The following is a 57,671-nucleotide window of genomic DNA, read 5'->3' as shown; positions in this document are numbered from 1 at the left end:
GGCATGAGGCTGGATGGGCGTGTGACCTTCGATCTGCTCGCGCTGGCTCCCTACAGTGACCTGCTCTTCGACAGCAGCATGGGAGGACAGGACCTGCATATTGCGGCCGTCGGTACGGTCGATCTGGGGCAAGGCGAAACCCTGGTGCGTTTCTATCTGGAGAACGATACCTGGGTACAGGCGTCTGTCGCGTCGGGGCAGGTGATCGAGTACAAGCTGTTCGACTTCTTCCAGGTCCAGCATCTGGCCAATACCGAGTTCGACCGTCTCATCAACGAACACGGCGTTTCGAATGCCGGGGTATCGCTGGGGAAAGACGTTCTGCCGCTTGAAAGTGAGAGTGGACAGGCGGCAAGCTATGCCCGCGTTTGGGGGCAGCAAGGCGTACCCTGGTCGCCTCCGGTGCTGCTGGAAGAGGAAGTCACCACGCTGGAGAGCGTCATCAATCGTCGAGTCATCCATCACTGCATGCTCTATGAGCGTCAGCTCGAAGGTGAGGGGCGCTACGAATATGTGCTGCTGAGCGGTGAGGTCGATGAGGAGGATCGTAGCTACCAGCTGGTGACCAACCTCGGCATCGACCTGAACCCGAACAATATCCGGGCGGTGTAACGCCTCAGGAGTCGTACCCGCTCTCTGCAATGGATTGGGGCCGGCGCATGTCGAGCCCATTTATGCTATCTCGTACAAGGAGTCGTATATGAACTATCTCGCCGGGCTGCCCGCCTTTCTTTGCTACCTCATCACTGGCGTCGTGATGCTGGTGCTGTTCATGTTCTGCTATAGCAAGGCCACCCCGCACAAGGAATGGAAGCTGATCCAGGCGGGCAATACCGCGGCTTCGACGGCGTATGGCGGCGCCATTCTCGGTTTCACGATACCGCTCTACAGCGCCATGTCCCACTCCGTCAGCCTGGTCGACTTCATCCTGTGGGGTATCGTGGCCTTCGTCGTCCAGATCGCGACCTTCTTCGCCACCAAGGCCGTGCTGAAGATCCAGGGTGAGAGCCTGTCCACCCACATCAGCGAGGCGCATGTTGCCTACGGCGTGCTCAGCGGAAGCATCGCCGTCGCGGTCGGCTTGCTCAACGCAGCCGCCATGACCTGGTAAGCGACCGTGAAAACAGGAGCGAAAGGAAACGTTATGGACAACGCGAACAAGCACCTTCCGCGGCGCAAGCGCAGCGTACGGTTAACGTTGGCGCTGATGGGCGCTGGAGCGGCTTCGACCCTGGCTGGGTGCGGTGATAGCTCACCCGAGACGCTGAGCAACGTGCAGTTCGACGACACCGAGAGCTATCGCAGCGTCGAAGACTGCGTGGCAGGTGGCATCTACACCCGCAAGGCCTGTGAAGCGGCTTACGACCAGGCTCTTGAAGACGTGCCGCACTATCGCACGCAGTCGCAATGCGAAGAGGAGCATGGGGAGGATGCCTGCCAGACCGCACCGCATACCAATAGCGGTAGCGGCAGCTGGTTCATGCCGGCCATGATGGGGTACATGGTCGGCAACATGACCGCCTCTTCCAGCCGCGGCCACATGGTCAACCGCGTTTATCAGGAACCGGTCTACCGCACTCGTGACAATCAGGGTGACTGGTCGGCGGCGACATCGTCGGCCTCCAGCCGCATGAAAGGCGTCGAGTCCTCGATGCGTACGACGATCCGCACGCACAATCGAGCCGTTCGAAACTCTTCGTATTCGACGTCTCGCAGTGGCTTCGGCTCTCGCTCGTCGGCGCGGGGTGGCTTCGGCTCCTGAGGCGACACTCATCGCGCCGCGCCTGACAAGCCCCGCGGATTGCCGGGGCTTGTTCGTCGAGGCGTCCCACGCATAGGTCTTCGTCATCTCTCCGCAAAGGCAAGCCCATGTTGAAGATTCCCGTTCGAGAGCGCAAAGCCTGGAAAGAGTTGGCCAAGGATCTGGGGTTTCATTTCCACACCATCGATGGTGAGGCCTACTGGAAAGAAGAGGCCTATTACCAGTTCACCCTGCGGCAGGTCGAGGAAGACATCGAAGCCCCTACCGAAGAGCTGCACGAGATGTGCATGGAAGCGGTAGAGCGCGTTTGCCGCTCCGATGCGCTACTCGACAAGCTGTGCGTTCCCGAATTCATGTGGGAAAGCGTGCGGTCGTCGTGGTGGAGCGGTCAGCCCCAGCTGTATGGGCGCATGGATCTGGCCTACGACGGCAAGGGCAAGGCCAAGCTGCTGGAGCTCAACTACGATACGCCGACCTCGATCTATGAGGCGGGTTTCTTCCAGTGGGTATGGCTCGAACAGGCGATGGAGCAGGGACTGATCCCCTGGCAGGCCGACCAGTTCAATTCGATCCAGGAGAAGCTGATCGGCGCCTTTGCCCATATCGGCCAGCGCCTGGCGACGCCCGAGATGCATTTCTCCAGTATCAAGGATCACGTGGAAGACCGTGCGACCGTCGAATATTTGCAGGACTGCGCAATCCAGGCCGGCGTGGATGCCCCCTTCGTCTACATCGAGGATATCGGCCTGCGCGAAGGTGAGCGACATTTCCTCGACCACGAGGACAAGCCGATACAGGCCATCTTCAAGCTCTATCCCTGGGAAGAAATGGCCGACGACGAGTTCGGCAGCCAAGTGCCGAAGAGGGACACCCACTGGTTCGAGCCGCCGTGGAAGACCATCCTGAGCAACAAGGGCATCCTGCCGCTGCTGTGGGAATGGAACGAGGGGCATCCCAATCTGTTACCCGCCTATTTCGACGATGATCCCCGCCAGTCGCTGAAAAGCGGCTGGGTGAGAAAGCCGTTCTTCTCACGTGAGGGCAGCAACATCGAGCTGGTGACGCCCGGCGGTGAGCGGGAGTCGGTCGCCGGCCCCTACACCGATAGCCCGCACATTCTCCAGGCCTACCATCCCATGCCAAGGTTCGGCGAGGAGCATGCCCTGATCGGAAGTTGGGTCGTGGGAGATCGCGCCTGCGGTATCGGCATTCGCGAGGACAAGGGACGCATCACCAAGGACACCAGCTGCTTCGTGCCGCACATCATCCTGTGATCGGTGAAGGTGATGATCGGTGAAGGTGAAGAGGCCGATACGCAAGCCGGTCATCATGGATAGCCCCGACCAGCAAGCGTTCGATTGGCCGGGACACCTGTTGCATCGGGAACGTCAGGTTCCCGCTCGGCGAGTTACTTGAAGCGCGAGCGCGCCTTCTCGATGGACTCGCTCAGCGAGCTCCAGGCGCTTTCGGCGCCGGCCTTGATGTCGTCCCAGGCGTCGTCGCTGGCGTCGCGCAGTGCGTCGAGCTTCTGGCGCATCTCGTCACGCTTGGCCTCGAGCTCGTCGACTTCCTTCTCGTGTTCGATGCGCTTGTCGGCCTCGGCGCCCTTGGCACGGGCCTTCAGCTTGTCCACCTCGGCCTGCATCTCGTCCAGCTTGGCGCGTAGCTTCTGTTCGTAGGCATTCCGGTCGCTCATGGGAAGACTCCTTTCCTTCGGCGAGTGAATAACACCTTGGTCGTGCCCGTCGTGGGGCAACACGGTGTGGTCGTTATAGGGTGGCATATTGCCCCGGGTAGCTGGCAAGGTCGCGCATATCGGCATATGTCATGTCGGTGCCATGCGGCGCCGACGATCATCCACTGTTCATCAGCCCGGCGAGCCTGGCGGAGGTGCCATGAAGTCTCTTTCGAGTACGGGATTCGCGATTCTCGGGGCGGCGCTGGTCGCGATCAGCTACGGGCTGGCGCGCTTCGCCTTCGGCCTGTTCGTGCCGCAGATCCGCGATGCGCTGGAACTCACGCCCTACGCGATCGGCATCATCGGCGCGCTGCCGCTGACCAGCTTCCTGCTTTCCACGGTGGTCGCGCCTTTCGTCACCGACCATCTCGGCGCCCGCAACACGGCGGTGCTGTCAGGCCTGTTCGGCGTCGGCGGTCTGGGGCTGATCAGCCAGGCCTCCGACGCGCTGATGCTGGGCTCCGGCGTGTTCGCCTGCGGCATCTGCACCGGCCTGATGATGCCGGCCCTCACGGCCGCCATGCAGGCGATGGTGAGGCGCTCGCTGCACGGACGCGTCAGCTCGGTGATGAACGCCGGCACCAGCATCGGCGTGATCGTCGCCGTGCCCACGGTGCTGTTCATGGTCGGCGCCTGGCGGCTGGCCTATCTCTCGTTCGCGATCTGCACCGCCATCGGTGTCATCGCCGCCTGGTGGTTCCTGCCCTCGGTGTCGCGGATCGTGCCCTCCAACGCGGCGCCGCCGCCGCCGTTGCCCGAACTGCCCTGGTCGCGCCTGGTGAGGCTCTCGCTGTTCGCCTTCGTGATGGGCTTCGTCTCGTCCGCCTACTGGATCTTCGCGCCCGACCTGGTGGTGACCCTCGGCGGCCTGTCGCCGGCCTCCACCGGCTGGCTGTGGCTGGCGGTGGGCATCGCCGGCCTCGGCGGCGCCGTGGTGGCCGACCTGGCGGATCGCAACAACCCTCCCATTACCCATGCGCTGATGCTGATGATGCTGGCCGCGAGCCTGGCGCTGCTCGCCGCCAGCCCCGCCCAGACGCTGCTGGCGGCGTTTTCCGCGCTGGTCTTCGGGCTGGCCTACATGAGCCTGACGGGGCTCTATCTGATGACGGGGATCCGCCTGTTGCCGGGCCGGCTGTCGGTGGGGCCGGTGCTGCCCTTCATGGCGGTCTCGCTCGGGCAGGCCACCGGCTCGCCGCTCGTCGGCAAGCTGGTCGATGCCTTCGGCTACGCGACGGCGTTCTCCATGTTCGCCGCGCTGGGCATTCTGGTGGCGATCCTCTCGCCGTTCTATCCCGGCCATATCGAGCACGGCGACGACGAGGAAGAACAGGCTGCCGAGGAAGACACCGGCCTGCAGGCGGCCTACGACCACCAGCTCCAGAATGAAGAGGGCGAGCCGCTGGCGGACCCCGAGGAAGACGAGACGCAGAAGCCGGCGGTCGGCGCCTGAGGCTTCAGGCGTCGCCTCGTTCGGCGCGCTTGTTCGGCTCCGGGGGCGTGGGGACCCCGATGGTGCGCGTCAGCCGGCCGAGCCGCGGGCCGCCGAGGCGCAGTGTCACCTCGCCTTCGCCCTGAAGGATCCAGCGGGCCGTTGCCTGGTGGGCGTTGCCGCCCGAGCGCTGGAACCAGGGCATCTGCGAGGCCTCGCCGAGTCCTCGCCCCCAGCCGGCGAGGTGGCCCAGCGTCTGGCGGGCCTGCTCGGGCTGCCTTAGCCGGCAGCCGACGACGCTGAGGCTTGCCTCGACGCCGGTATTCCAGGGCCGCTCCCGGGCGGCATTGGCCCCGTGGGTCGGCAGGTAGCCGCGATTCTCCACCGTGACCCGCAGCTCCCAGTGCCCCGCCCCCAGCGGCGTGCAGCGCGTATCGGCGATGGCCAGCCGCGGCAGCATCGCCGCTACCCGCAGCCAGTAGCCGGCGACGCTTTGGCAGATCGCGGGCAGTTCCTCGGGGGGCGGGTTCCAGAGGCCGTTCACCGGGTCCAGGCCGCCGACCTCTACCTCGCCGAGTTGGGGATGGCGCACTGCCTGCCACGGCCGGAACAGCCGCCCGCGGTTGTGCTCGCGGTCCCACCGGGCCAGCCATTCCATGTCCTCGCGGTCGAGTGCCGAATAGTGCTCCACGAAGCGCTTGGGCCGCGGCCGACTCATGCGCTGGAACAGATCCCATAGCTCGCAGACCTGCGCCAGGCAGCCGCGCTGGTGGTAGGCGAACTCGGTGAGGTCGCCGTGCAGCGGGGTGTCCGGCTGGTAGGTGAATTCCTCGAAGCCGCTGACGGAGGGGTAGCCGACCTGGACGCGTCCCCAGGCCTCGAGCTGCCGGTAGAGAGCCAGGTCCCGCTGGTCCATGCGGCTGTCCGGAGCATCGATCAGCGGGCGGATGAACACGCCGCCGAAGGTGTGCAGGTTCAGCCAGGCATAGAGGTTCGGGTGGGTCACGGCGAAGTCGATCACCGCCCGGGCCTCGGGCTCGGAGCCGGGGTACGGGCCGGCGCCGACCTGTTCGGGCTCCGGCCGCCAGCTCCACGGGAAATTGCGGTTGAAGTCCGGCACGCCCGCCAGCCATTCGGGCTCGGGGATCGTCTCGCCGTCCCAGTGCTCGATGAGCCCCTCGGGGTAGAGTCGCCAGTAGGGCGGTGGGTCGTCCAGCCGGCGCGGCAGCATCAGGCCGGGCGCCTCGGGCGAGGCGACGAAGTCGCCGGCTTCGTCCTTTACGCGCAGGTAGCGGCAGCGCCCGTCGCCGTCGAGGTCGTGGGCGCGCCAGTAGGGCGCGGTGGTGCCCTCCGGCGAGCGGCGTGGGGCGGAGCGCACGAAGCCGCCCTGGCGGAGTACCTGCTCGGCGCCATCCGGCGAGATGCGCGGGCAGACGTAGAACAGCACGTCCTGCAGGAAGCGGTGAAGATGCTCGGGCAGCTCCTCGGGTAGCGGCAGCGCATCGGTGTGCAGCGCCAGGGCCGCCTCGGCCACCGCCAGCGCCACGCTGGAGCCGGCAAGCTCGGTGCCGTGCATGTTGCCGTCCACCCAGACGGCGGGGCGCTTGCGCGCCGGCTCGCGGCCGACGGTGAGCACCCAGATCTCCCGTCCCTCCGGGCTCACGCCGATGCTCTGCAGGTGGGCCAGCGCCGGATAGGCCTGCACCCACGCCTTGAGCTGGTGCGTCAGGGCGTCGTGGCTCAGGTAGCGATGTCGGAAGCGACTGTCGTGAACATCCCGTTCCATGTGCCTGCCTCGCTCGGCCATGCATGGTGACAGTATGGCCCAGCGGCGCGAGGCGCCGGAGAATGAGAAGAATGGCTGTCCGGATTAATGGGGCGAAAGGGCTTTCAAGTCCATTCTGGCGCTAAGTCCTGGCAGAAAGTTGATAGATTGATGCCGCATGGAGCAGGTGCACCTGCATGCCCCACCTACCAAGTCGCCCGCCGAGGTTGTGCCACGCTCATGGTGTCCGGCAGACAATCGATTTCATTCAGCGATCGGATGCTGTGCCATCCTGTTGCCGTGCATAGACCACCAGCCGCAGGTGCCGGTCTTCGTCGACAGTCAGCGAAGTGTGCTCGAACGGCTCGGCTTTGCCGTTGAGGATTAGCTTGCGCACACCATTGCAGGGGGCGTGAACGTCGTGCTTGCGCCACCAAGCCTTGAACTCTGGCGATACTCTTTCCAGTTCATCCACCAGCTCGTGAATGTCGGCTTCATGTGTGGCGCGGGCGAAGTCACGGCGGAAACTCGACAGCATCAGTGGCGCCTGTTCTTCCCAAGAATCCAAACGTTCGCGCAGTGCGGGATCGGTGAACAGTAGCCAGAGCAGATTCCGTCGTTCTGGTAAGTGCGCGTCGAAGCCGAAAAGCTGGTCGGCGGGTGCATTGAATCCCAATACGTCCCAACGCAAGTTGAGCACAAAGGCGGGATGCGGCAGGTCGTGCATCAGGCGCCGCACTAGCGGCGGCAGCACGCACCAGGTTTTTCCCGGTTCGGCGGGCGGACGCTCATGGGCCAAGAGGAACAAGTGGCGCCGCTCGGCGGCATCCAGTTTCAGCACCCTGGCCAAGCTGTCCAGAAACGCGGCCGACACGCCAATGTCGCGCCCCTGTTCGAGCCAGGTGTACCAGGTCAGGCCGACACCGGAGAGTGCGGCGACTTCTTCCCGGCGCAATCCCGGGGTGCGACGGCGCCCGCCGCTGGGCAGGCCCACGTCGGCGGGCGATAACCGCTCGCGGTGTGCCCGTAGAAAGGCGGACAGGTCGTGGCGGGTTCTTTTGAGAGATCGCATCGTTATCGCGTTGGTTTAAGTAATAGCATAATTGGTTAAATTGTAATGGTTTAATAGGGGTTTGAGAATAAGCGCGTCGAACACCTAGAAAATCCTGGAGACGCGAGATGACCTCAAGTTCCTGTCCTTCTGCTGTGCCGGTGACCGCCGTCAGTGGCCCGCCGTGGCTTGGCCTGTCCGTGCTATTGCTGGCGGGCTTTGTCACGATCTTCGACCTGTTCGTGGTCAATGTGGCCATTCCCAGTATGCAGGCGGGGCTGGGGGCGAGCTTTGCGCAGATTGGCTTCATCGTGGCCAGCTATGAGCTGGCGTTCGGAGTGCTGCTGATTACCGGTGGGCGGTTGGGGGACCTGTTCGGACGCCGCCGTCTGTTCATTCTCGGCATGGCAGGTTTTACGGTGGCATCGGCGTTATGCGGACTGGCTCCCAGCGCTAACTTCCTGGTTGGCGCGCGGGTGCTGCAGGGGCTCGCGGCTGCCTTGCTGTTCCCGCAGGTCTATGCCTCCATCCGTGTCAATTTCGATGGTAACGACAGCGCCCGCGCCTTCGGTCTGCTGGGGATGACGCTGGGCCTGGCTGCCATCGCCGGCCAGGTACTGGGCGGCTGGTTGGTGCATGTCGACCTGTTCGGATTGGGTTGGCGTAGCATTTTTCTCATCAACGTGCCCATCGGCCTGTTTGCCATTGTGGCGGCACGTTTCATCCCCGAATCCCGCGCACCGCAGCGCCCGACCCTGGACTGGACGGGTGTGACGCTGGTCAGCGCTGGACTAACGTTGTTACTGGTACCGCTAATCGAGGGGCCGGGGCAAGGTTGGCCGGCCTGGAGCCTTTGGGCGCTGGGTGCAGGGATGGGGATGCTGGTACTGTTTTCTCGGCAACAGGAGCGGCGGCGGATGGCGGAAGAATTGCCGCTGGTGGATATGCGATTGATGGCGCAGCGCCGCTTCGCGCTGGGAGCTGTACTGGTGCTACTTGTCTATTCCACATCCACTTCCTTTTTCCTGTGTTTTGCCTTGTTGGTTCAGAGCGGACTAGGACTTGATCCTTTCGTGGCGGGCAGCATCTTCGCGCCTTGTAGCGTGGGCTTTGTCTTGGCATCACTGGCGGCACCACGGTTGGTGGCGCGTTGGGGCTCTCGTGCCATCGTCGCCGGTGCGCTGGTCTATGCGCTGTCCATTGGGCTGCTGATTGCGCAGGTGCACATGGCGAGGGCGGCGCTGGAGCCGACCAGGTTGATTCCCGTGTTGATTGTGGTTGGTGCCGGTCAGGGCTTCGTCATGACGCCGCTATTGAATCTGGTGCTCGGCTTCGTCAAGGAGGCTCAGGCCGGTATGGCATCTGGCGTGATCTCGACAGTCCAGCAAGTTGGCGCAGCGCTGGGTGTGGCGGTGGTGGGCATCCTGTTTGGCGCGGTGCTTGCGGCAGACGATGGCATTGTCGCGCAAGCAGATAATTACGCATCGGCCTTTGTTGCGGGGATGACCTACAACCTGGGCGCGGCTATGTTGGTGTGCGTGCTGTTATTGATACTGAGCCGAGCCCAACACGCAGCTTCGAGATGAAGCGGTAGGGAGGCAAGGCCTGGCTGGGGATTGCTTCTACCCCATGCTAGGCTGAGCGATACAAAGCCAAGGGAATCATTACTCTGGAGGCTTGATGCTGGTGAGAGGTGGCGGAAGGTGAATAGAAACAGTGTCCTGCAACTGCTTCGAGAGCACATGTCGGCCTTGGCCAGCGAATATGGGGTCAGATCATTGGCGCTCTTCGGCTCCATGTCCCGCGACGAGGCTCGAGACGACAGTGATATTGATATCCTGGTGAGCTTCGATGGCCCGGCGACCTCGGCCCGTTATTTCGGTGTACAGTTTTACCTCGAGGATCTGCTGGGTCACCCCGTGGATCTGGTGACCGACAAGGCGCTTCGCCCCGAGCTAAGGCCCTATATCGAGCGTGAGGCGCTGCGTGTCTGAGTCTCGCCCCCAGCGCGAATGGCGCTTCTATATCGATGACATGATCGGCTTTGCCGAGAAGGTTCTCTCCTACACGGAAGGCCTCGATCAGGATAGCTTCCTTGCCCATGATCTCACCTACGATGCCACGCTGCGTAACCTCGAGCTGATCGGCGAAGCGGCGACCCGCATTCCAGATGCTGTCCGTCACCAGTATTCGCAAATTCCCTGGCGGATGATCATTGCGACTCGGAATCGCCTGATCCATGCCTATTTGGGGATCGACGACGATACAGTGTGGAGCATCATCCAAGACAACATCCCCCAACTGCTTGAGCAGTTGAATGGTATCAAGATCCAGCATGACTCATCGGGGGCAGACCTCGGTTCTCCATAGAGCCGCCGGCCGCCTCAGTCGTACTGGTGCTGCCAGCCCTTCACCGCGATCTGATCCTTGGGCAGCTGCAGGTGGGCCAGCGCCAGATAGGCCTGCACCCACTCCTTGAGCTGGTGCGTCAGCGCATCGTGGCTCAGGTAGCGATGTCGGAAGTGGCTGTCGTGAACATTCCGTCCCATGTGCCTGCCTCGCTCGGCCATGCCTGCTGACAGTATGGCCCAGCGGCGCGAGGCGCCGGAGAATGAGAAAACCCAGTCGTTGGTGCTAGGCTGAGGCTCTGACAACGATAATCACAACGACGCCGCCAGCTCCTGGGACGCCACCGAGGCCACCGGTTCCCTGCCACTCATGGTGATCGTCACGCGGACGATCGTCGGGCGGGGAGCCCTCTGCCGCGTGGCGCTTTTCATCATCAAGGAATACGTGAGGATCACGATGAGCGAGACGTCCATGATGGATATCAGGCTGGCGGAAGCGCAGGACCTGCCGAGGATCGTCGAGATCTACAATGCCGCGGTGCCGAGCCGCCGCTCGACGGCGGATACCGAGACGGTGACCCCGGAATCCCGCAGCGAGTGGTTCCACCGGCACGAGCCGGAACGTCGCCCGCTGCTGGTCGGCGAGGACCAGGGCGACATCGTCGCCTGGATGAGCTTCGAGGACTTCTACGGCCGGCCGGCGTACGCCCATACGGCCGAGCTGAGCATCTACATCGCGCCGGACTACCAGGGCAGGCTGCTCGGGAAGCGGCTGCTGCGGCGAGCGGAAGCGCTGGCCCCCAGCCTGGGCATACATACCCTCGTCGGCTATGTGTTCGCCCATAATGCGCCGAGCCTGCGCCTGCTGCGTGCCAGTGGCTACCAGGAGTGGGGGCGGCTGCCGGACGTCGCCCGCATGGATGGCAGCGATTTCAGCCTGTGCATCATGGGCAAGCGCCTCGAGAGTGCGCCGGCCCCGTTGGGGCAGCCGGCTGGCGCAGGTTAGCCGCGGCGCCTGAGTCAGCCCGGCGATTTGCTCAGTCGTACTTGTGCTGCCAGCCTTTCACCGCGATCTGCTCCTTGAGCAGCTCCAGCATGTCCACCAGCACCTGTTCGGTGATCTGCTCGGTATGCGGGTCGGTGCGCAGCCAGGCATCGAAGCCGCTCTCGGCCAGGTGCTCCACCAGGGAAGAGAACTCCGACGACTGCAGGCCCGCCAGCGCCTCGTCGACCAGGCGGCAGGCCAGGTCGGAGAACGAGGCCTCGAGCCCCCGGGCCACCTGGCTGCCCAGCGGCAGGCGCCCGAGGCGGCGAATCTCCGGGCTCTCCGACAGGGTGCGGCCGACCAGCCCGCGCACGTAGCGCAGGGTGTCGTCGCGGTGGTGGGCATAGGCGTCGCCGGCCATGGCCTCCAGCCGTTGGCTGATCTCGCGGATCAGCGCTTGTTTGCGTGGCTGCACGATCCGTTCGATCACCGGGGCGGAGAGCCCGTCGCCGGCACGGATCTCCTGCTGCACGTTGTCGAGCATGCGGATGGCGATGCGGTCGGTGAGCTCCTCCAGCAGGATGTCGTAGTACTTGGCGACCACGCTGCAGAGATACCAGCGGCGCACGTCGATCAGGCCCATGCGCTGCAAGCGGTGCAGCAGCGAGATCACGCGCAGGATACGCAGCAGCCGGAAGCCACCCAGCGGGATGCAGCCGAGCACGTCGTACCAGTGCACGAAGGGATAGAAGAACCAGCGGTGGTAGTGGCGTTCGGCGATGGCCACCGCCCAGCCCAGCAGCACGTCGAGCAGAAAGACGGCCACGAATGCCAGGTCGATAGTGAGGAAGTTGGAGTGGATGTTCCGCTCGTAGGCGCCGTACAGCCCGGGCGCCACGGCTTCGAAGGCGGCATTCAGCGGCGGCAGCAGGAACAGGCTGTCGAACAGCAGCAGCGCCAGGTTGGCGATCACCAGCACGATGATCAGCAGGTCCCACACCAGATGGGCCCGTTCCAGGGCGGGTGAGGTCGTGCGAGTGGCGGGCATGATCTCTCCTCAATCGGTTCCGGGAAGTCCTTTCCCATCCAGCCTAGAGCGTCCAGGCGTTGGTGGCATGCCCCTCGCGCGGGTAGGACTGTTCAACTCCTCGTCCTTGGCGGAGATGGTCCCGTCGGCCGTTCCGGTAGAGCGCGTCGCTTCGTGAATGCGGGGCGGCTGTGGGCCGGTTGGAGCTTCTGGTGTCTTCCACCGTGATATTCTCATGGCCGAATACCCACGATGTGGCCAGGGCGCGAGAAGAGCGTCGAGGAAGTGTAGGCAGTTTCTTGTTGACGATATATGGGGAAACACCATGAGGCTGCGTCTGTTCTTGTCGCTCTTGGCCATCGTCGTGCCGGCCTTTGCGGATTCATCGGTAGGCGTCTCGTCTCAGGTCGATGCCTCCGATGAAAAACGCCCGATCGAACTATCCATCTGGTACCCATCCGAAGGCGGTTCACCTGCCATGGTTGGCGGAAATGCCGTTTTCAAGGGCGTTTACGGCTCGCATCATGCCTCGGTGCTGAAAGGAGAATTTTCTCTCGTCGTGGTGTCGCACGGCGGTTTGCGGTCCTCGAAAAATTCGGGGGCATGGCTTGGTGCCGGCTTGGCAAAGGCAGGCTTTATCGCCGTGGAGGTCAATGCGCCACGCCCCGAAAGTGCGGCAATGGCGGTAAACGAGATTTGGCAACGCCCTCGAGACATAAGCCGCAGCCTTGACCTGATGCTGGGCGACCAGCGCTGGGCGGAGCACGTTGATCATGGCAGGGTTTTCGTGGTGGGCTTTGCCTTGGGTGGAACGGCCGCTCTTGCCGTGTCCGGGGCCGAGCTTGGCGCCGAGCGCTACCTTCAAACATGCAACGATGATGGCGAAGCAGGGCCGGACTGTGAGTGGTACAGGGCGCAGGGCGTCACCCTGGATCAGGTTGATTCCGGGGAACTCGGGCAAGCCAGGCACGATCGCCGCGTCAAGGCTGCGGTCGCCATCGATCCCGAGTACCTGACGGCCTTTTCGGATGACGGTATGGCATCAGCCGCCCCGGCTTTGTTGATCTCGCTCGGTGACCAGGAACGCAAGACAGCGCAGCTGCCTCGGGCCGAGACCGTCGCGATCCAAGAGGCCGATCGCTTCGATGCCTTCGCCGTCTGCACTGAGAGAGGGCCGCAGATCCTGCGGGAAGAGAGAGGCGATGTGGCATTGTGTCCTGCCTCTCAGGAAGCGAGAGAGCGCCATCATGCCAGGATGGTCAGTGCCATCTTGTCGTTTCTGGCGAATGAACCATAAACGCCGAAAATCAGGTTTTTGGCCCGCTTCAGGCTGTCCGTTACCACCCTGGGTGACGGCTCGATCCAGACGACTCTGAACATGTGGCTTCTCGACCAGGCATCGATTTTTACATCGCACACATGATCGCTACGCGATGACGTGGAGGATTACGCGTCATCCCCTCGGACAGCGTGCCGCAACGCGTTCCTGGCCGCCTCTGTGGGACAAGCTGCGCGCAGCATCATCTGAAACCTTGAGCACTCCAGACGGGACGGCGCGGGGCATCCTGCAACGTGCCGAAGCATGTTGCTCAAGGTCTTCAGCCATCGAGCCTGGCGATCGAGCTCATCGGCGCGCTCGCTCGACGCAGGTCGAGGCAGACTTGGCCTTCGAGAGTACGCCGATATCGATGAGGCGCGTGCTTGACTTAAAGTCGACTTGAAGTTGCATAGTGGTTTGCAACCAAGCCTCGATCAAGGGTCAAGCACATGAAAGAACCTGCTCTTCCACCCGGCAACAAGCTCGCTTTGTCTGCACTGGCGGGCTCCATTCTGCTGGCCTCACTCGGCATCAGCGTCACGACGGTGGCGCTTCCAACGCTGGCTTCCGCTTTCTCGGCATCGGTACAGCAGGTGCAATGGGTCGTGCTCGCCTATCTGGTGTCGCTGACGGTGGCCATCGTGTCCGCCGGACGCATGGGCGATCTGTACGGAAGTCGCCGTGTGCTGCTTTCCGGCCTGGTGCTCTTCACCTTGGCCTCGATCGCCTGTGCCGTCGCACCGAGCCTGGGCTGGCTGGTCGCGGGCCGGGTGGGACAAGGCCTGGCTGCCGCGGTCCTGATGGCATTGCCGATGTCGCTCGCCAAGGGTTTGATCGCCAAGGAGCGCATGGGTGTAGTGATGGGGTTGCTGGGCACCATGTCGGCAATCGGTACTGCGCTGGGTCCTTCTCTTGGTGGGGCCTTGATCGACCTTCTGGGTTGGCGCTCGATCTTTGTCCTGTTGCTCCTGTGCGCGCTTGGCATGATGGCCATTGCGGCGATGGGCATCCCCAAGGAGAAAGGACCGGCCACCACGACGGCTCGCATGGATTGGGCGGGTAGCCTCTGGCTGTGTCTGGCGCTGCTGTTCTTCGCGATGTCCGCCACGGGTGGCAAGGTCGGAATGGCCATTCCTGTCTGGACGCTACTTGCCTCGACCGCCATTGCGCTGGCGGTGTTTGTCGTCTTCGAGATGCGAGCCTCCCATCCGCTGGTGCCCTTGGCCCTGCTGGGCAGTCGAGTCCTTGCCTCATCTCTGACCATGAATCTCATTGTCAGCGCCATCATGATGTCGACGCTGGTGGTTGGGCCTTTTTACCTGGCGTTTGGCCTGGGCCTGAGCGAACTGATGACGGGCATTGTGATGGCTGTCGGCCCTGCTGCTTCCGCGCTGTCCGGTATACCCGCAGGCCAACTCACGGACCGGTTCGGCACCGACCGAATGCTGCTTGCTGGTCTGGTACTTGCGACGGGCGGATTGATCTGCTTCGCACTGTTGCCTGTTCGAGTCGGGATTCCCGGCTACGTGATGGCGCTGGTACTGACAACGCCGGGCTTCCAACTATTCTTGGCCGCCAACAACACCGCCACGATGGCACAAGCTCCAGACGCGCAACGGGGCATGGTCTCCGGGCTGATTGGTCTGTCGCGCAACCTGGGGTTCATGACCGGCGCATCGCTGATGCCGCTGCTGTTTGCCTCGCTACTGGGCGATCAGGAGGTGGCCTCGAGTTCCACGTTCGCCATCGGCGAAGCCTTCTCCCACACGTTTCTCCTGGCAGCGGCGTCGTTCGGACTTGCCATGGTGGTCTTCTTCGTGGGGAGGAAACGCCCGACACCCATTTCGATGTCATCAACTCAGCAGGGAATGAATCATGACTGATGCAAACTCACATCCTCGTGCTGCTCAAGCCGTCGGCGAATCTCTGCCGGCCTACCTCAGTGGTCGATTTCACTTGGTCAGCACGGGCATCGGCGATGCGGGAAACATTACCGTGAACGCTCAGGAGGTTCTGCGACGCGCCGACGTCGTGTTCGGGACTTCTCGTTTGCTGGTGACCTTTGCGGATCTTCTCGGGGGTAAGGAGCTCCATGATGCCGGACATGGCCTGTTCATGGACCTGATCCGCAAGGACACTCCGGCCGAGAAAGCCGACGCGATGGAGGCCGACGTCAGACAAATCGTCCGGCGCGCAGCGGATCAAGGCAAGCGAATCGCTGTCATCGACTATGGTGACTCCATGATCTTCGGGCCGCAGGCGGGCTTCATCCAGGAGTTCAGCGACCTCGACCCGGTAATCATTCCTGGGGTGTCGAGCTTCAATGCTGCAAACGCGGCTTTGGCTCGCGACGTCATGACCGGCAGCATGAGCCGGTCGGTCATTCTCGCAGCCGCTTATGATACCCGCGACGACTATGCCGGCACCGATACCCTGCAGCGCCTAGCGCAGACCGGCTCCACGCTGGTCTTTTTTGCGATGCGATCACGGTTCCAGCAACTGACCGAGCGCTTGAAGCGAGTTCTGCCTGGCTCCACACCCCTCGCGGTCGTCTGCCACGCCGGTCGAAGCGAGCAGCATACCGTCGTACGAGCGACGCTCGACACCGCCGTCGCGGCGCTACAAGGGCGTGACGTGCCATTCGAACACCTCGTTTATGTGGGGGATTTCCTTGCTGATTGAGGGCTTTCGGGCAAGAGAAGAACTTCTGCGTCGATCCAGCGCCCTTCGGGGAGTATTGGATGTGTCTGAAACGTCGGCGTCGATGGCCTCAAAAGCCGCGCCCAAAGCGATGTTGGCGCCGGTCGAGAGCGACGCTTCAGGAATCCCGGGAATGCGCAGCGGCAGGGGCTGGGTCGCCGGCAGATCGAGAAAGGGTGTGATGCCCCTCTCGAAGCCCAGCGGCACCACCAGGTTCGGCAGGCGCTCCTGCTGGGCCAGGGTGGCCATCGCAGCGGTGAGCTCCATCGCCGCCTCCACCGGTCCCACGCCGGTCATGAAGCGTGTGAACCGCGCCTTCAGATGCGGGCCATACTCGGCCTCGGCCGCCATCACGATAATCACGTGGCGGTTGCCGAGTGGCGGCAGTTGGGGCACCTCGGTTGCAGTTGCTTGAGAGTCACGGGTGCGGGAGTTCTACATCGACGCGGATCGCCTTGTCAGGTCGCTCTTGGGCTCAGTTCACTGGCGGGGATACTGATGTGCGATGGCGAGCCGTCGCCGGCGCCTTGACCGAGCCGCCTATGGTCCAAGTCATTCTTTGGTGCTGGTTTTGGGAGAGGGCCGCCGGGACGCAACGTTGGCGTCTTGGCGCAGGACAAGGCCGCCTGCTCCTCAGGCGGCCAGGCGCAAGGCGAAGGCGATCATTAGCGAGCCGAAGGTCCAACGCTGCAGCCGCGTCCGCAGGGGGCTGCCGGCGAACCAGCGCTGCAGCGCGGCCCCCAGGGTGGCGTAGCCGGCATCGAACAACAGGCCTATGCCCACCAGCAGACCGCCCAGCAGGGTGAACTGCAGCAGCACGGGCCCCTCACCAGGAGACACGAACTGGGGCAGCAGCACCGAGCAGAACAGCAGCGACTTGGGATTGAGCAGGTTCGTCAGCAGGCCACGGCGCCAGGCGCGGCGGTGACCGTCGTCGAACATCCCCACGTTGGCCGCGTCGATGTTCGCCTTGGCGTCGGGCGAACGGAGCAGTTGCAGGCCGATCCAGGCCAGGTAGGCGCCACCCGCATAGCGCACCACATCGAAGGTCCAGGGCGCGGTGGCGAAGAGCGTAGCCAGCCCCAAGGCCGCCAGGGCCACGTGCAGGCCGCGCGCCACGGCAAGGCCGGCCGCGGTGGCCAGCGCCCGGGTGTGACCTTGCTGGCTGCCGGTTTGCAGCACCAAGAGCATGTCGGGCCCGGGCAGCAGGTAGACCGCCGCTAGGCCCCCGATGAACATCCACAGCTCCATAGCCTCGCCTCCCACCGTAGTGACACTTCTGCCTGGAACGCTGCCAGTCTAGCCTCGGAGGCGCCGGCAGGTCCTTGCGAAGTTGGTCCGGGAAATGGATAAAATTGGCATAAGATGCCAATGAATAAGATAGGATTGAAAATTAATGCCAATGTATCGGCTGGATACAATCGACCGGCGCATCCTGGCGGCGTTGCAGCGCGACGCTCGGTTGAGCAACGTGCAGCTGGCCGAGGAGGTGAACCTTTCGCCCTCTCCTTGCCTGCGACGGGTACGCCAGCTGGAGGCGGCGGGGCTGATCCGCGGCTATCACGCCGAGCTGGACCGTGGCGGGGCGGGCCTCGGCCTCACCGTCTTCGTCGGCATCAAGGTGGAGCGCCACCACGAGGCCGAGGCCAACGCCTTCCGCGAGGCGGTCGTGGCGCTGCCGGAGGTGGTCTCCGCCCACCTGGTGTCGGGGGAGTCGGACTTCCTGCTGCAGGTGGTGGTGGCGGACCTGGCGGACTACGAGCGTTTCCTGACCGGGACCCTGCTGCGCCTGCCGGGTGTCAGCGACATCCGCAGCAACTTCGCCATCCAGACCGTCAAGGAGTATGGCCCACTGCCGCTCACACGGCCCGAGGGCGAGGGTCGGTAGCCGCTGCCCGTCGGTCGACGTTCCTGAGCTCCGCCTTGCCGTCCGAGATTCCGCGCAGCACGACGAGTGGTAGGTCAGCGTGCAGGCGCGCGGGCAGGCGTAGCTCTCCATGTCCACCATGTCGGCGGCGAGGGCTACATGCCCTCGGAAGAATGCGATTCGCTACGCGATAGACTGTGTTCGGAGAAGAAAAAGGGGCTTGTGAAGTCGGCGGCACTGGCCAGCCGAAGGGCGAGCTCCTCGAACAGCGAGATGCGAACTCCCCCGTGGTATAGCGCGTAATAGCCGATCGTGGGTAAAGGGGGAGAGGTCTCGAGGATCTCCAGTCCTTGCTCGCGGGCGAAGCGTTGTACGCAAAGCTTGGGGAAAACGCTGATGCCACGCCCCGCTGCCACCAGGCCAACGAGTGCCAGCAGGTTATCGGCCGTGAGGTTGGAGGCGGTCATTCCCTGATGCGATAGCCAGCGATTGATGTCGTGCGCGAATCCGGAGCGCTTGCCTTGACTGATCAAGGGGTATCGTTCGAGTGCCCTGAACGAAACGGGGCTTGGATCTCCCACCAGGCCTTCTCTGGCCATGAAAGCCATCTCCACTTCTTCCAGCAGCTGGGCTTCTACTCCCGGCTGAGCGAAGGCCTCGGGAACCTGCGGTATGACCACCAAATCCAGCTCACCGTCCTGGAACTGCTGATACAGCGTACGGCTCATGTCGATGGTGATGTCTAAACGAATGTCGGGCCGCTCAGTGGTGTAATCACGAAGAAAGCCTGGAAGCCAGGTGAGGGCGGCCAGTTCGGTGAAGCCGATCCGCACGCGATGCAGCGTGCGATCGGGTTTCTCATTGAGCTCCAGAATCTGTTTCGCCCCCTCGAGCGTTGCATAGGCAAGTTCCAGCAGCCGTTCACCCTCCTCGGTGAGTCGTGCACTGCGGCGTGAGCGGTCGAACAGCGGCAGTCCGGTGGCCTGCTCCAGTTCGGAGATGCGCTTGGAGACGGTGGACTGCGTTGCGTTGAGGCGCTGGGAGGCACGCTCGAACGTGCCGAGTTCGACCACCTGGACGAACGTCTCGAGTTGCTTGAGTGTCAGCATCGCACGGCCAAAAGATGAATTTATAGAATGTTATCATATGAAATATATTCGCTTTTTTGAAAGAGTGAAATAGGGTTATCTAATCGACGAGTGCTTGCAGCGCCAGGCGAGAGGATTCCTCCAAGCGGCCTGCCTTGGTGACTCAATACAACAGCAACAAGGAGTAAGGTCATGAAGGCCCAACCCATTTCTATGCGCAAGATGATGCTAGGTGCGATGGCTACGCTGCTGACGAGTGGCCTGAGCACGGCAACGCTGGCGGCTGATTACCCCACCAAGCCGATTCAGATGATCGTCTCCTTTGGTGCCGGGGGCAGCACCGACACCATGGCGAGGATTTTCGCCAAGTATGCGGAAGAAGAACTCGGGCAGCGGGTGGTCGTGGTCAACAGGCCGGGTGCCGGCGGTGAGCTGGGCTGGGTACATCTTGCCAACGCCGAGCCGGACGGATACACCATCGGGCTGATCAACTCACCGGTGGTAGAGGTATACCCCTTCACCCGCGAGGAGACCGTCGGCTACTCCCTGGACGAGATTCGGCCGCTGGCCAATGTGGTGACCGACCCGGGGGTGCTGGCGGTCGCTGCCGACAGCCCCTATCAATCGTTGGACGACCTCGTCACCGCGGTGCAGGAAGATCCTGAATCAGTGGTGATTTCCCACGAAGGTGTCGGCGGGGATGACCATCTCGCGGCACTCAACTTTGCCGAAGAGGCCGGCATCGACCTCAGCTTCGTCTCCTATAACGGCAACGCCGAGGCGACCGCTTCGCTGTTGGGCGGCCACATCACCGCCTTCGAGGGCAACATGTCGGAAGCGGCGGCCCAGATCCAGGAAGGAAAGGTGCGTGGCCTGGCGGTATGGTCCGATGAGAGGGTCGAGGCCATTTCCGACGTTCCCACCGGGCAGGAGCAGGGCTACGACGTCCAGGCCGCCGCGTCGCGAGGCTTTGCCGTTCCGGCAGACGTCCCTCAACAGGTGTATGACACTCTCCTGGACGTGACTCGCGAGGTCGTCGAGAACCCAGCGTTTCGTGCCGAAATGGCCAAGCTCAACATGCCGGTCAATCCCATCTATGGCCAGCAATACGTCGACTTCATCCACGACAGTCATGATCGGCTGAAGGCGCTCTGGGAGAAGGATCCCTGGATCGAACAGTGATCGGGCAATCGGAGAGCGTATCCCATGAGTATCGATGCCATCGACCGTTGCGTCGCCGTTCTGGTAGGCGGGTTCTGTGCGGCTGCGATAGTCACCGGTTTGGGCATGCGTGGCGACGCGGGGATCTTCCCCGTGATCGCCGGCACGCTGGGGTTGCTGTCCTGCGCAGGGATCGCGCTCGGTAGCCTGCGCGGTCGTGCCCCTGATGAGCCGCCTGCGGCGTTACCTTGGCGGCGATTCCTCTGCTGGTGCCTGTGTGTGCTGGGGTTGCTGGGGCTGATGGTTACCGTCGGTACCTTCGTGGCATTGCCACTGTTCCTGCTGGCCAGTCTGCGCTGGCTGGGGCGCTTGCGATGGCCGGCGGCCCTGGTCATTGCCGTGGCGTTCTCGGCCCTGATCTACGTGGTCTTCGTGTATCTGTTGTCCGTGCCTCTGCCCACGAACCGGCTGATGGGCTAGCAACAGCCTGCGATCTCACTCGAGAGATTCCCCGATGGATGTATTACTGACTGCCTTCGGCAACGTGCTGACGCCGATGGCCTTGCTGACGCTGTTCCTCGGCACCCTGGCCGGCATGACGATCGGCTCGTTGCCGGGGCTCTCTTCGACGATGGGGGTCGCACTGTGCATCCCCATCACCTTCAACATGCCGCCGGATCTCGCCCTGATCCTGCTCGGCGCCGTTTACGTCAGCTCAGTCTATGGCGGCTCGGTAACGGCGATTCTGTTGCGCACGCCGGGCACGGACGCTTCCATTGCCACCGCGCTCGACGGCTATCCGTTGGCCAAGGCCGGGCGAGGCGGCGAGGCACTGGGCATGGCGACCCTGGCATCGCTGTTCGGGGGGCTGTTCAGCGTCGTCGTGCTGATGGCCATCGCACCGCCCTTGTCGACGGTGGCGTTGGCCTTCGGTCCCCAGGAATATACCGTGCTGGCGATCTTCGGGCTGGTCACCATCGTGGGCGTGGCATCGGATCGCCCGCTCAAGGGTGTGCTGTCGGCCGGAGTAGGGTTGGTGATGGCCTGCGTGGGCCTGGATGCGTTTACCGGTGTACAACGCTTCACCTTTGGCCAGGGTGAACTGTTCGAGGGCGTGCCGTTGCTGCCGGTACTGATAGGGCTGTTCTCGGTCTCCCAGGCCTTCAATCTTTGCGTGCCTGAGGGTGGCGGTGTGCTGGCCGAGAAGGGGCAGCCGCTCAAGGGGCGCGGCCTGCCTCTCTGGCGGGATATACGGCGCTGCTCGAGAACCCTGCTGCGCTCTTCCGTCATCGGTTCGGTGGTGGGGATTCTCCCCGGGGCCGGCACCAGCATCGCCTCCTTCATCTCCTACAACGAGGCGCGTCGACACTCCCCGGCACCCGACGGCTTCGGCAAGGGCGAGCTGGAAGGCGTCGCGGCATCGGAGTCGGCCAACAATGCCGTCACCGGGGGCACGCTGATTCCCACCCTGACGTTGGGCATACCCGGCAATGCGGTCACGGCGGTATTCGTCGGCGGCTTGACCATCCACGGCATGATTCCTGGCCCGAGCCTGTTCACCGATCACGCCGAAACGACCTACACCCTGATTCTTTCGCTGTTACTGGCCAATGTGCTTTTTGCCGCGCTTGGCCTGTGGCTGTGCCGATACCTGGTGGTGGTGACCAGGGTTCCAGGCGCGGTGCTGGGGCCGATGATTCTGGTCTTCAGCATGATCGGCACCTACGCGCTGCGTAATGAGATGTTCGACGTCTGGCTAGCCGTTGCCTTCGGCGTGGTGGGATTTTTCATGGAGCGCTGGCGTTATCCTGCCGCGCCCTTGGTGATTGCCTTGATCCTGGGCCCCATCCTCGAGGTCAACTTCCGTCGCTCGATGCAGATCTCCCACTGGGACCTGAGCACGTTCTTCACTCGCCCCCTGTCGATGACGCTTTGCTTGCTGGTGGTACTGGCACTGGCGTATCCGCTCTGGAACCAGTGGCGCCGCCGGCGCAGCGCCGCTCACTGACCGTTTTCCCCATCGTGCTTGCAATACGACCCGGGCATTCGTCTGCCCGGGCGACGGAGATATCACCCATGACAACGACTTCGGCCCCCATCATGTCCATTCCAAAGAACATCCCTGCGGAAGGGGTTCTTCTCCCTGACGCGCTGCTGAATCAGGTGCGAAATGCCTTCATGCACGTCGAAGCCTGCCCCTTTACGGGCAAGCGGGTTTTCTTCGAGAACGCCGGCGGGTCGTTGACGCTCAAGTCGGTCGTCGAGCGCAGCGCCGAGGTGGCTGGCATCCCCGATAATGAACATCGCGACAATCTCGCCTCCCAGGCGGTGTCGAAGATCGTGGCGGACGGGCGCAGCGACCTGGCCAGCTTCATGGGCGCCAGCAGCGGTGTCATTCTGGGCGGTGAAACGGGCACCGAATGCCTGTTCCGCGTCATCCGTGCGGCGGCACTTGCCGTCGAGACGGGTGGCAGCATCGTGGCCAGCTCGTTGGAGCATCCCGCCACCTATGATGCGACGGCCCACTGGGCGCGCCGTACCGGCCGCGACTGGATCGAGGTTCCCTTCGACCCGGAGACCGGGCGGGTGACAGCATCGCACTATGCGGACTGCGTGCGTCCGGATACCCGCATCGCGACCATACTGCATACCAGCCCGGTCACGGGCATGAGCATGGACGTTGCCGACATCGCGCGGACCATCCGTGCCGTCGCGCCCGAGTGCATGATCGTTGTCGACGGCATCCAGCATGCGCCGCATGGCTTCCTGAACGTCGATGACTATGATGTCGATGCCTACGTCATCTCGCCCTACAAGGCGTATTGCCGTTTCAACAACGGCTATGCCTGGCTGTCCGATCGCCTGAGCGTGATCGATCACGAGCGGTTATCCGGCAAGCCCGCGGATGCCTGGGAGTTGGGCAGCCGTGACCCCTCGGCCTTGGCTGGCGTCAGCGAGATGGTCGACTACCTCGTCTGGCTTGGCAGCAGCTTCACCGAGGCGCCTACGCGCAGAGACCGCCTGGTTGCCGCTGGTCAGGCGATGCGCGCTCACGAACGCGCCCTGGTGCATCGATTGCTGGAAGGCGGAGCCGGCCTGCCGGGACTGGGCGACTATCCTGGCGTGCATCTCATCGGTCCGGGTGACTCTCCCTACCGCGAAGGGGTGGTATCGTTTGCCGTCGACGACCTCGATGCCAAGCATGTCGTCGCCGAGCTCGGGGCGCGCGGCATACGCGTCCACGCGCGAAGTGACGACGTCTTCTCGGGCAACATTCTGCGCCCTTTGGGGCTCAAGGCGGTCACCCGCATCTCCCTGGCACACTACAACAGCGTGGAGGAAGTCGACGCTTGCCTGGCCGCCTTGGCTCAGGTGTTGCCGCGGGGCTGAGGCATCGAGATGCCGCGACCCGCGCGTGGAAAGGTGGCGCCTCAGCGCGGCAACAAGCTTTCGCCGATGGCCTCGCCCAGCCTATCCACCGCGGCGGCCAGCTTCTCGTCGATGACGTGGAGATACTCCGTCCAGTCGTCGACGTGGTTGAGCTCCGCCTTGCCGTCCGAGATCCCGCGCAGCACGACGAGCGGTATGTCGAAGCGCGTGCAGGCGCGCAGGCAGGCGTAGCTCTCCATGTCCACCATGTCGGCGGCGATGGCGGCATAGGCCGCGCCCGAGACGATGTTGGCGCCGGTCGAGAGCGTTGCCTCGGCAATCCCGGGAATGCGCAGTGGCAGGGGCAGGATGGCCGGCAGGTCGAGGAAGGGCGTGACGCCTTTCTCGAAGCCGAGCGGCGAGGCGTCCATGTCGCGGTAGGCGACAGACGTCGCCTGATAGACCTCGGTCTGCTCCAGCGTCCGGCTGCCCGCCGAGCCCAGCGACACCACCAGGTCCGGTCGCCGCCCGCACGCCTCCAGTTCGGCCAGCGCCGCGGTGAGCTCCACCGCCGCCTCCACCGGCCCCACGCCGGTCATGAAGGGCGTGAAACGCGCCTTCAGATGCGGGCCGTATTCGGCGTCCGCCGCCATCACGAAGAGCACGGAGCGGCCGCCGAGTTCCGTCAGCGGCGCCAGTGAGCGTGGTGTCTGGTTCATTCCGAGCGTCTCCCTTGGCCCATGATGTCCACCATCATGGCGGGTGGGGGCGTTGGCGCCAAGGTTTCAAGGATGTGCAGGTAACGCCTCGAGGGCTCGTCTAATGGCTCATATCGCCGCCGCCATGGTGGACCCGCTCGCCTATGTGCTGACGGCTTGCCCCCAAGCCATTACTGCAGTATCTCGATGCGACGCAGCTGCGGCGCGGCGAAATCGATGAAGGCTCTCACCTTGGCCGCGGCCCGTCGCCCCTCCACGTGCACGAGGTGGATCGGAAGCGGGGCGGGTTCGTGGGCCTCCAGCACCGTCTCGAGCTCGCCGGACGCGAGGTCGGGGCCGACCTGATAGGACAGCACCCGGCACAGCCCCCAGCCCCGCCTGGCGATGCCGATGGCCACCGCCACGCTGCTCACCGAGAGCTGGGGATTCACCCTGACCGTCTCGGTGCCATCCGCGCCGAATCGCCACTCGCGCGACGGCGCGGCCGTGGCCAGCGAGACGACACGATGCGAGGCGAGGTCGCTCGGCCGCTGCGGGCGCCCCCGGGCGGCGAAATAGTCCGGTGAGCCGCAGATCACGCGCCGAACCTGCCCGATGCGCACCGCGGTGAGCTCGGAGGAGGGCAGGTGGCCGATGCGTACGGCGAGATCGAAGCCTTCCTCGACCAGGTTGACGATGCGGTCGAGCATCAGCACCTCGGCGCGCACCTGGGGATGACGGTCCAGGAAATCGGTGATCAGCGGCGTGACATAGATGCGCCCGAACTCCTGGGGGCAGGTGATGCGCAGCTGCCCGACGGGCGTGTTGGCTGCCCCCGAGGCGGCGTCGTCGGCCGCCTGGAGCTGGGCGAGAATGTCGCGCACTTCCGCGAGGTACGACCGGCCGACGTCGGTCAGCCGCACGCGCCGGGTCGAACGGGTGAACAGCCGCGCGCCGAGCGCGGTCTCGAGCGTGTTGATGGCGCGGGTGGCCGAGGGCGCGCTGAGCCCGGTGGCGCGGGCGCCTTGGGCAAAGCTCTCCGCCTCGGCCACGGCGACGAACACTGTCAGGGCCTGCAGACGATCCATGGGCGCTCGATGGTGTCGGGGAAACGCAGCGTTTCGGGGTTCAGATAGTTTCAGTATTCAAAATAGTGCCTTTCATTGCAGGCATATTCTTTCATGAATTTCCGGTGAGTAAAGTGGGCGCCACGAACTCGCCGCATCGCTGGCGCCCGCCCTGCATGGCGGAGGCAGGGCGCTCGCGGTTCGGTGCCGAGGTCCCGCGGGACCCGTCTCGTCACTGGAAGGAGCCCTGTCATGATGCACGCCAATGCCCTCAACGACGCCCCCGTGAAGCTCTATCGCAACCCCAAGTCGGGCCATTGCCACCGCGTCGAGCTGATGCTCGCGCTGCTGGAGGTGCCCTACGAGAACGTCGACCTCGACATGGCCAACGGCGCCCACCGCGAGCCCGGCTATCTGGCGATCAGCCCGCTGGGGCAGGTGCCGGCGATCGATGACAACGGCATCACCCTGGCGGACTCCAACGCCATCATCACCTACCTGGTCGAGCGCTACGGCGAGCCCGCTACCTGGATCGGCACCGATCCGCTCGAGAAGGCGCGGGTGCAGCGCTGGCTCTCCATCGCAGCCGGTGAGATCGCCGCCGGCCCCTGCGCCGCACGCCTGGTCACCGTGTTCGATGCGCCGCTCGATCACGAGGCCGCCAAGGCCAAGGCGCACGAGCTGCTGGCGATGATCGACACCCACCTCGACGGCCGCGACTGGCTGGCGGCCGACAGGCCGACGCTGGCCGACATCGTGGGTTACAGCTACATCGCCCACGCCCCCGAGGGCGGCGTGAGTCTCGCGCCCTACCCGAACATTCGCGCCTGGCTCTCTCGCATCGAGGCGCTGCCTCGCTTCATCGGCATGGCGCGCTCGCCGTCACTCGCCTGAGCCGGGGCGCTCCGAGACCACGACATTCGAGAGGGAGCCGACATGACAGCCGATATGACGTCTCGGCACGACACGCCTTTCCATGCGGGAGAGCTCGAGGCCCAGCGGCGCGCCGGCGTGGAACACATCGCCCGCTCGGCTGGCGGCTTCATTCGCGACCGCATGCCCGAGCAGCACCGGGAGTTCTTCAGCGCCTTGCCCTTCGTGGTCGTATCCGCCGGCGACGCACAGGGGCGCCCGTGGGTGACGATGCTTGAGGGGGAGGACGGCTTCATCGCCTCGCCCGATCCGCGCACGCTGAGCATCGCCGCCACGCTCGCCGAACACGATCCGCTGGCCGAGGCCATTGGCGCTGGGACCGAGATCGGCATGCTCGGGATCGAACTGGCCACGCGGCGGCGCAACCGGGCCAACGGCAGGATGCGCCCCGCGGGCGATGCCTTCGTCGTCGAGGTGAGACAGAGCTTCGGTAACTGCCCGCAATACATCCGCGAACGCGAATGGCGGCGGGTCGAGCCATCGCCCGCCGGCGCGCGGGTATCGCACCGGCTCGAGGCGTCGCAGCGCGCACGTATCGCCTCGGCCGACACATTCTTTATCGGAACCGGTGTCAGTGCCGACGCGGATGCGGCTGCCGGCGGCGAGAACCCGACCCGCGGGTACGACGCGTCGCATCGCGGCGGCGAGCCCGGCTTCGTCCGCGTGCTCGATGAGCGGACCCTGCAGATCCCGGACTACGCCGGCAACAACTTCTTCAACACGCTCGGCAACCTGCTCCGCGACCCGCGCGTGGGGCTGCTGTTCGTCGACTTCGAGACGGGCGGCATGCTGCAGCTCACCGGCCGAGCCAGGATCGACTGGGCGCCACGGGCCAGCCACGACCCCCATGCGCAGCGCCTGATCGAAGTGACGCTGGAGCGCGTCGTGGACCGCCCGGCGGCGCTGGCGCTGAGATGGAATCGGCAAGACGAGGCGCCGCTGCGGCTCGAGGTCATCGACAAGGTGGCCGAAAGCGACCGCATCACCTCCTTCCACCTGGGCGATGCCGACGGCGGCAGGCTGCCGCCCTTCGAGGCCGGCCAGCACCTGGCGGTCGAACTGGCGATCCCGGATCGGCCGGGGCGGGTCGGGCGCAGCTATTCGCTCTCGGGCTCGCCGTACGCCGAGCGCTACCGGCTCAGCGTCAAGCGCGAGGACAACGGCCTCGCCTCGCGCTTCCTGCACGACCGGCTCGAGGTCGGCGACCGCATCTCGGCGCGCCCGCCCGCGGGGGCGTTCGTCGTGCCGCCGTCGCGCGACCCGCTGGTGCTGGTCAGCGCCGGCGTGGGCATCACCCCGATGCTGGCGATGCTGCACCAGCTCGTGGCCGAGAACGCCGACCGCCCCGTGTGGTTCGTGCATGGCACGCAGCATGGCCAAACGCACGCCTTCCGGACCGAGGTCGAGGAACTGGTGGCCGCGTCCGACGCCAACGCGAGCCGCATCCACTCTCGCACTTGCTACAGCGCGCCGCGCGCGGAGGACCAGGCCGGCCTCGACTATCAGGCCCAGGGGCGGATCACGGCCGGCGATCTCGTCGCCCTCGGGGCGGGGCCCGAGGCGCGCTACCTGCTGTGCGGCCCGGTGGGGTTTCTCGCCGAACTGAGCGCCGGTCTGGAGGCCGAGGGCATCGGCGCCGAGCGGATCGACTTCGAGACCTTCGGCCCCGCGGGATGACGGCGGTACACGCCGCTCACCGGCGCGTTCATCATTTGACACCGGCAGGCGGTATGGCGTCTTTTATCGGCGGGGTAGCCGTACATGATGCAGGCAGGGAGTGTTCGATGAACGTCGAGAGCGTAGGGAAACAAGATTATCGGGAGCTGCTGGACGTCTGGGAGGCATCGGTCAGGGAGACGCATGACTTCCTGCGCGAACAGGATCTCCTGGAGCTGAAGCCCCTCATCTACGAGCAGTATTTCGGCGCGGTTGACCTGACCTGTGTCAGGGGTGAAAGCGGTGAAATCCTCGGCTTCTGCGGCGTGCACGACGGCAACATCGAGATGCTGTTCATCGCGCCGCATGCGCGCGGCGAAGGCATCGGCTCCTTGCTGCTGGATGACGCGGTGACCGTCCAAGGCGCCACCAAGGTGGACGTCAATGAACAGAACCCACTGGCGCTGGGCTTCTACCAGCACAAGGGGTTTGCCGTCAGGGACCGCTCACCGCTCGACGGGCTGGGCAAGCCCTATCCGCTGCTGCATATGGAGCTGGTGAGTACGCAGTGAAGGGCGCCCACGCGGCTAGACTATCGACACCACCAGTTTCGTCAGTGGCGCCAAGCGTGTTGGCACGGTGGCTGCCCAGCGAACGTCCCCGTAAGACCGACCTGGGTCAAAAGCCTAAGCAAAATTGTCACCAGGCGATGACATTCTGAGTCCCTCGTTCTAGGCTGAAAGATCAGCCAACCAGCAAGGGACTGCCATGGCCGATCACACCACTGAGCCCCGCATTACCCTGCACCCGCATACCCGGCGGGTGCGCATCCTTGCTGGCGACACCCTGATCGCCGATACCTGCAGCGCCATTGAGCTGCGCGAGAAAGGCTATCCACACCGCCAGTATTTGCCCAGAGAGGATGTGGATATGTCGAGGCTTTCGATTTCCTCCACCGTCACCCACTGCCCCTTCAAGGGCGAAACCACCTATTACTCGCTTTCTGATATCGCCGATGTGGCCTGGAGCTATGAACGGCCGGTCGACGACATGCAGGCGATTGCCGGGCTGCTAGCTTTTGATACGGACAAGGTGGCGGAGATTGTGGAATGACACGCCAAGAGTGGCCTAAGACGGTTTTCGTAGGAGCGCAGCTTGCTGCGCGAGGGGGCGGTGGCTTCTGGCTCGAGCCCGATGCCCAGGAAATAAAGCCGGCACGTTTATCGGTGTTATGTTGCCAAGCTATACTTAACATCTTTGTTTTTCAAAAGGTTACATGCAATCTGTTGCGCTCGTTTATTGACTTGAACGCGCCGGCGCGTTCAAGTCAATAAACGAGCCGGCTATCTAATACCTGTTATGTGCACCTGTTACCTATCTCAAGTTTGCTTGAGAGCTTTCATCCTGTTCTGGAATCAAATCATATAAAAAGCCTGCTACTGCATTGCGGCTATTGTTTAGTTCTCTTAGTTTCACATCTAGCTTTTCTAATTCCTTCTGTAAAACAGCCTTAACTTCAGAGCAACCAACAAACTGCGGGTGTGTCTCTTTATCTGATAGGCAGGGTAATAAGATTTTAATATTCTTTAGCGTCATACCCGCCTCGTTCAGGTTGCGAATATGGCGCGCTAATGCTATTGAGCTTCTATTGTATATACGATATCCCGCATTGGAGCGCTCTGGCTCAAGCAAACCCTCTTGCTCGTAGTAACGTAGCATCCGTTGGCTGATACCCGTCTGCTCCGATAATTCTCCAATTCGCAAAATAATTCTCCTAGAGGCTTGACCTTGACAGTACTGTCAGGGTTTAGGATAGCACGAGTTGAATAGATAAAGGAAACATAAATATGAACATGCTTAACATCAAGAAAAATCTATCGATGGCAGTACAACAGTCATTTCTATTCATGTTTTCACTCTGGTTAACAACCACATCACCTACATCCTATGCATCTGAAAAGAGTTTATCAATGAGCGAATATAATGTGTATATTATCCACGGATTCATGGCCACTCCTGATGATCATTGGTTTCAATGGCTAAAAGATAAACTAGAAGAACGTGGGATTGCAGTTAATATATTGGCTTTGCCCGATTCATTTTCACCTGATCCAATGATTTGGCAGAAAACACTGGAGGAAAATATCGATAGGTTAAATGAAAAGACCTTCTTAGTGGCACACAGTTTAGGCTGTGTATCGTTATTGAGTTACCTAGACGATAGGGAGGAAGACAAACCTATCGGTGGATTGATTTTGGTATCGGGTTTCGTCGCTCCTCTACCAGAACTACCTCAACTGAATAGCTTTGTTGACCACCAGGTTAACTTTGAAAAAATTATTAAAGTAGCTCCTCAACGAGCAGTGGTTGGATCACCTCAAGACCCAATTGTTCCTTACAGCTTAACTGAGGCGCTAGCCAGTGATTTGAGCGCAGATTTATACTCAATTGATGGTGCCGGTCACTTTCTAGCTGAGGATGGCTACGACTCATTCCCCCAGTTGTTAGATACGCTGTTGAAAATGACTTCCAAGTAAATGAATTCGGGCACTATAACAAATAAAGGCACCGGACGCTTCCAGCGCCGGTGCTTTAAGCGTTAGGCGAAAAAAGGAGGAGGTATATGCCAGAACAGAAAGGATGGCCAAGAAATCTAAGCACCGGTCCATATGGTGGGCAGTCAACGGGCCCCGGAGGTGGTCTCTCTACCGGTCCGCGCGGAGGAGCATCAACAGGCCCCGGAGGTGGAATGTCCACGGGCCCAGGTGGCGGCCTTTCGACTGGCCCGGGCGGAGGTATGTCAACTGGTCCCGGCGGAGGACTATCTACCGGTCCTGGTGGAGGCCTTTCTACTGGTCCGGGTGGCGGGCTTTCTACCGGCCCCGGTGGCGGTTTGTCTACCGGACCAGGAGGAGTGTCGACGCCGGAGCTATAAGTCCGTAAATCATCAAAACAGATTGTCCCCCCGACCCGCATGACCTTTCCTTGCTGGTGACCAAACCCGTAAGGATCGCGCCATGCTGAGCCGAGAGGACTTTCTCATGATAAAGCAACTTCACCAGCGAGGCGCTCACCTCGTGGACATTGCCCATCAGATCGGCTGCTGTGAACGCACCGTGCGCCGCCACCTGGGCCGCGAGGCAGCGCCAACGGGACGATCGGCCAGGCCGCGAGCGAGCAAGCTGGATCCCTACAAGCCGATCATCGATCAGCTGCTGGCCGACAACGTCTGGAACGCCGAGGTGATCTTCCAGCTGATCCGTGAGCAGGGCTACAGCGGCGGCGTCACGATCGTGCGGATGTACATCCAGCCCAAGCGGGCCCTGAGGCCAAGCAAGCAAACGGTGCGATTCGAGACTCAGCCCGGCTTCCAGCTCCAGCACGACTGGGGCGAGATCGAGACGATCGTCGCTGACCAGCGCTGCAAGGTCAGCTTCGCCGTCAACACGCTGGGTTACTCGCGCCGCTTCCATGCCTGGGCGGCTCTCAGCCAGGATGCCGAGCACACCTACGAGGCGCTGGTGCAGGCCTTCCGCCACTTCGGCGGCGTGCCGCGCACGGTGCTGGTCGATAACCAGAAGGCGGCGGTGCTGAAGCATGACCGCGACCACCGCGTCATCTTCAACGCTGGTTTCCTGCAACTGGCCAACCACTACGGTTTCGCGCCCAAGGCCTGCCGGCCGCACCGCCCTCGTACCAAGGGCAAGACCGAGCGCATGGTCGGCTACGTGAAGCAGCACTTTTTCCAGCGCTATCGGGCGTTCGAGAGCATCGCCCATCTCAATCAGCTGCTCCAGCAGTGGCTGGAGCGGGTCGCCGATGAACGACCGTTGCGCCAGTTCCGTCAGACACCGGCGGAGCGCTTTGAGGAGGAGCGGAAGGCGCTGCAAGGCCTGCCCGCCAGCGACTTCGATACCCGCTACCACGACCTGCGCCAGGTCGGCTGGGACGCTTACATCGAGGTTCGCGGCAATCGCTACAGCGTGCCCGACGCCTACTGCGGTCAGGCGGTCGTGATCCGCCTGAGCCTGGATGACGAACTGACCGTCTACAGCGCGGCCGGCGAGGCCATCGCTCAGCATCGCCTCCAGACGGTGCAGGCCGGTTGGTGCTCGGTACCGGAGCACCATGCCGCCCTCTGGCAGCAGACCCTGTCGGTGCAGCAGCGTGACCTGCGGGTCTACGAGGAGGTGCTGTGATAGCCCTGGACCAGTTGCTCAGCCGCCTGAAGATGGACCACCTACAGGCCTCGCTCGACAGCCTCTGCGAACACGCCAGCAAGCAGGACCTGAACTACCGCGAGTTCCTCGAGCAGGCCCTGGCCCAGGAATGGGGCGGCCGACACCAGAAGGGACTGGAGTCCCGGCTGAAGCAGGCGCGACTCCCCTGGATCAAGACCCTGGAGCAGTTCGATTTCAGCTTCCAGCCGAGCATCGATCACAAGATCGTGCGCGACCTGGCCGGCCTGGGCTTCGTCGAACGTAGCGAAAACGTGGTGCTGCTCGGACCGCCTGGCGTGGGGAAAACGCATTTGGCCGTGGCGTTAGCGGTGAAGGCCGCTGAAGCCGGTCACCGCGTGCTGTTCATGACCCTGGATCGGCTGGTCAGCACCCTGGTCCGAGCGCGTCAGGAGAACCGCCTCGACCGGCAACTCCAGCAGTTGACCTATCCGAAGGTGCTGGTCCTGGACGAGATGGGCTACCTGCCGATGACCCGAGAGGAAGCCAGCCTCTTCTTCCGACTGATCAACCGGCGCTACGAGCGAGCCAGCACCATCGTGACCTCGAACAAGTCGTTCATGGACTGGGGCGAAATCTTCGGTGATCAGGTCATCGCCACGGCCATCCTGGATCGGCTGCTGCATCACTCGACCACCCTGAACATCAAAGGAGAGAGCTACCGGCTGAAGGACAAGCGTCGAGCCGGATTGGTGACGACACCCACAACGAAGGAGGAAGGCGCCTCACACGAGGCTGGATCAGAACCGATGAAAGAGCACTGATGAAAACCGGACAATCTGAATTGATGAAATCCGGACAACCTTCATTGGCGTTGACACTGCTCCAGCGTCCGGCTGCCCGTCGAGCCCAGCGAGACCACCAGGTCCGGCCGTTGCCCGCGCGCCGCAAGCTCCGCCAGGGCCGCGGTGAGTTCCACCGCTGCCTCCACCGGCCCCACGCCGGTCATGAAGGGCGTGAACCGCTCCCGCAGATGCGGCCCGTATTTGGCGTCCGCCGCCATCACGAAGAGCACGGAGCGGCCGCCCAGCGTCGTCAACGGTGCCGGTGCGCGTGGTGTCTGGTTGATCCCGAAGTCTCCCGCAGCTGATAAAGGCCACCATCATGGCGGGCAGGCGCGTTGGCGCCTAGCGGGCGAGGGCTTGGGAGGGACGAGCGGTTCATTCCCGGGAGACCGATGTAGATCAAAGGCCTAAGTGAAATTGTCACTAAGCGGTGACATTCTGTGCCCCTCGTTCTAGGCTGATGGATCAGCCGATTCGCAAGGGAACTGCCGATGGCCGATCACCCCGCTGAGCCCGCATGTATCCTACATCTGCATACCCAACGGGTGCGCATCCTTGATGGTGACACGTTGATCGCCGATACCCGTCATGCCATTTTAGAATTGGGGACTATCCCTGATTACGCTTAGTTTTTATCTTCATAGGTGAATTAAATTGGAAATATTCAATCATGACGATGTAAATCTTGTAGAAATTCTTTCTGGTTATTTTAAAGATGCAACGCTGGTTCCTGTTCTTGGGGCTGGGTTTACAGTTGGAGAGCCTTCCAAAGGCGGGCAAAAGGTTCCTAATGGCGAAGGCTTTAAAAAGATTATGTTAAGCCAGCTGGAAAAACACGGGTCTGGCTTCTCACATCAAGATATTGAGAAGCTAAGTAGTGAACATTTCTCAGAAGTTGCTGATTTTTATTTTGATCCAGGTGAAATGCCCGAAGATGTTGTCACTGACACATTAAGAAGCCATTTTTATGGCGTTTCTTTGGGGAGTGCCAAGAAGTCTTTTCTTAACGAGATTGAGTGGAAGTATATTTACACGCTTAATATCGATGATGCGATAGAGTCACATTCGGAATTTCTGCCTATTTATCCTTATGACGACAGCCTGTCAGATAAGTCACGGCATTACAAACCAGTTTATAAGCTTCATGGAGATATATACTACGAGCTGACGCATGATAAAGGCAGGCTGGTTTTTAGGAAAGCGTCATATCTGGCAAGTATAGAAAGTAACAAGAGAATGTTAGAGTTACTTGAAGAAGATATGTTGGCAAAAAATATAATTTTTTTGGGCTGTTCATTGAAAGATGAAGATGATATTGCTTACCTTGTGGCATCTCGTGAAATGGAAGGAAAAAAAGAGACGAGAAGGATTGTTTTTTCAGACAAAGAGCCAGATATTATAGAAAAGAAGAAGCTCAGGCGTCATGGTGTTAATACGATAATTATTCATGAAAAAGGTGAGTTTTGGCAAATATATGATCTCATTGATAAGGCGTATAAAGCGTCTGCTGATTCTGATGGGGAGATGAAAAGTTATCTATTGGACTTGAGGGTTCTTGGGAAAGATGAGTCTTCAAACAAGGCACACATTATATCTGGTGTTGATAATTTAGGGATGGCGCCATCTGATAATGGTGAAATCCTTCCTTACTACTATGGTGGGCGTAGTAAAGAAAGAGAGGTTTTGTCTCTTATCAAAGAAGGTGGGATAGTAGTTCTTTCTGGAGGGAGAGTGTCAGGTAAGACCTTGATGGCAAGGTCTGTGGCTAACTCAATTGCAGACAAGAGTGTTTATTATATAAACACTGGTACTTATCTTGATACACCATATCTTCACAAGCTTATCTCAAAAAAAAATTCGGTCATTGTGTTTGATGCAAAGACACTTGACTATGCTATGACTGAGATTTTGAGAAAGAATCAAGCTAGTATTATTGAAAACTCAACTTCCATACTGGTTGTTTTGGATAGTGATGACTCTCTCATGGTAGAAAGTCTCTCAAATCATAAGTTAAATCCGCCTCCTGTGGTTGAATTGAGCGGAAAACTTAGCAAGTTAGAGACAGATGCTGCTAATAAGAAGCTAAAAGAGGTTCGGTGCCCTGCTTTTAAGCTTGGAAGAAATATCCTGGATAACATTTTCCAAGCTTACTCGACTCTTGGGCAAAACAATGTGGTGAAGAGAGTCCCCAAGACAGCTTTGCTTATGAAATTGCTGTATGTTTTGGGAGTTACTAGAAGATTTGATGGTGATTGGGTTAAATATTTAAATGTTTCACACGGAGACGTTGATGCTCTGGTCGAATCTCTTTCTCCTTACTTGGGGTATGAGAAAACATATGCATCAGAAAGATCTAGTCATGCAGGATATAAGCTGATATCGCATTCAGATGCATGGCTAATGGCTGTTATTCTAGAAATTTATCGGGCTAGAGGAGTTTCATGGTGTGGTGAAACTCTTTTTAATCTTTATGTAGAAGTTTCAAAAAGGGATCGACGTCTTGCAATAGAGCTGAGTAAGTTTGATAGCTTGAATTCAGTATTTAGAGGAGATCGTCCGGGAGCATCAGAGCTTATTTTAGGCGTTTACGATAGACTTGAGGCTATATGGGGTGAAGAGCCTGAGTTTTTTGTGCAGAAGGCTAAGGCATATTACAATATGTACCGTGATGAAGATGTTGAAAGTGTTTTGGGTCAACGGTTATCGGAGCTTGAAGTGGCTGCTTCTTGGGCTGAAGCCGAGGGTGATTCTAATGCAGAAAGAAACATAAGACATATTAGTGTTTTGGTTTCCCTTCGTCGTGCATATGAAAATAAATTTAGAGATTTTGAATATATGGCAGATGCTGTTGATAAGACGGCTCTTGCGATTGAAAGAGAGAGTGTTAATTCACGGTATGTTAAGCAGCTCGCTGATGGAAAGCTTCGTGGTAGTTTGTATCTTAAGAAATTGCTTGATAAGTTAGATGCTGGTAGTGGCTTTGATATGAGGGTGTTGTCTTTCAAAGATAAAGTGGGTGTTATCAGGGGGAGGGTTGACCTTTAACATTGCTGGCCTTTTTTGGTGGAATATTTCCATATGCAATCTGCTTTGATTTTTAGTCGACCAGCAGGTTTTGGAGATTGGTGCTCCTTTCTTGTTATTTAGGAGCACACATATCAAATGTGAAAAGTCATGTGAGGCGATTGGTCTTGCAATCCTGATGGGCCGCATGGCGTTGAGTGAGGGGCAGGCTTGCATAAGGAAGCCGATGCTCATCAACTTCCCAACCCACTTACCCGCATCACCCGCCGCTGCGCCGCGTCCATCAGCTGGCCTCGGCCGGTTTCCACCAGCGTCAGCCAGTGGCGGGCGCGGGTGATGCCGGTGTAGACCAGCTCTCGGGTGAGGATGGGGTTCGGCGCGTCGGGCAGCACCAGGGCGGCGTGGGTGAACTCCGAGCCCTGGGACTTGTGCACCGTCATCGCGAACACCGTCTCCACCGCCTGCAGGCGCGAGGGCAGCACCCACTTGATGCGGTCGGTGCCGTCGCCGGCGGGGAAGGCCACCCGCAGCAGGCGGCGGTTGTCGCCGGGCTTTGCATCTGGGCGCGGCATATCCAGGGTGATGCCGATATCGCCGTTCATCAGCCCCAGGCCGTAGTCGTTCCTGGTGACGAGCACCGGGCGGCCGGGGTACCAGCGCTGGCGGCCGTCCTGGCTGTCGATCAGCCTTTCCCTCTCCAGCGCCTGGCGCACTCGCTCGTTCAGGCCTTCTACGCCCCAGGGGCCGCGGCGCAGCGCGCACAGCAGTTGGAAGTCGCCGTGGGCCGCGATCACCGCGCGGGCCCAGTCATCGAATGCTTGCTGATCCGTATCGTCGGCAGGGCGCCGCTCGGCCATCACGCTGAGGAAGTGGCGATAGCCCACCGGCGGTGTGTCGGCGTTGTGGGCTCCGGGAAAGCGCTCGGGGCAGCCGGTTACCGCCAGGCGAGCCAGGCCGCGCTCGTCGTCGGCGGAAAGCTTCTGGTGCGAGAGGTCCGCGAAACCGGCGCTGAGCGCCTCATTGATGGCGCGGCGCTTGGCGGCGGGCTCGGCCTCCAAGTTGATCGCCGCGGCCAGTTGGCCGATGCCGCTGTCGGCGGTGAAGCGGTGGCTGACGCGCAGCATGGCGATGGCCTGGTCGAGGGGCTGGCCGTCGGCGTCCAGCGTCTCCGCGGGCAGCGGCTGGCCGGTGGCCTCACTCAGCCACTCGGCGGTGGCCGGGGTGTAGTGGCCGCCCTCGGCCCGGGCGCACAGGTCGCCGAGCACCGAGCCGGCCTCCACCGAAGCGAGCTGGTCCTTGTCGCCGAGCAGTACCAGCCGCGCCCGGGGCGGCAGCGCCTCGAGCATTGCGGCCATCATGCCCACGTCCACCATCGAGGCTTCGTCCACCACCAGCACGTCCAGCGGCAGCGGGTTGTGGCGGTCGTGCCGGAAGCGGCGGGTGTCGGGGCGCGAGCCGAGCAGGCGGTGCAGGGTGCTGACCTCGGTGGGGATCGCTAGCTCGAGTGCCTCGGCGGGGTTTTCGCGCAGCAAGCTGCGCTCCCACGGGGAGGCATCTTCTGGCTGTGTGGGGCCTGGCGTGTCTGGGGCCTGGTCATGGGATTCCCACAGCGCTGCCAGCTTGTCGAAGGGCAGGCGGCTGACCTGGCCGGCGATGGATTCGTTGAGCCGGGCGGCGGCCTTGCCGGTGGGGGCGGCCAGGCGGATGCGCAGGGCTTGCTCTCTTTCTCCCTGGCCTTCGCCGAGGGCCTGGGCCTGGAGCAGGGCGAGCAGGCGCACCACGGTGGTGGTCTTGCCGGTGCCGGGGCCGCCGGTGATCACCGCGAAGCGCGAGCGGCCGGCCAGGGCGCAGGCGGCCTTCTGCCAGTCGAACGGTTCCCGGGGTGGGAAGAGGATGTCGAGGATGGGGCGCAGGGCTTTGGGGTCGACGGGGCGCCTGTCGGCGCCATCGCGCAGCGGAGCTGCGCTCCCACAGGTGGAATCGGTCTGGGTAGCTTCATCCGGGCGCCTGTCGGCGCCATCGCGCAGCGGAGCTGCGCTCCCACAAGAGGCGGCAGGCTGGGAGGCTTCATTAGGGCGCCTGTTGGCGCCTTCGCGCAGCGGAGCTGCGCTCCCACAATAGGCGGCCGGTTGGGGGGCTTCATCTGGGCGCCTGTCGGCGCCATTCGCCGATGCGTCGGACCGGCACGGAGCTGCGCTCCCACAGGTGGAGTTCTCCTCCCTGGTGGCATCTTCCTTACCAGGGGAGGTGGTGTCGGTAGCGTCTAGGCGGGCGAAGATCCGGCTGTGGATATCCTGCTCGTGCTGCCAGTAGCGGCGCAGGTAGAGCCGTGGGCGCGCGGCAGTGCCGGCGAGCACCAGCGGGGTGTTGCCGGGGCCGTCGGTCACCAGCCCGGGTTCCGTCAGGGCGGCGCGCCAGGCGTCGAGGTCCAGCGCGGCCATCACCCGGCTGGGCAGCGGCGGTGGGTCTTCCAGGCTGTCGCCTTCAGGTGGCAACGAGAGGGCCAGGTCCGGAGTGGCCAGCGTCTGGGCCAGGTCCAAGCACACGTGGCCGCGGCCGAGCTGGTGGCTGGCCAGGGCCGCCGCCAGCAACAGCAGGGGTGAGGCCTCACTTACCTCGCTCTCCTTGTTCTCCGCGCTTTCCTGGCTGCCCCGGCTCGCCTCGCGATGCAGGAAGGTGGCGAAGGCTCGGTCCAGCGAGCGCAGCCAGCCGCGGTCGACCCAGCGGTCGAGCAGGGCGAACAGTGCCCCGGTATCGCTCAGCGCGGTTTCGGGCGCTTGAATTAGCGCGGCTTCCGGGGCGGCGTCGGTATCGATGGGATGAGCACCGAGGGGGGCGGCGTTGGATGATGTCGGGGTCATGCGGCGGCCTCCTCGGCGCGGAACAGGGCATCGAGCGCGAGGATCAGCTCGCTCGGCGGGCGTTCGGCGTGCACGCCGCGGGAGGGCGCGCGGGTGCCGCGCAGGAAGACGTAGAGCGCCCCGCCCAGGTGGCGCTCGATGTCGTAGTCCGGCAGCCGGGCCTCGAGCAGCCGGTGCAGGGCCAGCAGGTAGAGGCAGTATTGCACGTCGTAGCGCTTCTCGAGCACGGCCTCCGCCATCGCCGCCTCGGTGTAGGCGGCGTCGTCCACGCCCAGGTGGTTGGACTTCCAGTCGAGCACGTAGAAGCGGCCTTCGTGCTCCACCACCAGGTCGATGAAGCCCTTGAGCATGCCGTTGAGGGTGTCGGGCTCCAGCGCCGGTCGGGGGCGCCCGCCGAGTGTGTGAGCGCTTACGAGGGCGTCCATCTTGCGCGTGTTGACCTTATGCGCGGCGAACCAGAATTCCAGCTCGATCCGGTAGTCGGACGCGCGATTCAGGGCATCGAGGCGCAGCGGCGCGGCCTCGTCATCGCCCGAATCCGGCACCGGCAGCGGCGTGGTCAAAAGCTCCGGCAGCCACTGTTCGAGGGCGGCGATCTGGCCCTCCCAGCCGCGGCGGTTGGCGCGCCGGGCCAGGGTGTCGGCGCGCAGTTCGGTGTCTTCCGCCACCCGGGCGAAGCCTTCCTCGCCGGCCCATTCCAGCAGGCCGTGCAGGAAGGTGCCCGCCGAGGGTCCGCGGGGGAAGCGGTGAAGCGAGCCCTCGCTCACCGTGGCCGCGGCGGCATCGAAGGGCTCGTCGATCACCTCCATGGCCGTCGCCTCGACGGCGGTGGTGGGTTCGGGGGCCGGTTCGGCCTCGACGGCGGTGGCTGCTGCGCTGTCCTCCTCCGGCGTGGCGCCGGTGCGCAGCGCCGAGTAGCTGGCGATCCACCAGTGCTCGCGGATCGCCCGGGTCGGCGCGCGGGCTTCACCGAGAGGCGCGTCGTCGGCGGCGAGCTCGACTGGTGTGGCATCGGCCTCGGGGGCGTCCAGCACCGTCACCTGTTCGTTGCGATCGCCGGCGTTGTCGTCGGCCAGCGCCTCGAGCGCCGGGCGCAGGTTGTCGGGCGAGAGCGCTTCGCCCCCTTTGAGGAGATGGCCGACGGCGCTGCGCTCCATGGCCTCCAGCGGCGCCAGGCCGAGCCAGGTGGCGTGGCGGGCACGGGTCAGGGCGACGTAGAGCTTGCGCAGGTCCTCGCCCAGGCGCTCGTGGTCGGCGCGGGCCAGTGTCGCCTCGTCGGCGGAGAGCGTCAGGCGCAGGTTGCCGTCGTCGTCGTGCCAGCGCAGCGGCAGATCGCCCTGCTTTACCGGGCGGAAGGCGGCGATGAAGGGCAGGAACACCAGCGGGTACTCCAGGCCCTTGGACTTGTGGATGGTGACCACCTGCACCAGGTCGGCGTCGCTCTCCAGGCGCAGGCGGTGGGTGTCGGACTGGGCCTGGGGATGGGCGCGGGACTCGGCCAGGAAGCGCAGCAGGGCGTGCTCGCCGTCGATTTCGGCGCTGGCTTCCTGCAGCAGCTCGCCCAGATGAAGAAGATCCGTCAGCCGTCGCTCGCCCTCGGGCACGGCCAAGAGTCGGCCGGGCACGGCGAAGTCGGCCAGCAGCCGGTGCAGCATGGGCAGCACGCCGCGGCGCTGCCACTGGCGGTGGTAGTCGCGGAACTGCATCACCCGCGCCTCCCAGGCCAGCTCGTCCTGCTGGGGGCCGCCGTTCAGGGCGTCGAGCTCGGCGAGGCTCAGGCCCAGGCTCGGCGTGGCCAGCGCGGCGCGCAGGCAGCGCTCGTCGTCCGGCGCGGCGCAGGCGGCCAGCCACACCTCCAGCTCGGCGGCGGCCTCGGTCTCGAACACGCCCTCCTTGTCGGAGAGGTAGACGCTGCGGATGCCGCGGGCCAGCAGGGCGCCGCGAATGGCGCGGGCCTCGCCGGCGTTGTTGACCAGCACGGCGAGGTCCGACGGCGCCAGCGGCTGGAAGTCTTCCTCTTTCTGAAAGCCCGTCTGCCCGGCCTGGCCCTCGCGCAGGAGACTCGCCATCTCGGTGGCGCAGCGACCGGCCAGCTCGCTGAGGTAGGCGCCCTTGGGCAGGGTGTCGTCGCTGGCCAGGTGCCAGAGCGTCAGCGCCGGCTGGGGCGCGCCGTGTCGGGTGAGTGAGTCCTTGCGGCCGTTGGCGTCCACCGGGGCGAAGGGTACGGGGTTGTCGTCCCCGCGGCGGAACAGGAAGGCCCCGGATTCGCTCTGCTCGGCGTGGGCGAACACCCGGTTGACCGCCTCGACCATCGGCGCGGCGGAGCGGAAGTTGGTGCCCAGCGTGACGTGGCGGCCGGCGGTGTCGCGCCGGGCCTGGAGGTAGGTGTGGATATCGGCGCCGCGGAAGGCGTAGATCGCCTGCTTGGGGTCGCCGATCAGCAGCACGGCGCTGTCATCACGATTGTCTTCCAGCGCATAGACCCGGTCGAACAGGCGGTACTGCACCGGGTCGGTGTCCTGGAACTCGTCGACCAGCGCCACCGGGAACTGCTCGCGGATACGCGCGGCCAGCGTCTCGCCGGCCTCGCCCGCGAAGGCGGCGTCCAGCCGGTGCAGCAGGTCGTCGGGGCCGAGCTCGGCGCGGCGGCGCTGCACGGTCTCGCGGCGCGCGGCCATCCAGTGCACGGCGTGGGCGAGCAGGTCGGCGAACGGGTCGGGCAGCTCGGCGAGGTTCTCCGGCAGCGCTTCCAGGGCCTCCAGCGCCGGCAGGATCGGCGCCCGGTCTTTTTCCCAAGAGTCAGCCTTCCAGATCTCGGCGATGCCCTCCGGCGTCAGCCGCTTCCAGGCGGCGTCGGTCAGCTTCGGCTCGGCAAGCTCGGTGTCATTGGCCCAGTCGCGCAGGGCGGCGAGCCAGTTGGCGCGGCTCTTGGCGTTGAGCTTCTGACCGTTGAACGCCTTGCGCTTGGCGGCGGCCTCGAGCAGCGCCTCCAGCTCGTCGAGCCAGGCCGGCCAGGGCGCCTTGAGCTCGGCCAGCATCGCGGCGCGCCGCTCGCGGTAGTGATCGATCGCCTCGGCCGGCGGCGCCGCCGCGGGCAGGGCGGCGGCGTGGGTACGCAGCCGGGTGGCGGTGTCGTTCAGAGCGTCCGGCGTCGACCACTTGCAGTGGCCGTTGATGATCTCCAGCGCTTCGGGGTCGAGGTCGTAGTAGAAGCTGCGCCAGTAGTCCCGGGCGATCTCCAGGTCCATCTCCGACTGGTCCAGCGACATCTCCAGGGCGAACAGGCTGCCGCTGTCGAAGGCGTGCTCGCGCAGCATGCGGTGGCACCAGGAGTGGATGGTGGAGACCGCGGCCTCGTCCATCCACTCGGCGGCCAGCCGCAGCCGGCGCGCGCAGGTCGGCCAGCTCTCGCGGGGGTAGCTGTTACGCAGGGCGATCAGAGGGTCCTGGCTGCCGTCATCGTCGTCTGCGGGGATATCCACCGCGGAAGCGTTATCCACCGGTGGTTCGGCGAAGAGATCGCCGGTTTCGTTGGGAGACGGGGTGGGCGCATCGTCGGGCGCCTGAACCGGCGCCTCCGTCGCGTCGTCGGACGAGGTAGAGGGCGAGAACGCCTCGGCGGCCTCCACCAGCCGGGCGCGGATGCGGTCACGCAGCTCCTGGGTGGCGGCGTTGGTGAAGGTGACGACAAGGATCTCCGGCGGCGTCAGCGGCCGAGGGAAGCTGGCCGCATCGTTCTCATTGCGGGGGCCGAGCACCAGGCGCAGGTAGAGCAGGGCGATGGTGAAGGTCTTGCCGGTGCCGGCGCTGGCCTCGATCAGCCGGCTGCCGGTGAGCGGCAGCGCTACGGGATCAAGCCGAGGCGTCTCGGCCGCTTGCATGGCTTCCGTCATCGTCATGCCTTGCCTCCCTGGCCCTTGCCGCCGTTCTTCCTGGTTTTTACCGCATCGTGAAGGGGCGCATAGAGCGCCGCGGTCAGCTCGGTGAAGTGCCGCCCGGCGGCCTCATGGCGCACCAGGCTTTCGAGGTCGCGCCACTGGCGGGCGATATACGGATCGCGGCCAAGCTCGCCATGGTCGCCGTTGAAGCCGGTGCCATGGAAGACGGTGACGGCGGCCTTCCAGGCCTTGTAATCGGCCTCCTCTGCTTTCGCCTCATCGCCACCGAAGACGCGGGCCAGGGCGTTGGGATCGCCGCCCTTCTCGTGCCAGGCGAAGGCGGTGTCGCGGGCCAGCGGCAGCGGTGCGGTCATGCCGGAGCGCCAGGCGCGGGCGATGGCCTCCAGGTGCGCCCGGGCGGTGCCGGCGTCCAGCGGCGCCAGGGTGCCGCCGCCGGCGCGGGAGATCAGCTCGGTGGTCATGGGGCCGAGGGCGAGCTGGCCGGCCAGGTGGGCGACCCAGGGGGCCAGCCAGTGCTTCCAGTGGTACTTGCCCTTGTTGATCAGGCTGCTGGTCATCAGCACCAGACGGCAGCGCTCGCCCGCGTCGCTCTCGCGCAGGCCGTCCAGCCAGTCCTCCACGGCCAGCGGGCCATCTTCGGTGGCGAGTTGTAGCGACACGGCGGCCGGCGTCTCCCAGGCGTGGGGCCAGGCCTCGAGCAGCTCGGCGTAGTCGCTGAACACCTTGTCCAGCGGCTCGACCAGCTGCTCGCGCATCAGCTCGGCGAAGCCACCCATGGCCAGGCGCCCCTCGCGCTCGAGGCGCTCCAGGGTGGCGTGCACGGCTGGCGTCGGCGGTTCGGCGACGTCCACGGCGCGGCGGCCGGCCTCGATCAGCGCCTGCTGGAGCTGCCAGTGGTCCAGGCCGTCGAGCGCGAAGGGTTCGTGGTCGGGACTCTCCAGCGCCTCGCGTTCGAGATAGACGCCGAGCCGGGTGGTGAAGAAGGCCTTCACCGGGTCCTTGAGGAAGCCGCTGAGACGCGACAGCGGCAGGGCGGTATCGAGTTCGATGGGCGGCAGCTCGCCGTCCGCGACGTCTTGCGGCGTTGTCTCAACAGAGTGCACCGCCCGCCATTCATGGGCATAGGTAAACAGCGCTGGATCTTCTGAAAAGTAGCTGCGACTGAACGGCTGCAGCGGGTGCTCGGTGGTCAGGGCGTCGACCAGGGCCTGGCCGGCGTCGTCCTCGTGCTCGTGGCCGGCGAGCGTCCAGCCGGCGGCGAGGTGGTCGCGCAGCTGGCCGAGCAGCACCGAGGGCGGCTGGGTGGCGTTGTCGTGGATGCTGCGGCCGACCCAGCTGATCATCAGGCTGTTGCGGGCCGAGAGCAGTGCTTCGAGGAACAGGTAGCGGTCGTCCTCGCGGCGCGAGCGATCGCCGGGGCGGTAGTCGTGGCCCATCAGGTCGATGTCCAGCGGGCGCTGTACCCGCGGGTAGTCGCCGTCGTTCATGCCCAGCAGGCAGACGTGGCGGAACGGGATGGCGCGCATCGGCATCAGGGTGGCGACGTTCACCGCGCCAGCCAGGAAGCGCTGGGAGAGGTTGGCCTCGTCGAGCTGGCCGAGCCAGTGCTCGCGCACCACCGAGAGCGGCAGCGCCTCGGTGAGGCCGGCGTCCTCGCTGGTCTCCTGCCAGTCTTCCAGCAGTTCGCCCAGGCGGTTGAGGGTGGCGAGGTCGGCCTCGTCCTCGGCGGCGAAGCACTCGGCCAGCAGCCCGCGCAGGCGGCGGCACCAGGTGGGCACGTCGGCGGGCTCGCTGAGCGCGCGCCACTGGGCTTCCAACGCGTCGAGCAGGTCCATCAGCGGGCCGGCCAGCGCGGCTTCCAGTCCACCGATGTCGCCGTAGGGCTCGATGTCGTGCCAGGGGCCGTCGGCGCCTTCGTTCTCCGTCTGACCCACCGCGTAGCCCAGCATCAGGCGGCGCAGGCCGAAGGCCCAGGTGTTGGCGGTGAGCCCGCCGGGCAGGTCGAGCCGGGCGCGCTGCTCGGCGTCCAGCCCCCAGCGGATGCCAGCGCCCTCGATCCAGCGGCGCAGCACCGGCAGGGCGTCGGCGTCCAGGCCGAAGCGGGCGCGCAGGGCGGGCACTTCGAGCAGGTCGAGCAGGTCGCTCACCGTGAGCCGCGCCTCCGGCAGGTGCAGCAGCGCCTCCAGCGCCACCAGCAGCGGCTGGCGGTGGCGGCTGGTCTGGTCGGAGAGCGTGAAGGGGATGTGGCGCGGGTCGTCCGGCGGCAGGCGGCCGAACACCGCCTGCACGGCGGCGGCGTAGGTGTCGATGTCCGGCACCATCACCAGCACGTCGCGCGGGCGCAGCGTGGGGTCGGCGTCGAAGGCGGCCAGCAGCTGGTCGTGGAGGATCTCCACCTCGCGCAGCGCGCTGTGGGCGACGTGGAAACGCAGGCTGCGGTCATGGGCCGGGTCCACGGCCGGCCAGGCCTCGCGGGTCTCCTGGGGCGGGCGCAGCTCGAGGATGTCGTCCTGCAATTGCTGCAGCAGCCCCGGGGCTTCGGCCTGCTCGAGCGGCGAGTCGAACAGATCGATGCGCATCGCCTCGGCGTCGAACAGCGCCCGGTAGGCGTCCTGGTCGTCGAACTCGTCGAGCAGGCGCAAATAGTCGCGGCCCTGCTTGCCCCAGGCGGCCAGCAGCGGCTGGGCGTGAAGATGCAGCTGGGTGTCGTCGAGCGCCAGCGGCATGCCGGGGCGTTGGCGCTGGCGTCGGCGGGCGGCCCGCAGCAGGTCCTTGTGCTCGATGATGTCCGCCCAGTAGTGGCGGCAGGGGTTGTGCACGCACAGCAGCACCTGGGTGACGCGAGACACCGCGGCCAGCGCCTCCAGGGTCTGGCGGGGCAGCGAGGAGATGCCGAACACCACCACCCGGCGCGGTAGGCCCGAAGGACGGCTCTTTCCAGAACCCCGCTGAAGGCTCTCAGGCGTCAGCTCGCGGCAGGCCTCGAGGAAGCGGGTGTGCACCCAGGCGCGGCTGGTGGCCAGGCCTTCGTCTCCGATGTCGTCGCGCAGCCGTCGCCATAGCGCCGGCTGCCAGCGTTGGTCCTCGGCGAGCGGACGGGCCTGGCCGCGGGCGTCGATCAGCTCGTCGCGGCCCTCGGCCCAGGCGGAAAGCCAGTCGGCGCGATAGACCTGGTACTGGTCGAACAGGTCGGCCAGGCGCTCGGCGAGCTGGTGGCGCTTGCGCAGGTCCTCGTCGTCGGCCAGGAAGCGCGCCAGCGGGGCGAAGGTGGCGTCATCCAGCAGCTCGGGCAGCAGGCGCATCAGCCGCCAGATCAGCCGCGGTTTGTCCAGCGGCGAGGCCGGCGGCACGGCGTCTGCGCCCAGGACGGCGCGGTAGGCTTGCCACAGGTAGCGCGCCGGGAGGGTGACGTCCATCGCCGCGGCAATACCGGCGCCGGCGGGCGGGTCGGCGGCCAGCGCCAGCTTCAGCCACTGGCTGATGCCGTTGCTCTGCACCAGGATCACCTCGTCCTCGAGCGGCGAGAGCGGATGCTGGCGTAGCCACTCCACCGCCAGGTCGCGCAGCGCCTCGAGGCGGTTGCCGTGGATCACCATGAAGCCGGGCGTCAGGGCGGTCTCTGCGGTGGCGAGCATGGCGAATCCTTCGCAGCGATGAAACGGGGCTTCATGGTGCCGCAAGATGGGCGCTTCGTCAGCTCATCGCGAAGCGGGACGCCGCCACGCCAAGGGAAAGTGGAAGTCCGTGTTCCTCAGGCCGTTGCGTCCACGGGTTCCTCCGCGTCTTCGGCGACCGCGGCCGGGGGGAAGGCGACCGGGGTGGCGGGGGCCTGGTCCTGCGGGAGTGCTGCCTGCATCTTGAGGCGCATCTGCTCGACGACGAAATCGACGAAGGTGCGTACCTTGGGCGAGACGAGCAGGCCGCCCGGGAAGACTGCGTTCAGCTCTACCTCGGGGCCCTCCCAGCCCTCGAGGATGCGGTGTATCCGGCTTTCCTCCGGCCCGAGGCAGGCCACGATCTCGCTGGCCAGCATGATGCCCTGCCCATCGAGCAGCAGGCCGCGCAATATGAAGGGGTCGTTGGCGATGGCCACGGGGTCGATCTCGACCTCCTCCCGGCGCGATCCGTTTTGCAACTGCCACACATGGCGATGCCCGCGTCGGTCGAGGTCTCTCGCCAGCGCCGGGTGATGGATCAGGTCCGCCGGCTCGCGGGGTTCGCCGTTTTGGGCGAGGTAGTCCTCGCTGGCATACACGTAAGAGCGATGTCGGGCCAGCGGGCGCGCCACCAGGCTGGAGTCCGCCAGGGGGCCAACGCGGATGGCGACGTCGATCCGGTTGGCCACCAGGTCGAGGCGCTCGTTGGAGAGAATCAACTCGACCCGCACCTGGGGATAGTGCTTGCGGAAGTCCTGCACCAGGATCGAGGTGAACTCGCTGCACATGGTGAAGGGCGTGGTGACTCGCAGCCAGCCCCGCGGGCTGTCCTCGAGCTGGTGCACCGCGTGCTCCGCTTCGCCAAGCTCGCGGGCGATGCGCTGGCTGTACTCATAGTACACGGCGCCGGCCTCGGTCAGGCTGAGGCGGCGTGTGGTGCGCTGCAGCAGCCTGGCGCCCAGGCGATTCTCCAGCGCTTTCACCTTGCGGCTTACCGTGGTCTTGGGAATGCCCAGCAGGCGGGCGGCGGCGGTAAAGCTTCCTTGCTCCACCACCTTGGAGAAGATCAGGACATCGTTGAGATCCTGTGACATGGCTGGTTCCGTCATGAGGGCGTCCGGCATCGGGGAAGCGCTTCCCGACTGTTCCATGAGGGAAACAGTATTTCCCTCTTGGCCGGGCTAATCAATTCAGCGCGCAAGCCTTAACGTTAGTTGAACTTTTACAGAGTACTCAAGGGGTAGAGAGGCATCGGTTCCCGCCGATGTTTCTCGGCGCTGTCGATTTTCCATGCCAGCACGCGACTACTGCCATGAACGGGCAGGCCGATGAATAACACTCTTTGCCATGCAGTCCCGGCCGTATTTCGTTCCGGTAGTGAAAAGTTCGCTACCCAGACCTTTACCTGAAGTTAGCTTTAGGAATTAGGGTTCGGACTTCGAGCCATGACTCGGCCCCCTTGATCCCTTGGAGAGACGAAGATGCGTAATACAGCCACGCCCCACGGAGGATATCGACGACCGTCAAGGAGCCGACTCCTCGGCATGCCTGTCAGGCCGCTCATGGTGGCTCTGGCCTTGCTGGGTGCCATCGTTCTGGCCGGCTGTGACAGCCAGGCGGATAGCGCCAGCGCCCAGCAGGCACCGCCGCCGCAGGTGAGTGTTGCCGAGGTGGTAATCAAGGACGTGCGCTACTGGGACGAATTCACCGGGCGTATCCAGCCGGTGGAGAGAGTCGAGCTGCGCCCGCGCGTGTCGGGGCATATCGAGAGCGTCAACTATACCGAGGGCCAGGAGGTCGCCAAGGGTGATGTGCTGTTCGTCATCGACCAGCGCCCGTATCAGGCCCAGTTGGCGGGAGCCGAAGCCGATCTGCAGCGAGCCCGTTCGCGGGTCGAATTGACCCGGGTCGAGGCTTCCCGTGCCGAGCGCCTGTCCAAGACCCATGCCATTTCCAGAGAAGAGCTGGACCAGCGACGCGCTGCTGCACGCCAGGCCCAGTCGGACCTGCTGGCGGCCGAGGCCCGGCTCGAGACGGCACAGCTGAACATGGATTTCACCGAGGTTCGCGCTCCCATTGCCGGGCGTACCGGCCGAGCGCTGGTGACGGCGGGCAACCTGGTGTCCGAATCCACGCAGCTGACCAGTATCGTCTCGCAGGACAAGGTCTATGTGAATTTCTACAGCGATGAGCGGACCTACCTGAACTACGACGCCATGGCGCGCAGCGGCGAGCGCTCCAGCTCGCGCGAAACCAGGACTCCGGTGCAGGTTGGCCTGGCCAACGACGACGGCTACCCCTATCGCGGCGAGGTGGACTTCGTCGACAACAGCCTGGATGCGGACACCGGGACCATCTTGATTCGCGCCGTGCTCGACAACGGCGATGGGCGCTTTACACCGGGCATGTTCGCGCGAGTGCGAGTGATGGGCGGCGGTGACAGCGCGGCCACCCTGATCGATGACAAGGCGGTGCTGACGGACCAGGACCGCAAGTATGTCTACGTCGTCAACGATGAAAACGTCGCGCTGCGCAAGGATATCCGTACCGGCCGCATGGCGGATGGGCTCAGGGTGGTCGAGTCCGGACTGGAGCCGGGGAACCGCGTGGTAGTGAACGGCATTCAGCGGATCTACTTCCCGGGCATGCAGGTGGCAGCGGAAGTCGTCGAGATGGATGGCAAGCCCGAAGCCGCAGTGCTGGTGGCCCAGTAAGCCCTCGGCGCTCGATACCCGAGGGAGATCGAGCGACCCCCTATTATTGCGTCTGAGCGGAGCGGGTGCCGTCTCCCCGCTCCGAGGAGAGTCGTTTCATGGATTTCGCCAAATTCTTCGTCGACCGGCCGATCTTCGCCGCGGTGTTGTCGATACTGATCTTCATCGCCGGGATCATCACCATCCCGATGTTGCCGATCAGCGAATACCCGGATGTGGTGCCGCCTTCGGTGGTCGTGCGCACGGCCTATCCAGGGGCTAACCCCAAAGTCATTTCCGAGACCGTGGCAACACCGCTGGAGGAGGCGATCAACGGCGTCGAGAACATGATGTATCTCAAGTCGGTGGCCGGCTCCGATGGGGTGCTGCAGATAACCGTGACTTTCCGTCCCGGCACCGATCCGGATGATGCCGCGGTCAAGGTGCAGAACCGGGTCAACCAGGCGCTCGCGAGGCTACCCGAGGATGTGCGTCGGCAGGGCGTGACCACGCAGAAGCAGTCGCCGACGTTCCTGATGGTGGTGCATCTGACGTCGCCGGATGAGCGTTATGACACGCTCTATCTGCGCAACTATGCCCGGCTTCACGTCAAGGATGCCCTGTCACGCATCCAGGGCGTCGGCGATGCCCAGATCTTCGGCGGTGGCGACTATGCCATGCGTGCCTGGCTCGATCCGGACAAGATCGCCGCGCGCGGCCTCACCGCCGGCGACGTGGTACAGGCGATACGCGAGCAGAACGTGCAGGTGTCGGCCGGCCAGCTCGGCGCCGAGCCCATGCCCGACAGCGACTTCCTGACCCTGATCAACGCCCGGGGGCGCCTGACCACCGAGCAGGAGTTCGGCGATGTCGTGGTCAAGAGTGGCCGGGATGGCGAGCTCGTGCGCTTGGCCGATGTCGCCCGCCTGGAGCTGGGCGCCGGAGACTATACCCTGCGCTCGAAGCTCGACGGCCATGATGCGGTCGCCATCGGCGTCTTCCAGGCACCCGGGGCGAATGCCCTGGAGATCCAGGAGAACGTCATCGCCACCATGGACGAGCTGGCCCAGTGGTTCCCCGAGGGCGTCGAGTACGAGGCGGTGTACGACACCACCATCTTCGTGCGCGACTCGATTTCGTCCGTGATCAAGACCCTGCTGGAAGCCGTGCTGCTGGTGGTGCTGGTGGTCACGCTGTTCCTGCAGACCTGGCGTGCCTCGATCATTCCGCTGATAGCAGTGCCGGTGTCCGTGGTGGGCACCTTCGCCGTGCTCTATTTATTGGGCTTCTCGATCAATACCCTGACCCTGTTCGGCCTGGTGCTGGCGATCGGCATCGTGGTCGACGATGCGATCGTGGTGGTGGAGAACGTCGAGCGCAACATCGGGGATGGCCTGGCGCCCCTGGCGGCCGCGCACCAGGCGATGCGTGAGGTATCCGGCCCGATCATCGCCATTGGCCTGGTGCTGTGTGCGGTGTTCGTGCCGATGGCCTTCCTCTCCGGTGTCACCGGCCAGTTCTATCGCCAGTTCGCCGCCACCATTGCCATCTCGACGGTGATTTCCACGATCAACTCGCTGACCCTGTCACCGGCGTTGGCGGCGATGCTGCTCAAGCCCCACGATGCGCCCAAGGACCGGATGACCCGCCTGATTGACCTGCTGTTCGGCTGGCTGTTCCGCCCCTTCAATCGCTTCTTCGCCAGCAGCTCGTCCAGCTACCAGGGCGCGGTATCGCGCTCGCTGCACCGGCGTGGCGCGGTCTTTCTGGTCTATGCGCTGCTGCTGGTGGCGACCGGCATGATGTTCAAGATGGTGCCGCCGGGGTTCATTCCGACCCAGGACAAGCAATACCTGATCGCCGGGGTCAAGTTGCCGGAAGGGGCCTCGCTGTCGCGTACCGACGAGATGCTCAGCCAGATCAGTGACATCGCCATGTCCACCGAGGGAGTCTCCCACTCCATCGCCTTCCCTGGCCTCAATGCCTTGCAGTTCACCAATACCCCTAACAGCGGCGTGGTGTTCCTGCCGCTGGCGCCTTTCGACGAGCGCTCGCGCACGGCGGCCGAGATCAATGCCGAGATCAACCAGAAGATCGCCGGTCTGCAGGAAGGATTCGCCTTCTCGTTCATGCCGCCCCCCATTCTCGGCCTGGGCAACGGCAATGGCTGGCAGATGTTCATCGAGGATCGTGCCGGCCTGGGCTATGGCGCCCTGCAGAGCGCAGTGCAGTCCTTCCAGGGGGCCATTTCACAGACCCCGGGCATGGGCTTTCCGATTACCAGCTATCAGGCCAACGTGCCGCAGCTCGATGCCGTGGTCGATCGCATCAAGGCCAAGGCTCAGGGGGTTCCGCTGACCGAGCTGTTCGACACCCTCCAGACCTATCTCGGCTCGACCTATGTCAACGACTTCAACCAGTTCGGCCGCACCTGGCAGGTGATCGCCCAGGCCGATTATGCCTACCGTGGCAGCGTCGAGGACATTGCCAACCTGCGTACGCGCAATGAGTACGGGGAAATGGTGCCGATCGGAGCGATGGTGGATGTCCAGCAGACCTTCGGCCCCGATCCGGTGCTGCGTTACAACGGCTATCCCGCCGCCGACCTGGCCGGCGAGGCGGATCCGCGTGTGCTGTCCTCGGCCCAGGCGATGGACAAGCTGAGCGAGCTGGCCGACCAGGTGCTGCCCAACGGCATGTCCTTCGAGTGGACCGACCTGAGCTTCCAGCAGGCCACTCAGGGCAATGCCGCGCTGGTGGTATTCCCGCTCTCGGTGCTGCTTGTGTTCCTGGCCCTGGCCGCTCTCTACGAGAGCTGGACCCTGCCGCTGGCGGTGATCCTGATCGTGCCGATGTGCATGCTCTCGGCGCTGCTCGGGGTGTGGTTCATGAAGGGCGACAACAACATCTTCGTCCAGGTCGGGCTGGTGGTGTTGATCGGCCTGGCGTGCAAGAACGCCATCCTGATCGTCGAGTTCGCCCGTGAGCTGGAGAGGCAGGGCAAGGGCATCGTCGAGGCGGCTCTGGAGGCCTGCCGCCTGCGCCTGCGGCCGATCATCATGACCTCGATCACCTTCACCGCCGCGGTGGTACCGCTGATGCTGGGGAGCGGCGCCGGTGCCGAGGTGCGTCAGGCGCTCGGCGTGGCGGTGTTCGCCGGCATGCTCGGCGTCACCCTGTTCGGCCTCTTCCTCACCCCGGTGTTCTACGTGGCCTTGCGCAAGCTGGTCGAGCGCGGCCGTCGGGCCGATGAGGACACCTTGCCGGCAGGGGGCGAATACCGTGCATAAGCGATGGCCGACTTGCTGACGTCTGACTTGGCGAAGTGAAGTCGGCGCTCAATGTGCGTCTCTCGTCGATGGGAGACGGTGCACCCAACGTTCAGGAATCTCGGCGATGTCGACAATAAATAGGCGCTTGGCATGCCTAGCAGACTGCCTTGGTCAATGACTCTGGTCTGACACTCTGCATCGCCATGGTTCCATTGGACAGCGGATCATTCATAGAGAAGGTCGGCTGTCACGATTGCACCAATGTCTGATGTCGATACTTTTTTGTTATGGATATTCGACATGTGAGTCGACTTAGGAATAAGAGCCCCGGTTATCAAGCGGCATGAGACGCGCGATGTGCAAGTGGCTCGATACCACAGATCACTCGGATCAACGCCCTCATGCGGCGCACCGACTAGCTAAGCGAGCTGTTGTTGCGGATGTAACATTTGTTCACAAAAATATTCTAGCAATCGTGCTTGGATGCCCTCCGCTGTTTGCAGTTGCAGTTCCTATTGAAGTTGTCTAATTTAGTTTTGTCCGGCTGGCGTGGCTGAGACGCATCATCAAGAAGACTGAGACTGGATCATTGAAGGGCCTCTCACTAGCCGCTATTGCCATTCACCGGGACAGTGCCATGCTCAATGTCAAATTTTTCTCCAGTCGCGGTCCCTTCTCCAGTCGTACCGGTCTTTCCGTCATTGGACAATGCTTCGAGGTTGCTTGTGTCGACACCATCAGTCGTCATTTTTCCACTGCGCAGGGCAGTGACCTGAAACGGTTGTCCTGCAACCTTCTACGGTGGATGGGGATGCTTGGCATGGCTAGTTCTCCGAATTCGGGCCGCCACCCGGCCAAGTTGCACCGAGAGCACTCTGTGCTGCCAAAAATGATGCGCCGAACGCACCCCGTGGTTCACAAAGCGAGATGGATCAACTCTCACTGCGGGCTAGAACAGCGTGCGCATGACGGTTCGCCTCCTCCCGTGCAGCCACTTGCGCTATCCACAAAGAACGACATGCCGCTCGTTTGTCGAAAGAAGCCACCAGGCAGGAAACCAATGGTTAGCGGAAGCCAGCATCGTCGTTTCCGAGGGGGAAATTATGGTGAAACGAGTCGGCGATGCCTGCCAACGCAACAGTGGTCGGGCATGCGCGGAGCGCTTGAGATGGGGCTAGTGCCACAGATTCATTGTAATGAAAGATATGTTTAATAATATCTATGGGAAATTGGGTGTTAATGGGGGAAAGATGATGCATTGACCGTGGGTTTTTTGTTTGGCCCATGGTCAGAGCGAGAGTAGATGGATTTTTCAAAATAAACAATGGATAGCAAGGAAGACGCTATGGGTACTATGGATAGAAATGTCAAAGAAAGGTCTGTGATGCTGATTGCAGGCTCATTTTTAGCGGCAAGCAGCATTGTGGGCTCTGTTTATGCGGAGGAATTTCCTGATGTTGTTGTCGATGCCTCTCACTCTGAGCTAGGCGAGCCATTTCTACGGAATGGTGCAGAGATACCCATCAGAGATCTGCAGGAGTTGGGTGCCGGTCTCGGCAGGCTGTCGCAGGAAGATGTAATAAGCCTTCTTGGCTCTCCGGTCGACCCATCAGTTGTCGGTCAAGATGATAGCTGGCTATACAACGTCAGTCTGCCGCTTCCCGGTGAAAATTATCTTGTATGCCAATATCGCATTTCCTTTTCTCAGCAGGTTCTTTCTTCTCTAGAGTGGCGACGGCCACAGTGTGAGCATCTTTTTTCAGAGCTCTCAATGCCTGCCCAGCCACAAAAAGTCAGTCTCTCAGATGACTTTTTATTCGGTTTTGATAACTACTCCCTTTCACCACAAGGCCGGTCGGAACTACGTCGGGTCCTCCAGGACGCTCAGGGCAAGTTTCAAGCCCTCTCGATCTCGGTGACTGGACACACCGATCGAATCGGTGCAGCGGAATACAATATGCATCTTTCTGAAGAGCGGGCCAAAGCAGTGGCCGATGCTCTGATGCAGTGGGGGGTGAATCCTGGAAGTATCAGCTATGAAGGCCGAGGAGAGAGCGAGCCGGTAGTGAATTGTCCAAACATCGCTGGCGCTGAACTGAAAAAATGTCTAGCGCCTAATCGTCGCGTCGAGATCTTGTTAAAAGAAAGGTCTTGAATCTGGTTGGCGGATTTTTCCTTTTGCAGGCTCGTTAGGTGTCTGGAATAAAGGAAGAGTGCGCCAGTCGTGTTCATTTTTCCATTTTGGATTTTTGGAATCGATGATTATTGAGTTCTGGCGGTGTTTTGGGAGTGGACTCCAGGGTTCTCGAAAAAACAAGATTCTCCAGGGCTTTAAGTAACAGTAAAAGGGATAGAGGTGGATTATGGAAAATGCATTCATAGTTGTTACTCCTAAGGCTGGCGGCGATGTGGTTGAATTGCCACAGGGAAGTGCTGTCGATTTGCAGGCTCCTAGTGCAGTCAAAATTGCTGTAGGACCTGAAGAGGTCGCAGCGTTTGACCAGTCGGGAATGGACCTGATCATCACCTTGAAGTCTGGGGAGAAGATCGTCATTTCTGACTTTTTCAATGTTTCAGAGGGGGAGCGAAGTGAGCTGCTCCTCGAAGATTCCGATGAGGTCGTTTGGTGGGGGCAGTATGAGTCCCCTTGGTCAGGATTTTCGTTTGCTGAAATCCAAGAGGCAACTGAGTTGGCCGGGGGGATCCCGGCATGGGCAATGGTTGCAGGAGTTCTAGGCGTGGCCGGTGCGGCTGCCGTGGCTGCGGATAGCGATTCTGACTCTGACAGCGACGCGGGCTCAGACGGCGACGGCGATGGCTCAGACGGCGATGGCGATGGCTCAGACGGCGATGGCGATGGCTCAGACGGCGACGGCGATGGCTCAGACGGTGATGGCGACGGCGATGGTGATGGCGACGGCGACGGCGATGGCGATGGCGATGGTGATGGCGACGGCGACGGCGATGGCGATGGCGATGGTGATGGCGACGGCGATGGTGATGGCGACGGCGACGGCGACGGCGACGGTGATGATGACGGTGACGGCTCTGACGGCGATCCTGTCTCTGATGGAGATAACATTGCGCCAGACGCCCCGACTGTTGGCAGTGTGGCTAACACCGTTGACGAAAACGGTGAGCCGAACGGTACTAGGGTAAGCGGTACCGCCGAGCCCAATAGCACGGTTCATATCCGTGATCCGGACACCGGTGATGTAGTTGGCAAAGGGAAAGTCGACGCAAACGGTAACTACGCGATCACCACCGACACGCCGCTGGAAGATGGCAAGGATTATGACGTTGTTGCCATCGACGATGCCGGCAATGACTCCGAGCCGGCTACGGCGACGGGGGATACCACCGCGCCTGACGCGCCGACCGTCGACAGCGTCACCAATACGCTGGATGAAAACGGCGAGCCGGACGGCACCACGGTAAGCGGCACCGCCGAGCCGAACAGCGCGGTCGAAATCCGCGACCCCGACTCTGGCGATGTCGTCGGCACCGGGCAGGCCGACGAAAACGGTGATTATGCGATCACCACTGACACGCCGCTGGAAGATGGCAAGGACTATGACGTCGTGGCCATCGACGACGCCGGCAATGGCTCCGAGCCGGCCACGGCGACGGGGGGCGCCGCCGCACCAGACGCGCCGACCGTTGACAGTGTCGTGAACACCTTTGATGAAAACGGCGAGCCGGATGGCACCACGGTAAGCGGTACCGCCGAGCCCAACAGCGCGGTCGAGCTCCGCGACCCCGACACCGGCGATGTCGTCGGCACCGGGCAGGCCGACGCAAACGGTAACTACGCGATCACCACCGACACGCCGCTGGAAGACGGCAAGGACTATGACGTCGTGGCCATCGACGACGCCGGCAATGACTCCGAGCCGGCTACGGCGACGGGGGATATCGCCGCGCCTGATGCGCCGACCGTCGACAGTGTCGGCAACACCTATGATGAAAACGGCGAGCCGGACGGCACCAAGGTAAGCGGTACCGCCGAGCCGGGCAGCTCGGTCGAGATCCGTGATCCGGATGCCGGTGATGTGGTCGGCGCGGGTGATGCCGACGAAAACGGTGATTATGAGGTCATCACCGACACGCCGCTGGAAGATGGCAAGGACTATGACGTCGTGGCCACCGACGACGCCGGCAATGCCTCCGAGCCGACCACGGCGACAGGGAATAACGCGCCGACCGTTGACAGCGTCGTCAATACGCTGGATGAAAACGGCGAGCCGGATGGCACCACGGTAAGCGGTAGCGCCGAGCCGGGCAGCGCGGTTGAGATCCGTGACCCCGACACCGGCGATGTCGTTGGCACCGGGCAGGCCGGCGCAAACGGTGATTATGCGATCACCACCGACACGCCGCTGGAAGATGGCAAGGATTATGACGTCGTGGCCATCGACGACGCCGGCAATGACTCCGAGCCGGCCACGGCGACGGGGGATACCGCCGCGCCTGTCGCGCCGACCGTCGACAGCGTCGTCAATACGCTGGATGAAAACGGCGAGCCGGACGGCACCACGGTAAGCGGCACCGCCGAGCCGAACAGCGCGGTCGAGATCCGCGACCCCGACACCGGCGATGTCGTCGGCACCGGGCAGGCCGACGCAAACGGTAACTACGCGATCACCACCGACACGCCGCTGGAAGGCGGCAAGGACTATGACGTCGTTGCCATCGACGACGCCGGCAATGACTCCGAGCCGGCCACGGCGACGGGGGTTATTGTCGCACCAGACGCGCCGACCGTTGACAGTGTCGTGAACACCTTTGATGAAAACGGCGAGCCGGACGGCACCACGGTAAGCGGTACCGCCGAGCCCAACAGCGCGGTCGAGCTCCGCGACCCCGACACCGGCGATGTCGTCGGCACCGGGCAGGCCGACGCAAACGGTAACTACGCGATCACCACCGACACGCCGCTGGAAGACGGCAAGGACTATGACGTCGTGGCCATCGACGACGCCGGCAATGACTCCGAGCCGGCTACGGCGACGGGGGATATCGCCGCGCCTGATGCGCCGACCGTCGACAGTGTCGGCAACACCTATGATGAAAACGGCGAGCCGGACGGCACCAAGGTAAGCGGTACCGCCGAGCCGGGAAGCTCGGTCGAGATCCGTGATCCGGATGCCGGTGATGTGGTCGGCGCGGGTGATGCCGATGAAAACGGTGATTATGAGGTCATCACCGACACGCCGCTGGAAGATGGCAAGGACTATGACGTCGTGGCCACCGACGACGCCGGCAATGCCTCCGAGCC

The 57,671-nt window shown here is 63.2% G+C and carries 46 protein-coding genes (1 of these 46 cut by a window edge); 29 read left to right on the top strand and 17 right to left on the bottom strand.

Annotated features, from left to right (window positions below):
- The 4 genes from FHR96_RS01100 to FHR96_RS01085 all read left to right on the top strand — a co-directional run.
- Positions 1-612, top strand: the 3' portion of a protein-coding gene (locus FHR96_RS01100) for a DUF2491 family protein (protein ID WP_183385789.1). It extends 129 nt beyond the left edge of the window; 612 of the gene's 741 nt are visible here — the last part of the coding sequence; its start codon lies off the left edge, out of view; it ends in the stop codon at positions 610-612.
- 88 nt (positions 613-700) lie between these two features.
- Positions 701-1,111, top strand: a complete 411-nt coding sequence (locus FHR96_RS01095; protein ID WP_183385788.1) for a DUF350 domain-containing protein — start codon at positions 701-703, stop codon at positions 1,109-1,111.
- A 33-nt stretch (positions 1,112-1,144) separates the two neighbouring features.
- The gene (locus FHR96_RS01090) at positions 1,145-1,762 is read left to right on the top strand and encodes a DUF1190 domain-containing protein (RefSeq protein ID WP_183385787.1); all 618 of its coding nucleotides are present in this window, start codon (positions 1,145-1,147) and stop codon (positions 1,760-1,762) included.
- A gap of 107 nt (positions 1,763-1,869) precedes the next feature.
- On the top strand, positions 1,870-3,036 hold the full coding sequence (locus tag FHR96_RS01085) for a glutathionylspermidine synthase family protein (protein WP_183385786.1): 1,167 nt from the start codon (positions 1,870-1,872) through the stop codon (positions 3,034-3,036).
- Positions 3,037-3,170: 134 nt separating this feature from the next.
- Here FHR96_RS01085 and FHR96_RS01080 read toward each other — a convergent pair whose 3' ends face one another.
- On the bottom strand, positions 3,171-3,458 hold the full coding sequence (locus tag FHR96_RS01080; RefSeq protein ID WP_183385785.1) for a sll1863 family stress response protein: 288 nt from the start codon (positions 3,456-3,458) through the stop codon (positions 3,171-3,173).
- 199 nt (positions 3,459-3,657) lie between these two features.
- Here FHR96_RS01080 and FHR96_RS01075 point away from each other — a divergent pair, with 199 nt between their 5' ends.
- Entirely contained in the window at positions 3,658-4,953 is a 1,296-nt protein-coding gene (locus tag FHR96_RS01075) for an MFS transporter (RefSeq protein WP_183385784.1), read from the top strand.
- A 4-nt stretch (positions 4,954-4,957) separates the two neighbouring features.
- On the opposite strand, the gene FHR96_RS01070 is transcribed toward FHR96_RS01075, so the two are convergent.
- Together FHR96_RS01070 and FHR96_RS01065 are read right to left on the bottom strand one after the other, a co-directional pair.
- The gene (locus tag FHR96_RS01070) at positions 4,958-6,718 is read right to left on the bottom strand and encodes a M14 family metallopeptidase (RefSeq protein ID WP_183385783.1); all 1,761 of its coding nucleotides are present in this window, start codon (positions 6,716-6,718) and stop codon (positions 4,958-4,960) included.
- A 247-nt stretch (positions 6,719-6,965) separates the two neighbouring features.
- Positions 6,966-7,769, bottom strand: coding sequence for a helix-turn-helix transcriptional regulator (locus tag FHR96_RS01065; RefSeq protein ID WP_183385782.1), 804 nt, complete (start codon positions 7,767-7,769; stop codon positions 6,966-6,968).
- Between the two features lie 107 nt (positions 7,770-7,876).
- Here FHR96_RS01065 and FHR96_RS01060 point away from each other — a divergent pair, with 107 nt between their 5' ends.
- The 3 genes from FHR96_RS01060 to FHR96_RS01050 all read left to right on the top strand — a co-directional run bounded on the left by FHR96_RS01060 (position 7,877) and on the right by FHR96_RS01050 (position 10,118).
- Positions 7,877-9,334, top strand: a complete 1,458-nt coding sequence (locus tag FHR96_RS01060; RefSeq protein WP_183385781.1) for an MFS transporter — start codon at positions 7,877-7,879, stop codon at positions 9,332-9,334.
- A 156-nt stretch (positions 9,335-9,490) separates the two neighbouring features.
- Positions 9,491-9,742, top strand: coding sequence for a nucleotidyltransferase family protein (locus FHR96_RS01055; RefSeq protein WP_183385780.1), 252 nt, complete (start codon positions 9,491-9,493; stop codon positions 9,740-9,742).
- A complete protein-coding gene (locus tag FHR96_RS01050) occupies positions 9,735-10,118 on the top strand; it encodes a HepT-like ribonuclease domain-containing protein (protein ID WP_343066305.1) in 384 nt (127 codons plus the stop codon). The genes FHR96_RS01055 and FHR96_RS01050 overlap by 8 nt, the downstream gene beginning before the upstream one ends.
- 14 nt (positions 10,119-10,132) lie before the next feature.
- On the opposite strand, the gene FHR96_RS01045 is transcribed toward FHR96_RS01050, so the two are convergent.
- Both FHR96_RS01045 and FHR96_RS01040 read right to left on the bottom strand, forming a co-directional pair.
- Positions 10,133-10,297 (bottom strand): hypothetical protein, encoded by a 165-nt coding sequence (locus FHR96_RS01045; RefSeq protein WP_183385779.1) that lies wholly within the window; start codon positions 10,295-10,297, stop codon positions 10,133-10,135.
- 111 nt (positions 10,298-10,408) lie between these two features.
- On the bottom strand, positions 10,409-10,570 hold the full coding sequence (locus tag FHR96_RS01040; RefSeq protein WP_183385778.1) for a hypothetical protein: 162 nt from the start codon (positions 10,568-10,570) through the stop codon (positions 10,409-10,411).
- Between FHR96_RS01040 and FHR96_RS01035 the strand changes: the two genes are divergently transcribed.
- Positions 10,569-11,102, top strand: coding sequence for a GNAT family N-acetyltransferase (locus FHR96_RS01035; RefSeq protein WP_221195652.1), 534 nt, complete (start codon positions 10,569-10,571; stop codon positions 11,100-11,102). The genes FHR96_RS01040 and FHR96_RS01035 overlap by 2 nt on opposite strands.
- A 31-nt stretch (positions 11,103-11,133) precedes the next feature.
- On the opposite strand, the gene FHR96_RS01030 is transcribed toward FHR96_RS01035, so the two are convergent.
- Complete coding sequence (locus FHR96_RS01030; RefSeq protein ID WP_183385777.1) at positions 11,134-12,129, bottom strand: ion transporter; 996 nt, start codon at positions 12,127-12,129, stop codon at positions 11,134-11,136.
- A gap of 304 nt (positions 12,130-12,433) precedes the next feature.
- Here FHR96_RS01030 and FHR96_RS01025 point away from each other — a divergent pair, with 304 nt between their 5' ends.
- From FHR96_RS01025 to FHR96_RS01015, 3 genes are all read left to right on the top strand, one after another.
- Positions 12,434-13,405, top strand: a complete 972-nt coding sequence (locus FHR96_RS01025) for an alpha/beta hydrolase family protein (RefSeq protein WP_183385776.1) — start codon at positions 12,434-12,436, stop codon at positions 13,403-13,405.
- Positions 13,406-13,875: 470 nt separating this feature from the next.
- Positions 13,876-15,309 (top strand): MFS transporter, encoded by a 1,434-nt coding sequence (locus FHR96_RS01020; protein ID WP_183385775.1) that lies wholly within the window; start codon positions 13,876-13,878, stop codon positions 15,307-15,309.
- Positions 15,302-16,108, top strand: a complete 807-nt coding sequence (locus FHR96_RS01015) for an SAM-dependent methyltransferase (protein WP_183385774.1) — start codon at positions 15,302-15,304, stop codon at positions 16,106-16,108. The genes FHR96_RS01020 and FHR96_RS01015 overlap by 8 nt, the downstream gene beginning before the upstream one ends.
- Here FHR96_RS01015 and FHR96_RS01010 read toward each other — a convergent pair.
- Positions 16,046-16,489, bottom strand: coding sequence for a nucleoside phosphorylase-I family protein (locus FHR96_RS01010; RefSeq protein WP_343066304.1), 444 nt, complete (start codon positions 16,487-16,489; stop codon positions 16,046-16,048). The genes FHR96_RS01015 and FHR96_RS01010 overlap by 63 nt on opposite strands.
- Positions 16,490-16,759: 270 nt before the next feature.
- On the bottom strand, positions 16,760-17,365 hold the full coding sequence (locus FHR96_RS01005; protein WP_246392709.1) for a LysE family translocator: 606 nt from the start codon (positions 17,363-17,365) through the stop codon (positions 16,760-16,762).
- Positions 17,366-17,522: 157 nt separating this feature from the next.
- Here FHR96_RS01005 and FHR96_RS01000 point away from each other — a divergent pair, with 157 nt between their 5' ends.
- Complete coding sequence (locus FHR96_RS01000) at positions 17,523-18,014, top strand: Lrp/AsnC family transcriptional regulator (protein WP_183385772.1); 492 nt, start codon at positions 17,523-17,525, stop codon at positions 18,012-18,014.
- Between the two features lie 134 nt (positions 18,015-18,148).
- Here the strand turns inward: FHR96_RS01000 and FHR96_RS00995 are convergent, their stop codons facing one another.
- On the bottom strand, positions 18,149-19,102 hold the full coding sequence (locus FHR96_RS00995; RefSeq protein WP_183385771.1) for a LysR family transcriptional regulator: 954 nt from the start codon (positions 19,100-19,102) through the stop codon (positions 18,149-18,151).
- A 171-nt stretch (positions 19,103-19,273) separates the two neighbouring features.
- On the opposite strand from FHR96_RS00995, the gene FHR96_RS00990 reads away from it, so the two are divergent.
- The 4 genes from FHR96_RS00990 to FHR96_RS00975 all read left to right on the top strand — a co-directional run bounded on the left by FHR96_RS00990 (position 19,274) and on the right by FHR96_RS00975 (position 23,632).
- Positions 19,274-20,263, top strand: coding sequence for a Bug family tripartite tricarboxylate transporter substrate binding protein (locus FHR96_RS00990; RefSeq protein WP_183385770.1), 990 nt, complete (start codon positions 19,274-19,276; stop codon positions 20,261-20,263).
- A gap of 24 nt (positions 20,264-20,287) precedes the next feature.
- Complete coding sequence (locus FHR96_RS00985; RefSeq protein ID WP_183385769.1) at positions 20,288-20,722, top strand: tripartite tricarboxylate transporter TctB family protein; 435 nt, start codon at positions 20,288-20,290, stop codon at positions 20,720-20,722.
- A 34-nt stretch (positions 20,723-20,756) separates the two neighbouring features.
- Positions 20,757-22,250, top strand: coding sequence for a tripartite tricarboxylate transporter permease (locus FHR96_RS00980; RefSeq protein ID WP_183385768.1), 1,494 nt, complete (start codon positions 20,757-20,759; stop codon positions 22,248-22,250).
- 68 nt (positions 22,251-22,318) lie between these two features.
- Entirely contained in the window at positions 22,319-23,632 is a 1,314-nt protein-coding gene (locus FHR96_RS00975) for an aminotransferase class V-fold PLP-dependent enzyme (protein WP_221195651.1), read from the top strand.
- A 41-nt stretch (positions 23,633-23,673) separates the two neighbouring features.
- On the opposite strand, the gene FHR96_RS00970 is transcribed toward FHR96_RS00975, so the two are convergent.
- Together FHR96_RS00970 and FHR96_RS00965 are read right to left on the bottom strand one after the other, a co-directional pair.
- On the bottom strand, positions 23,674-24,330 hold the full coding sequence (locus tag FHR96_RS00970) for a 5'-methylthioadenosine/S-adenosylhomocysteine nucleosidase (RefSeq protein ID WP_183385767.1): 657 nt from the start codon (positions 24,328-24,330) through the stop codon (positions 23,674-23,676).
- Positions 24,331-24,500: 170 nt separating this feature from the next.
- Positions 24,501-25,397: a LysR family transcriptional regulator gene (locus FHR96_RS00965; RefSeq protein WP_183385766.1), complete on the bottom strand. Its 897-nt coding sequence runs from the start codon at positions 25,395-25,397 to the stop codon at positions 24,501-24,503.
- A gap of 231 nt (positions 25,398-25,628) precedes the next feature.
- Between FHR96_RS00965 and FHR96_RS00960 the strand changes: the two genes are divergently transcribed.
- From FHR96_RS00960 to FHR96_RS00945, 4 genes are all read left to right on the top strand, one after another.
- Positions 25,629-26,270: a glutathione S-transferase family protein gene (locus FHR96_RS00960; protein ID WP_183385765.1), complete on the top strand. Its 642-nt coding sequence runs from the start codon at positions 25,629-25,631 to the stop codon at positions 26,268-26,270.
- Between the two features lie 42 nt (positions 26,271-26,312).
- The gene (locus tag FHR96_RS00955) at positions 26,313-27,986 is read left to right on the top strand and encodes an FAD-binding oxidoreductase (protein WP_221195650.1); all 1,674 of its coding nucleotides are present in this window, start codon (positions 26,313-26,315) and stop codon (positions 27,984-27,986) included.
- A gap of 107 nt (positions 27,987-28,093) precedes the next feature.
- Positions 28,094-28,537 carry a GNAT family N-acetyltransferase gene (locus FHR96_RS00950; RefSeq protein WP_183385764.1) on the top strand — a complete coding sequence of 148 codons (444 nt, stop codon included), beginning with the start codon at positions 28,094-28,096 and terminating at the stop codon, positions 28,535-28,537.
- Between the two features lie 196 nt (positions 28,538-28,733).
- Complete coding sequence (locus FHR96_RS00945) at positions 28,734-29,078, top strand: DUF427 domain-containing protein (protein ID WP_183385763.1); 345 nt, start codon at positions 28,734-28,736, stop codon at positions 29,076-29,078.
- A gap of 261 nt (positions 29,079-29,339) precedes the next feature.
- On the opposite strand, the gene FHR96_RS00940 is transcribed toward FHR96_RS00945, so the two are convergent.
- Positions 29,340-29,729 carry a MerR family transcriptional regulator gene (locus FHR96_RS00940; protein WP_183385762.1) on the bottom strand — a complete coding sequence of 130 codons (390 nt, stop codon included), beginning with the start codon at positions 29,727-29,729 and terminating at the stop codon, positions 29,340-29,342.
- Between the two features lie 83 nt (positions 29,730-29,812).
- On the opposite strand from FHR96_RS00940, the gene FHR96_RS00935 reads away from it, so the two are divergent.
- From FHR96_RS00935 to istB, 3 genes are all read left to right on the top strand, one after another.
- Positions 29,813-30,502 (top strand): RBBP9/YdeN family alpha/beta hydrolase, encoded by a 690-nt coding sequence (locus FHR96_RS00935; RefSeq protein WP_183385761.1) that lies wholly within the window; start codon positions 29,813-29,815, stop codon positions 30,500-30,502.
- Between the two features lie 480 nt (positions 30,503-30,982).
- On the top strand, positions 30,983-32,164 hold the full coding sequence (gene istA / locus FHR96_RS00930; protein ID WP_183385760.1) for an IS21 family transposase: 1,182 nt from the start codon (positions 30,983-30,985) through the stop codon (positions 32,162-32,164).
- Positions 32,161-32,967, top strand: coding sequence for an IS21-like element helper ATPase IstB (gene istB / locus FHR96_RS00925; protein WP_183385759.1), 807 nt, complete (start codon positions 32,161-32,163; stop codon positions 32,965-32,967). Before istA ends, istB begins: the two co-directional genes overlap by 4 nt.
- A 41-nt stretch (positions 32,968-33,008) precedes the next feature.
- On the opposite strand, the gene FHR96_RS00920 is transcribed toward istB, so the two are convergent.
- On the bottom strand, positions 33,009-33,218 hold the full coding sequence (locus FHR96_RS00920; RefSeq protein WP_246392707.1) for a nucleoside phosphorylase-I family protein: 210 nt from the start codon (positions 33,216-33,218) through the stop codon (positions 33,009-33,011).
- A 424-nt stretch (positions 33,219-33,642) separates the two neighbouring features.
- On the opposite strand from FHR96_RS00920, the gene FHR96_RS00915 reads away from it, so the two are divergent.
- Positions 33,643-36,033 (top strand): SIR2 family protein, encoded by a 2,391-nt coding sequence (locus FHR96_RS00915; RefSeq protein WP_183385758.1) that lies wholly within the window; start codon positions 33,643-33,645, stop codon positions 36,031-36,033.
- A gap of 212 nt (positions 36,034-36,245) precedes the next feature.
- Here the strand turns inward: FHR96_RS00915 and recD are convergent, their stop codons facing one another.
- The 4 genes from recD to FHR96_RS00890 all read right to left on the bottom strand — a co-directional run bounded on the left by recD (position 36,246) and on the right by FHR96_RS00890 (position 47,522).
- Complete coding sequence (gene recD / locus FHR96_RS22400; RefSeq protein ID WP_246392705.1) at positions 36,246-38,873, bottom strand: exodeoxyribonuclease V subunit alpha; 2,628 nt, start codon at positions 38,871-38,873, stop codon at positions 36,246-36,248.
- Entirely contained in the window at positions 38,870-42,772 is a 3,903-nt protein-coding gene (recB, locus tag FHR96_RS00900; RefSeq protein WP_183385757.1) for an exodeoxyribonuclease V subunit beta, read from the bottom strand. Before recB ends, recD begins: the two co-directional genes overlap by 4 nt.
- Positions 42,769-46,407 (bottom strand): exodeoxyribonuclease V subunit gamma, encoded by a 3,639-nt coding sequence (gene recC, locus FHR96_RS00895; protein WP_183385756.1) that lies wholly within the window; start codon positions 46,405-46,407, stop codon positions 42,769-42,771. Before recC ends, recB begins: the two co-directional genes overlap by 4 nt.
- A gap of 116 nt (positions 46,408-46,523) precedes the next feature.
- Positions 46,524-47,522: a LysR family transcriptional regulator gene (locus FHR96_RS00890; RefSeq protein ID WP_183385755.1), complete on the bottom strand. Its 999-nt coding sequence runs from the start codon at positions 47,520-47,522 to the stop codon at positions 46,524-46,526.
- A 450-nt stretch (positions 47,523-47,972) separates the two neighbouring features.
- On the opposite strand from FHR96_RS00890, the gene FHR96_RS00885 reads away from it, so the two are divergent.
- From FHR96_RS00885 to FHR96_RS00870, 4 genes are all read left to right on the top strand, one after another.
- Complete coding sequence (locus FHR96_RS00885) at positions 47,973-49,142, top strand: efflux RND transporter periplasmic adaptor subunit (RefSeq protein WP_221195649.1); 1,170 nt, start codon at positions 47,973-47,975, stop codon at positions 49,140-49,142.
- Positions 49,143-49,240: 98 nt separating this feature from the next.
- The gene (locus FHR96_RS00880) at positions 49,241-52,411 is read left to right on the top strand and encodes an efflux RND transporter permease subunit (RefSeq protein WP_183385753.1); all 3,171 of its coding nucleotides are present in this window, start codon (positions 49,241-49,243) and stop codon (positions 52,409-52,411) included.
- 1,327 nt (positions 52,412-53,738) lie between these two features.
- Positions 53,739-54,548, top strand: coding sequence for an OmpA family protein (locus tag FHR96_RS00875; protein WP_183385752.1), 810 nt, complete (start codon positions 53,739-53,741; stop codon positions 54,546-54,548).
- Positions 54,549-54,756: 208 nt separating this feature from the next.
- Positions 54,757-57,671 (top strand): Ig-like domain-containing protein (locus tag FHR96_RS00870; protein ID WP_183385751.1); only part of this gene is annotated, 2,915 nt, incomplete at its 3' end.

Origin of the sequence: Halomonas organivorans, from assembly GCF_014192055.1 — a bacterium.
Taxonomy (GTDB): domain Bacteria; phylum Pseudomonadota; class Gammaproteobacteria; order Pseudomonadales; family Halomonadaceae; genus Halomonas; species Halomonas organivorans.
The sequence above is the reverse complement of the archived record's forward strand: the minus strand, read 5'-3'. Positions and strand labels throughout refer to the sequence as shown.

What these genes read in the sequence shown, in the direction of transcription:
- FHR96_RS01095 (WP_183385788.1), top strand. Translation starts at nt 701, where the DNA reads ATGAACTATCTCGCCGGGCTGCCCGCCTTTCTTTGCTACCTCATCACT.
- FHR96_RS01090 (WP_183385787.1), top strand. Translation starts at nt 1,145, where the DNA reads ATGGACAACGCGAACAAGCACCTTCCGCGGCGCAAGCGCAGCGTACGG.
- FHR96_RS01085 (WP_183385786.1), top strand. Translation starts at nt 1,870, where the DNA reads ATGTTGAAGATTCCCGTTCGAGAGCGCAAAGCCTGGAAAGAGTTGGCC.
- FHR96_RS01080 (WP_183385785.1), bottom strand. Translation starts at nt 3,458, where the DNA reads ATGAGCGACCGGAATGCCTACGAACAGAAGCTACGCGCCAAGCTGGAC.
- FHR96_RS01075 (WP_183385784.1), top strand. Translation starts at nt 3,658, where the DNA reads ATGAAGTCTCTTTCGAGTACGGGATTCGCGATTCTCGGGGCGGCGCTG.
- FHR96_RS01070 (WP_183385783.1), bottom strand. Translation starts at nt 6,718, where the DNA reads ATGGAACGGGATGTTCACGACAGTCGCTTCCGACATCGCTACCTGAGC.
- FHR96_RS01065 (WP_183385782.1), bottom strand. Translation starts at nt 7,769, where the DNA reads ATGCGATCTCTCAAAAGAACCCGCCACGACCTGTCCGCCTTTCTACGG.
- FHR96_RS01060 (WP_183385781.1), top strand. Translation starts at nt 7,877, where the DNA reads ATGACCTCAAGTTCCTGTCCTTCTGCTGTGCCGGTGACCGCCGTCAGT.
- FHR96_RS01055 (WP_183385780.1), top strand. Translation starts at nt 9,491, where the DNA reads ATGTCGGCCTTGGCCAGCGAATATGGGGTCAGATCATTGGCGCTCTTC.
- FHR96_RS01045 (WP_183385779.1), bottom strand. Translation starts at nt 10,297, where the DNA reads ATGGGACGGAATGTTCACGACAGCCACTTCCGACATCGCTACCTGAGC.
- FHR96_RS01035 (WP_221195652.1), top strand. Translation starts at nt 10,569, where the DNA reads ATGATGGATATCAGGCTGGCGGAAGCGCAGGACCTGCCGAGGATCGTC.
- FHR96_RS01040 (WP_183385778.1), bottom strand. Translation starts at nt 10,570, where the DNA reads ATGGACGTCTCGCTCATCGTGATCCTCACGTATTCCTTGATGATGAAA.
- FHR96_RS01030 (WP_183385777.1), bottom strand. Translation starts at nt 12,129, where the DNA reads ATGCCCGCCACTCGCACGACCTCACCCGCCCTGGAACGGGCCCATCTG.
- FHR96_RS01025 (WP_183385776.1), top strand. Translation starts at nt 12,434, where the DNA reads ATGAGGCTGCGTCTGTTCTTGTCGCTCTTGGCCATCGTCGTGCCGGCC.
- FHR96_RS01020 (WP_183385775.1), top strand. Translation starts at nt 13,876, where the DNA reads ATGAAAGAACCTGCTCTTCCACCCGGCAACAAGCTCGCTTTGTCTGCA.
- FHR96_RS01015 (WP_183385774.1), top strand. Translation starts at nt 15,302, where the DNA reads ATGACTGATGCAAACTCACATCCTCGTGCTGCTCAAGCCGTCGGCGAA.
- FHR96_RS01005 (WP_246392709.1), bottom strand. Translation starts at nt 17,365, where the DNA reads ATGTTCATCGGGGGCCTAGCGGCGGTCTACCTGCTGCCCGGGCCCGAC.
- FHR96_RS01000 (WP_183385772.1), top strand. Translation starts at nt 17,523, where the DNA reads ATGCCAATGTATCGGCTGGATACAATCGACCGGCGCATCCTGGCGGCG.
- FHR96_RS00995 (WP_183385771.1), bottom strand. Translation starts at nt 19,102, where the DNA reads ATGCTGACACTCAAGCAACTCGAGACGTTCGTCCAGGTGGTCGAACTC.
- FHR96_RS00990 (WP_183385770.1), top strand. Translation starts at nt 19,274, where the DNA reads ATGAAGGCCCAACCCATTTCTATGCGCAAGATGATGCTAGGTGCGATG.
- FHR96_RS00985 (WP_183385769.1), top strand. Translation starts at nt 20,288, where the DNA reads ATGAGTATCGATGCCATCGACCGTTGCGTCGCCGTTCTGGTAGGCGGG.
- FHR96_RS00980 (WP_183385768.1), top strand. Translation starts at nt 20,757, where the DNA reads ATGGATGTATTACTGACTGCCTTCGGCAACGTGCTGACGCCGATGGCC.
- FHR96_RS00975 (WP_221195651.1), top strand. Translation starts at nt 22,319, where the DNA reads ATGACAACGACTTCGGCCCCCATCATGTCCATTCCAAAGAACATCCCT.
- FHR96_RS00970 (WP_183385767.1), bottom strand. Translation starts at nt 24,330, where the DNA reads ATGAACCAGACACCACGCTCACTGGCGCCGCTGACGGAACTCGGCGGC.
- FHR96_RS00965 (WP_183385766.1), bottom strand. Translation starts at nt 25,397, where the DNA reads ATGGATCGTCTGCAGGCCCTGACAGTGTTCGTCGCCGTGGCCGAGGCG.
- FHR96_RS00960 (WP_183385765.1), top strand. Translation starts at nt 25,629, where the DNA reads ATGATGCACGCCAATGCCCTCAACGACGCCCCCGTGAAGCTCTATCGC.
- FHR96_RS00955 (WP_221195650.1), top strand. Translation starts at nt 26,313, where the DNA reads ATGACAGCCGATATGACGTCTCGGCACGACACGCCTTTCCATGCGGGA.
- FHR96_RS00950 (WP_183385764.1), top strand. Translation starts at nt 28,094, where the DNA reads ATGAACGTCGAGAGCGTAGGGAAACAAGATTATCGGGAGCTGCTGGAC.
- FHR96_RS00945 (WP_183385763.1), top strand. Translation starts at nt 28,734, where the DNA reads ATGGCCGATCACACCACTGAGCCCCGCATTACCCTGCACCCGCATACC.
- FHR96_RS00935 (WP_183385761.1), top strand. Translation starts at nt 29,813, where the DNA reads ATGAACATGCTTAACATCAAGAAAAATCTATCGATGGCAGTACAACAG.
- istA (WP_183385760.1), top strand. Translation starts at nt 30,983, where the DNA reads ATGCTGAGCCGAGAGGACTTTCTCATGATAAAGCAACTTCACCAGCGA.
- recD (WP_246392705.1), bottom strand. Translation starts at nt 38,873, where the DNA reads ATGACCCCGACATCATCCAACGCCGCCCCCCTCGGTGCTCATCCCATC.
- recB (WP_183385757.1), bottom strand. Translation starts at nt 42,772, where the DNA reads ATGACGATGACGGAAGCCATGCAAGCGGCCGAGACGCCTCGGCTTGAT.
- recC (WP_183385756.1), bottom strand. Translation starts at nt 46,407, where the DNA reads ATGCTCGCCACCGCAGAGACCGCCCTGACGCCCGGCTTCATGGTGATC.
- FHR96_RS00890 (WP_183385755.1), bottom strand. Translation starts at nt 47,522, where the DNA reads ATGTCACAGGATCTCAACGATGTCCTGATCTTCTCCAAGGTGGTGGAG.
- FHR96_RS00885 (WP_221195649.1), top strand. Translation starts at nt 47,973, where the DNA reads ATGCCTGTCAGGCCGCTCATGGTGGCTCTGGCCTTGCTGGGTGCCATC.
- FHR96_RS00880 (WP_183385753.1), top strand. Translation starts at nt 49,241, where the DNA reads ATGGATTTCGCCAAATTCTTCGTCGACCGGCCGATCTTCGCCGCGGTG.
- FHR96_RS00875 (WP_183385752.1), top strand. Translation starts at nt 53,739, where the DNA reads ATGGGTACTATGGATAGAAATGTCAAAGAAAGGTCTGTGATGCTGATT.